At 59.4% G+C, this 57291-nt stretch carries 51 protein-coding genes, 1 tRNA gene and 1 riboswitch (1 of these 53 only partly in view); of the genes, 15 read left to right on the forward strand and 37 right to left on the reverse strand.

The annotated features are described in order from the left end of the window. Window positions 1–1114 precede the first annotated feature (1114 nt). The 9 genes from LIX93_RS15270 to LIX93_RS15310 form a co-directional block, all read right to left on the reverse strand. Window positions 1115–1906 carry a hypothetical protein gene (locus LIX93_RS15270; RefSeq protein WP_065992377.1) on the reverse strand — a complete coding sequence of 264 codons (792 nt, stop codon included), beginning with the start codon at window positions 1904–1906 and terminating at the stop codon, window positions 1115–1117. Window positions 1907–2022: 116 nt separating this feature from the next. Continuing rightward, window positions 2023–2445 (reverse strand): hypothetical protein, encoded by a 423-nt coding sequence (locus LIX93_RS15275; protein WP_065992378.1) that lies wholly within the window; start codon window positions 2443–2445, stop codon window positions 2023–2025. Window positions 2446–3060: 615 nt separating this feature from the next. Continuing rightward, entirely contained in the window at window positions 3061–3480 is a 420-nt protein-coding gene (locus LIX93_RS15280; RefSeq protein WP_226504910.1) for an HAD family hydrolase, read from the reverse strand. A gap of 113 nt (window positions 3481–3593) precedes the next feature. Next, entirely contained in the window at window positions 3594–4610 is a 1017-nt protein-coding gene (locus tag LIX93_RS15285; protein ID WP_226504911.1) for a glycosaminoglycan attachment site, read from the reverse strand. Window positions 4611–4783: 173 nt separating this feature from the next. After that, the gene (locus LIX93_RS15290; RefSeq protein WP_065992381.1) at window positions 4784–6685 is read right to left on the reverse strand and encodes a hypothetical protein; all 1902 of its coding nucleotides are present in this window, start codon (window positions 6683–6685) and stop codon (window positions 4784–4786) included. Beyond that, window positions 6682–7023 (reverse strand): hypothetical protein, encoded by a 342-nt coding sequence (locus LIX93_RS15295; RefSeq protein WP_226504912.1) that lies wholly within the window; start codon window positions 7021–7023, stop codon window positions 6682–6684. Before LIX93_RS15295 ends, LIX93_RS15290 begins: the two co-directional genes overlap by 4 nt. Beyond that, the gene (locus LIX93_RS15300; RefSeq protein ID WP_226504913.1) at window positions 7007–7693 is read right to left on the reverse strand and encodes a hypothetical protein; all 687 of its coding nucleotides are present in this window, start codon (window positions 7691–7693) and stop codon (window positions 7007–7009) included. The genes LIX93_RS15295 and LIX93_RS15300 overlap by 17 nt, the downstream gene beginning before the upstream one ends. Continuing rightward, window positions 7677–11105 carry a site-specific integrase gene (locus tag LIX93_RS15305; protein WP_226504914.1) on the reverse strand — a complete coding sequence of 1143 codons (3429 nt, stop codon included), beginning with the start codon at window positions 11103–11105 and terminating at the stop codon, window positions 7677–7679. Before LIX93_RS15305 ends, LIX93_RS15300 begins: the two co-directional genes overlap by 17 nt. After that, window positions 11102–12562 carry a site-specific integrase gene (locus LIX93_RS15310; RefSeq protein ID WP_083233253.1) on the reverse strand — a complete coding sequence of 487 codons (1461 nt, stop codon included), beginning with the start codon at window positions 12560–12562 and terminating at the stop codon, window positions 11102–11104. The genes LIX93_RS15305 and LIX93_RS15310 overlap by 4 nt, the downstream gene beginning before the upstream one ends. 256 nt (window positions 12563–12818) lie before the next feature. On the opposite strand from LIX93_RS15310, the gene LIX93_RS15315 reads away from it, so the two are divergent. Further along, entirely contained in the window at window positions 12819–13076 is a 258-nt protein-coding gene (locus LIX93_RS15315) for a hypothetical protein (protein ID WP_065992385.1), read from the forward strand. After that, a complete protein-coding gene (locus LIX93_RS15320) occupies window positions 13073–13456 on the forward strand; it encodes a hypothetical protein (protein WP_147468546.1) in 384 nt (127 codons plus the stop codon). The genes LIX93_RS15315 and LIX93_RS15320 overlap by 4 nt, the downstream gene beginning before the upstream one ends. Here the strand turns inward: LIX93_RS15320 and LIX93_RS15325 are convergent. After that, window positions 13434–13670: a hypothetical protein gene (locus LIX93_RS15325; protein ID WP_141695260.1), complete on the reverse strand. Its 237-nt coding sequence runs from the start codon at window positions 13668–13670 to the stop codon at window positions 13434–13436. The genes LIX93_RS15320 and LIX93_RS15325 overlap by 23 nt on opposite strands. Before the next feature lie 133 nt (window positions 13671–13803). Between LIX93_RS15325 and LIX93_RS15330 the strand changes: the two genes are divergently transcribed. Continuing rightward, on the forward strand, window positions 13804–14724 hold the full coding sequence (locus LIX93_RS15330; protein WP_065992387.1) for a hypothetical protein: 921 nt from the start codon (window positions 13804–13806) through the stop codon (window positions 14722–14724). Between the two features lie 15 nt (window positions 14725–14739). Here the strand turns inward: LIX93_RS15330 and LIX93_RS15335 are convergent, their stop codons facing one another. From LIX93_RS15335 to LIX93_RS15395, 13 genes are all read right to left on the reverse strand, one after another. After that, window positions 14740–14895 carry a hypothetical protein gene (locus LIX93_RS15335; protein ID WP_167355830.1) on the reverse strand — a complete coding sequence of 52 codons (156 nt, stop codon included), beginning with the start codon at window positions 14893–14895 and terminating at the stop codon, window positions 14740–14742. A gap of 588 nt (window positions 14896–15483) precedes the next feature. Beyond that, window positions 15484–15557 (reverse strand) — tRNA-Gly (locus LIX93_RS15340). Between the two features lie 310 nt (window positions 15558–15867). Then, window positions 15868–16758, reverse strand: a complete 891-nt coding sequence (locus LIX93_RS15345; RefSeq protein WP_226504915.1) for an alpha/beta hydrolase — start codon at window positions 16756–16758, stop codon at window positions 15868–15870. 309 nt (window positions 16759–17067) lie between these two features. Next, entirely contained in the window at window positions 17068–17760 is a 693-nt protein-coding gene (locus LIX93_RS15350) for a pseudouridine synthase (RefSeq protein ID WP_226504916.1), read from the reverse strand. A gap of 33 nt (window positions 17761–17793) precedes the next feature. Then, window positions 17794–18030, reverse strand: coding sequence for a cysteine-rich CWC family protein (locus LIX93_RS15355; RefSeq protein WP_226504917.1), 237 nt, complete (start codon window positions 18028–18030; stop codon window positions 17794–17796). Between the two features lie 170 nt (window positions 18031–18200). After that, window positions 18201–19961 (reverse strand): allophanate hydrolase, encoded by a 1761-nt coding sequence (gene atzF, locus LIX93_RS15360; protein ID WP_226504918.1) that lies wholly within the window; start codon window positions 19959–19961, stop codon window positions 18201–18203. 191 nt (window positions 19962–20152) lie between these two features. Beyond that, window positions 20153–23824, reverse strand: coding sequence for an urea carboxylase (gene uca, locus LIX93_RS15365; protein WP_226504919.1), 3672 nt, complete (start codon window positions 23822–23824; stop codon window positions 20153–20155). Window positions 23825–23974: 150 nt separating this feature from the next. Next, window positions 23975–24604 carry an urea amidolyase associated protein UAAP2 gene (locus LIX93_RS15370; protein ID WP_226504920.1) on the reverse strand — a complete coding sequence of 210 codons (630 nt, stop codon included), beginning with the start codon at window positions 24602–24604 and terminating at the stop codon, window positions 23975–23977. Window positions 24605–24625: 21 nt separating this feature from the next. Next, entirely contained in the window at window positions 24626–25345 is a 720-nt protein-coding gene (locus tag LIX93_RS15375) for an urea amidolyase associated protein UAAP1 (protein WP_226504921.1), read from the reverse strand. Continuing rightward, window positions 25342–26145, reverse strand: coding sequence for an ABC transporter ATP-binding protein (locus tag LIX93_RS15380; protein ID WP_226504922.1), 804 nt, complete (start codon window positions 26143–26145; stop codon window positions 25342–25344). The genes LIX93_RS15375 and LIX93_RS15380 overlap by 4 nt, the downstream gene beginning before the upstream one ends. Then, on the reverse strand, window positions 26142–26957 hold the full coding sequence (locus tag LIX93_RS15385; protein WP_226504923.1) for an ABC transporter permease: 816 nt from the start codon (window positions 26955–26957) through the stop codon (window positions 26142–26144). The genes LIX93_RS15380 and LIX93_RS15385 overlap by 4 nt, the downstream gene beginning before the upstream one ends. Before the next feature lie 16 nt (window positions 26958–26973). Further along, window positions 26974–28047, reverse strand: a complete 1074-nt coding sequence (locus LIX93_RS15390) for a putative urea ABC transporter substrate-binding protein (protein ID WP_226504924.1) — start codon at window positions 28045–28047, stop codon at window positions 26974–26976. A gap of 61 nt (window positions 28048–28108) precedes the next feature. Next, a riboswitch (guanidine-I (ykkC/yxkD leader) is annotated at window positions 28109–28210 on the reverse strand. 165 nt (window positions 28211–28375) lie between these two features. Continuing rightward, window positions 28376–28996, reverse strand: a complete 621-nt coding sequence (locus LIX93_RS15395; RefSeq protein WP_226504925.1) for an energy transducer TonB — start codon at window positions 28994–28996, stop codon at window positions 28376–28378. Between the two features lie 131 nt (window positions 28997–29127). Here LIX93_RS15395 and LIX93_RS15400 point away from each other — a divergent pair, with 131 nt between their 5' ends. Next, window positions 29128–29910, forward strand: coding sequence for a class I SAM-dependent methyltransferase (locus LIX93_RS15400; protein ID WP_226504926.1), 783 nt, complete (start codon window positions 29128–29130; stop codon window positions 29908–29910). Window positions 29911–29952: 42 nt separating this feature from the next. Here the strand turns inward: LIX93_RS15400 and LIX93_RS15405 are convergent, their stop codons facing one another. The 6 genes from LIX93_RS15405 to dapE form a co-directional block, all read right to left on the reverse strand. Further along, a complete protein-coding gene (locus tag LIX93_RS15405) occupies window positions 29953–30642 on the reverse strand; it encodes a DUF4197 domain-containing protein (protein WP_226504927.1) in 690 nt (229 codons plus the stop codon). Window positions 30643–30712: 70 nt separating this feature from the next. Beyond that, entirely contained in the window at window positions 30713–31111 is a 399-nt protein-coding gene (locus LIX93_RS15410) for a YbaY family lipoprotein (protein WP_226504928.1), read from the reverse strand. A gap of 41 nt (window positions 31112–31152) precedes the next feature. Then, window positions 31153–33651 (reverse strand): glycerol-3-phosphate 1-O-acyltransferase PlsB, encoded by a 2499-nt coding sequence (gene plsB / locus LIX93_RS15415; protein WP_226504929.1) that lies wholly within the window; start codon window positions 33649–33651, stop codon window positions 31153–31155. 31 nt (window positions 33652–33682) lie between these two features. Beyond that, the gene (locus LIX93_RS15420) at window positions 33683–34060 is read right to left on the reverse strand and encodes a hypothetical protein (RefSeq protein ID WP_226504930.1); all 378 of its coding nucleotides are present in this window, start codon (window positions 34058–34060) and stop codon (window positions 33683–33685) included. A 23-nt stretch (window positions 34061–34083) separates the two neighbouring features. Next, complete coding sequence (locus LIX93_RS15425) at window positions 34084–34893, reverse strand: putative RNA methyltransferase (RefSeq protein WP_226504931.1); 810 nt, start codon at window positions 34891–34893, stop codon at window positions 34084–34086. After that, on the reverse strand, window positions 34893–36044 hold the full coding sequence (gene dapE / locus LIX93_RS15430; RefSeq protein WP_226504932.1) for a succinyl-diaminopimelate desuccinylase: 1152 nt from the start codon (window positions 36042–36044) through the stop codon (window positions 34893–34895). Before dapE ends, LIX93_RS15425 begins: the two co-directional genes overlap by 1 nt. Before the next feature lie 190 nt (window positions 36045–36234). Here dapE and LIX93_RS15435 point away from each other — a divergent pair, with 190 nt between their 5' ends. Further along, window positions 36235–36882 carry a DUF1120 domain-containing protein gene (locus tag LIX93_RS15435; protein ID WP_226504933.1) on the forward strand — a complete coding sequence of 216 codons (648 nt, stop codon included), beginning with the start codon at window positions 36235–36237 and terminating at the stop codon, window positions 36880–36882. Between the two features lie 45 nt (window positions 36883–36927). On the opposite strand, the gene LIX93_RS15440 is transcribed toward LIX93_RS15435, so the two are convergent. Beyond that, entirely contained in the window at window positions 36928–39519 is a 2592-nt protein-coding gene (locus tag LIX93_RS15440; RefSeq protein WP_226504934.1) for a glycosyltransferase, read from the reverse strand. Between the two features lie 277 nt (window positions 39520–39796). On the opposite strand from LIX93_RS15440, the gene tcdA reads away from it, so the two are divergent. Next, window positions 39797–40594: a tRNA cyclic N6-threonylcarbamoyladenosine(37) synthase TcdA gene (gene tcdA / locus LIX93_RS15445; protein ID WP_226504935.1), complete on the forward strand. Its 798-nt coding sequence runs from the start codon at window positions 39797–39799 to the stop codon at window positions 40592–40594. Window positions 40595–40840: 246 nt separating this feature from the next. On the opposite strand, the gene LIX93_RS15450 is transcribed toward tcdA, so the two are convergent. Genes LIX93_RS15450 through LIX93_RS15465 form a run of 4 tightly spaced genes read right to left on the reverse strand, consistent with a single transcriptional unit; the run spans window position 40841 to window position 43936 of the window. Beyond that, window positions 40841–41254, reverse strand: coding sequence for a SufE family protein (locus LIX93_RS15450; RefSeq protein ID WP_226504936.1), 414 nt, complete (start codon window positions 41252–41254; stop codon window positions 40841–40843). Beyond that, complete coding sequence (locus LIX93_RS15455) at window positions 41251–42456, reverse strand: cysteine desulfurase (protein WP_226504937.1); 1206 nt, start codon at window positions 42454–42456, stop codon at window positions 41251–41253. Before LIX93_RS15455 ends, LIX93_RS15450 begins: the two co-directional genes overlap by 4 nt. 52 nt (window positions 42457–42508) lie before the next feature. Continuing rightward, entirely contained in the window at window positions 42509–43543 is a 1035-nt protein-coding gene (gene dapD, locus LIX93_RS15460) for a 2,3,4,5-tetrahydropyridine-2,6-dicarboxylate N-succinyltransferase (RefSeq protein ID WP_226504938.1), read from the reverse strand. Between the two features lie 45 nt (window positions 43544–43588). Beyond that, window positions 43589–43936 (reverse strand): ArsC family reductase, encoded by a 348-nt coding sequence (locus LIX93_RS15465; RefSeq protein ID WP_226504939.1) that lies wholly within the window; start codon window positions 43934–43936, stop codon window positions 43589–43591. A gap of 291 nt (window positions 43937–44227) precedes the next feature. Between LIX93_RS15465 and LIX93_RS15470 the strand changes: the two genes are divergently transcribed. Next, window positions 44228–45865, forward strand: coding sequence for a Na+/H+ antiporter (locus LIX93_RS15470; RefSeq protein WP_226504940.1), 1638 nt, complete (start codon window positions 44228–44230; stop codon window positions 45863–45865). A 57-nt stretch (window positions 45866–45922) separates the two neighbouring features. On the opposite strand, the gene dapC is transcribed toward LIX93_RS15470, so the two are convergent. From dapC to map, 3 genes are all read right to left on the reverse strand, one after another. Further along, the gene (gene dapC, locus LIX93_RS15475; RefSeq protein WP_226504941.1) at window positions 45923–47119 is read right to left on the reverse strand and encodes a succinyldiaminopimelate transaminase; all 1197 of its coding nucleotides are present in this window, start codon (window positions 47117–47119) and stop codon (window positions 45923–45925) included. Window positions 47120–47132: 13 nt separating this feature from the next. Next, a complete protein-coding gene (locus LIX93_RS15480) occupies window positions 47133–49826 on the reverse strand; it encodes a [protein-PII] uridylyltransferase (protein WP_226504942.1) in 2694 nt (897 codons plus the stop codon). A gap of 136 nt (window positions 49827–49962) precedes the next feature. Then, a complete protein-coding gene (gene map, locus LIX93_RS15485) occupies window positions 49963–50742 on the reverse strand; it encodes a type I methionyl aminopeptidase (protein ID WP_226504943.1) in 780 nt (259 codons plus the stop codon). A gap of 361 nt (window positions 50743–51103) precedes the next feature. Between map and rpsB the strand changes: the two genes are divergently transcribed. The 8 genes from rpsB to rseP form a co-directional block, all read left to right on the forward strand. Beyond that, window positions 51104–51844: a 30S ribosomal protein S2 gene (gene rpsB / locus LIX93_RS15490; protein ID WP_226504944.1), complete on the forward strand. Its 741-nt coding sequence runs from the start codon at window positions 51104–51106 to the stop codon at window positions 51842–51844. 197 nt (window positions 51845–52041) lie between these two features. After that, window positions 52042–52905 carry a translation elongation factor Ts gene (gene tsf, locus LIX93_RS15495; protein WP_226504945.1) on the forward strand — a complete coding sequence of 288 codons (864 nt, stop codon included), beginning with the start codon at window positions 52042–52044 and terminating at the stop codon, window positions 52903–52905. 203 nt (window positions 52906–53108) lie between these two features. After that, window positions 53109–53852 carry a UMP kinase gene (gene pyrH, locus LIX93_RS15500; protein ID WP_226504946.1) on the forward strand — a complete coding sequence of 248 codons (744 nt, stop codon included), beginning with the start codon at window positions 53109–53111 and terminating at the stop codon, window positions 53850–53852. After that, window positions 53849–54406, forward strand: a complete 558-nt coding sequence (gene frr / locus LIX93_RS15505; protein ID WP_226504947.1) for a ribosome recycling factor — start codon at window positions 53849–53851, stop codon at window positions 54404–54406. Before pyrH ends, frr begins: the two co-directional genes overlap by 4 nt. Before the next feature lie 17 nt (window positions 54407–54423). Beyond that, a complete protein-coding gene (gene uppS, locus LIX93_RS15510; protein ID WP_226504948.1) occupies window positions 54424–55182 on the forward strand; it encodes a polyprenyl diphosphate synthase in 759 nt (252 codons plus the stop codon). After that, entirely contained in the window at window positions 55182–55997 is an 816-nt protein-coding gene (locus tag LIX93_RS15515) for a phosphatidate cytidylyltransferase (protein WP_226504949.1), read from the forward strand. The genes uppS and LIX93_RS15515 overlap by 1 nt, the downstream gene beginning before the upstream one ends. Then, window positions 55994–57184, forward strand: coding sequence for a 1-deoxy-D-xylulose-5-phosphate reductoisomerase (ispC, locus tag LIX93_RS15520; protein WP_226504950.1), 1191 nt, complete (start codon window positions 55994–55996; stop codon window positions 57182–57184). Before LIX93_RS15515 ends, ispC begins: the two co-directional genes overlap by 4 nt. Window positions 57185–57265: 81 nt before the next feature. Next, a protein-coding gene (gene rseP / locus LIX93_RS15525; RefSeq protein WP_226504951.1) for an RIP metalloprotease RseP crosses the window boundary here: on the forward strand, window positions 57266–57291 show its start. Its footprint extends 1327 nt past the window's final position; the window shows 26 of its 1353 coding nt (coding positions 1–26); the start codon lies at window positions 57266–57268; the stop codon falls past the right edge of the window.

A 57291-nucleotide genomic window follows, 5' to 3' on the forward strand; every position in this document is an offset into this window, starting at 1 on the left:
GGGCCAATACCTTGATTTCCACTGACTGCTCCTGGGTCAACATCTCGGCAGCTCAAAGCCACCATGATCGCCCAGGGGGTCAAAATTGAGTTGGCGTTAGGGGGTCAGTTTTACATTGGCGGTGACACCTGGCGAGTTCCAACGGTGCTGGTAAGCATCAATAGTGGGCTTTTACCCGAGGAGCGTTCTTTCGGCTTGGTTATCCGAGTAGCGCTGCAGCGTTTCGAAAGTCGTGAAACGAAAAAACCGGAATTGGGCTTACCAGATTCCGGAATTTTCAGCCTGCAGATTTCACAGGTGCGTTGGGATCAAACCATTCCTCAAACGTTCACCTGCCGGCCTCTGCGGCTGCGATGCTCCATCTTTTTCCACTACCGGACGCCAGTGTGCGGGTCTGCTGTTTAGGATAATGCGGGAGGGGGAAATAAATTCCAGAGGGCATGATGGCGAAAGTTTTTGTGATCGGCGCCACGGGTGAAACGGGAATTCGGCTCTGCCAGCAACTGGTTGCCCGGCGTCACGAGGTGCTCGGACTGCACCGCAAACCTGAGCAATATTCACGCTCAAACTCTATGGCGTCGAGCCTGTCTTGGGTCGTAACCAGATCGTCAAGCTGAATGCGATGTTTTGGTCGGGCCATGAATCGCTTAGCCATGGTAATAGTCAGTTCAATGCCTGATGGATTGGACTGGCGGGACTCCTGGATGGTCTCAAGCTTCAGATCCAGCGCGCTGAAGAAGGTATCTGCGTCGCTCCCACTCTCGACGGTCGCGCGACGGCTTGTGATCTAATGATGAGCGGCTGGGGGGCGTTTTATCAGCGCAAAGGCATGAAAGCTTCTGGGTGGTCGGAGCAGGTCATGAATATACTCCGGGGCGTTTCTAGCTTGCATGGGCGGGAGGAGCTGGTTGCGGAGCTGAAGTAGATGGGTTTGGACTGCGGTGAGTACCTGGTTCGCACCTTTGGCGAGCAGTTTTTATCATATGCCGCCAGTGGAGAGGCCGGGATCCTCCGTCGAGCGGCATGTGACGACGTTCCGTACTCACGGTCTTTACTCCTGAGCGACCCGGGCTGACAAGATGTAAGGGATGAATGGATGTAGGGTAGGGCGTCGTCACAACACTGCTGTAGTAAAAATGTCCGCAGGTATGAAAAAACCCTGAATGACATTTGCCAGATACCCACGATTTATGCGGGCGTCTCGGGCCGTAAAGCCTGCGCGGGCCATCTGATTGTCCGACTCAGCATTGATCTCAGCAATGAATGAACGGGTCTCCTTCACGGAGAGCGCCCGGCTCAGATCACGATGTGGCCATCTCGTAACGTACCCTTGAATAATGCTGGTAATGAACCTGGCGTCCATCTCTGCCCGATCGGCATCCTTATCGATCATGTACATACCAAGGTGATTACGAAGGAACTGCTGCGATGAGCGGCTCAGATGGGGATCCAGAATCGTGAAATCGACGTAGACGCCTTGTCCACTCTGGATAGCAAACCAACTGGCGTAGTAGGAAATTCTATCCTGTAAGCGGTTCAGCCCTTGGTAGGTGCATCGATCGAAAGCCTCATCTTGGCTCAGGGCAAATTGAACATCGCCCTCTCTGATCAGACCATACAGCGCCAGCAGGTCACTAACGGCCCAAACCGTGGCAGTTAACTCCGCCTTAGACATTTCGAGCTCAGTTGCTAGGAACCCTTTGAATCCCACCATTGTCATGGGATTGAGTGCATTATCAATGGGCGCGTCGATAATGGCGAGGTACGCGTCGTAAAAATTCAATGCAAGCATCACACGCTGCTGCCGTTCGATTTGATCAGGGAAGGCCTCCCTCAGCGATAATTCGCACTGGGTTGGATTCAGCATTGTCATACCGCAGGCGAGGATCTGGTCTTGTTTCAGCATACGTATCAAAGTCCCTGGTCGAATTCAGAATGGCTTGTTTAAGAAGTTCTCTCGGTTTGGCAGCCATGAATCGACTTCGGCAGCAGGTAAGAACCGGGTCGGCCTGGCTGCAGAGTTCATCTTGAGATGTAGCCTTTGGACACGTTTTGTTCGTGGTACCACTCATGGTTCCGCAGCGCATTTCCATGCTCCTCCGACGGGTTCGCTCCGGGCTCGCTGGGATAGTCAGCGGGAAACATCTCTCGCAGCCGACAAAGCTCTTCAAAAACGGACTGGGCCCGGGCTATTCTTTGTGATTGAAGGTGTTCAGCGATCTGCCTAAACCCTGGCGAAGCAGCACCGTGGTCAGAGAACCAAGCTTTAAGGTCTTCATAGATTTGTTGATGACGGCGGTCGAATCCGCCACAACGTTGGTCTGTGTCGGAGAAGAACTTGCTTGGATTGTACTGGTATAGGATAAAGTCCTGCAGGAGGTAAGCAGTACCATACATTCCTGTTAGAAAGATGTCGCGGTGAGTAATATACGGTGATTCGGGCATGCTAATATTCTCCTATTGTGCTTCGCATTAAATTAAGTGACCGGGTTTAACGTGTAAGTGGTACTCAATCATTTGGTAAATTTTGATAAGCATGCTCATGCTTGTGCAATGTTTAAGTCCACGAATGGCGTTTTTACGTTGGATTGCAAACTGCCGACATTTCTTGTTATTTCCTCACGGGCATACAATTTGCAGTGGATATAGGTCATGGTGATCACGTTGAGTTCTGAGCGACTTGCTAACTAAAGATGATGGCGGCGGTAGTGTCAAGCTATTATTTAGAGCTGGTGTATTGGTTGCGGGTATAACATTGATTTTGCCTTAAATTGATAACTGAGTTTTCGTAACTAAGATTGTGGGATTACCAATATTTAGTTAATTTAGCTGTCGGTGACTGCGTCGTCGCTAAAGTGGCCATCGGGGCAATTGGAAAAAATGGCTGTTCGCTTCCAAAGGTGAGGTGAGCAGAGTTTCCGGGCCTCTCACGGGATGGCCGGCAATCTCAAGGCGCTGAATTCATGCGGGTGTTCAGGCCGCCGGAGAGCTCTCATCGTGTTGTATAGGGGAGTATTGCCATTGCTGATGGCATTTTCGTGATGTCCAAGATCCAGTTTTTCATGTGGCACAGGAGTGTTCATGGAAGGGAGTTGCTCGCAATCTCACGACTGCGCTGTACAGTCGGCGTACGGGTTCTCCATATGGTGCAGCGAGATTGGAGGCAACGGCAATCTTGATGCCTTCGGCCTGCAGCATTTCCACTGCTCGCATTCCATCATCAAACGGTTCGATGCTATCTAGATCAGCGTCCAGTGCGCCTTGAATTTCGACCATGAGATCGGGTCGTACGCTGATTTCGAAAAGCTCAGCCGCTTCCGCCAGGCTCAGGCTGCGGGTCATGACCTGGTGCAGATTGTTCGGCTGCGGGAGACGCCCTTGTCGGATGCCATCTTTCAAAATCATGCGATAGGGGTGTCTGCCCTGCGGGATTCGAAGTAAGGTGCCGAACGCGTCGAAAAGTATGAATCTGACGGACATCTGGATTGCCTTTAACAACTGCGGTTGAGGCCCGCTTCATCTGGTTTGGCAGGATACAGTGGGTCAGAAGGGCACACATTCGAAGCGACCAGCCGTATGTGGCTGGTCGGCCCTCAAGTGATCTTGATGCTTTGCAGCATCCTTAAGAGCAGAAAATCATCCGGGGCATCCAAGATGAGCTCCCCATCATCAGCGACCCTTACCTCGCATAGCCGGGGATGGCTGAGCAGTCCAGGAGGCAGGGGATGCCGAGCAAACGGATTGTGAAGCACATAGAGTCCGTCCATGAGGTGCTCTGTGTAGTCTCGTTTCCAGGTATTCCGCACCACTGGAATCAGGCTCCCTTGATTAGGGTGCAAGGTGGTGTACACGGACGGTGCCTCAGGACTATCAGCCAGAGCCCTCAGCTTCCCCCAAGTGGCGAGGCAGCTATAAACAACCGCTGATACTTCCGCATGTGAGTCGTCACAAAACAGTCCGACCTCAATGTTGGTATTGGCATTTTTAGGCGCTGCAGTGACGTTGTACGATACGACGTGGGTGTCCCCCGGTTTGGTCGCCGCCTCGTCGTGGTAAAGCCCATACAATGCTGCAAGGATTGGGCGCCCAGATGCGAAATGTGAGTGCGGCCTGTCGAACGATGCGATGCCAATTACGAAGGGTTTGCCTTCAACGTGCGCATGGTTGAGGTAGCTTTTGCGGTACTTCTTAATCTTGGCATCGAAACTGTTGCAAATCCGCAGGGTTGGTTCGATGTTGAAATCGGTGAAGTCCTTAGGAGGTGCGGCCATGGGAAAGCCAAATGCAGGTTCTCCGCCAACCGGCGGTCTTGCAATCGTCGCTTCCAGGCAGAATGGCACGCCCCCCTCCACCACGAAGTCAGGGGCATGATGACGAAGGTTGATTGGTAGACCCAATTCCTTGAGCGCAGCAAACAGGTAGAGCTCCCAGAATGAGGACTCGAAAGTCGTTTGCAGCTCTCTGACAAACTTACCGTCACGATCTTCGAAGCCCTCGGCCCATTTAGCCAAAACTGCGCGCTCGGGCCCGTAGGGCGCCTCGTTCATCATTTGAAAAATCGCATGCTGGGTCTCGGCATCGACCTGATGTGTGAATAGATCAATGGGCATGACGCGCTTCCTTGAGCAAAGCCGTTAGAGTTCAGACCTTCGCGGAAGACTATTCGAGGGTGACTATCATATCAACGCTGTGTCCTGGCGTTGAATGTAGTAAAGATTTCGGCAGGGCTAGTACTGGATTTTTGGATGACCCACAGGACAAGCCCGCGAGGGGGCTCAAGGCCCTACTCAACCAGTGGGGTCAGCCGTTGGTGAAAGATCGGTATTGTCTTCGCCGTCATAGGTTGATCATGCACATACACCTGCTTGACCTCAATTCGATAGGCTTTGAGATAATCAATCCAAGCATGCCTCGATGCCTTCGCTGCGATCAGCACGACCGATCGTGCACCTGCCTGTACGGCTGCCTCTGGAGACATGGCGAAGCCAAGTGACACATTCGCCTCGTCAACGAACTCAGGTGACAAGGTGGAGTACCTGCCTTCCGCTTCCACAAACAGCCCCTTTCCTCTGACGGAATGAATCCGGCAGATGAAAGGATCCCACTTGTTGGCATGGGCTGGCCGCACTCTGATCAGATCATGCTTTCTGAAACTTGTCTCCTGGGTTTGAAGGACTACCGGTGCTCGCACTCGACCCAGACGCTGATTGATCGTTGCGATCAGCGAGGGAGAGTCACTGACAAAAATTTCACCCTTTGACGCTTGGTGCCATTGCTCGGCCCAGTGGACATTGAACACCTGGTCTTCGCCGTTGAGCTCAAGGTTCGGCGCTGGGATCGCTGATACGGGGTGACTCGCAGCGTGCAGGGCGATGGTGGGGTAGTAGGCTTTGAGAACGTCCAGGAAATGTGCTGGTTGCTCAGCCATAGCTGGCCGGGCATCGAATAGCACCACCCGCGTGGAGGCAGGGACTCCCTGGAGGGCCACCAAGAAGTCACTGAGCGTCAGTAGATGGCAGTCGGTGATGATGACGGTGCCGTACTCAGCGAGGTCAGGTGGGAGTTCGTGGAAAGGAACTGCAACGTTCTCAGTACAGGCATCATAGATAGGCAGCATGGAGCTCGAATACACGACGAGCTGAGGAGCCGGCGCGTACAAGATCTGCAGGGTGCCGGACAGCTGGCTCGTGAACTCACAAACGCTTGGTAGAGCACGGGCACTGATCACCGACAGCCTTGAGTTGATGGCTACGATGATTTCGTCTTGGTAATTATGATGGTCATAGGATGCGATGACTTGGCTGTATCTGGAATAACTATACTGGACTTCCTGAGGCGTATAGATGGGGAAAAAACTGCTCGATAGGCGTTCGAGCTGTCTGCGCACGGCGACCTGAAGCATAGCGTGGGATTTGAGTTGGCAGTACTCCCCATCAACAATTGTCCAGCCCCGGTCGGTGCAGAGTTCGAGGGCCTTTCCGGAGGACTTGGGCAGCTCCGTCTTGTGAAAGATCGTGCGTCCCTTCGAGCCTTGATCTCTGAACCAGGTCAGTAGCTCAAGCGCCGCACGTTGGCTGGCGTCCAAACTCGTTTGTGAGGACAGGACTGATTGAATCAACTGCGATGTGCCGAACGACAAGAGGGCCTTGAGCCTGGCAAGCGGAACGGCGCATGCATCGGAACCAAACGTGTCATAGCAGGCTTCTGCGCGCGTTTGAGGAAGCCCCCAGGCCATGAGTCCTTTAACGTGCTGGAACCGTTGCTGAGACTCTTGGAACGCTACCCCTAGCAGAGTGCATTGCGGCGCTGGGAGTACTCCTTGCCAGGGTTTCAGGTCATTCTGGACGAGACTGGCTAGAAGCCTCTCGCGTTGAGCTGCGTCCAGGGAGTTGAGCAGTCGTTTTGCAGCAGGTTTGAGCTGAATATCGGCGAGGAAAAAGTTGTGTTCAATGAGCGTGACCCAGGCCGAGATGTCTAGGCCACATTCCAGAGCAGCTATCAGGTTGACTCCATGGCTACGTGCAGCGGTTCGCAGCATGTACATGCGCCCGGCAAGCAGCGGAAAATCGAATGCATCAGTGCGAAAGCGCAATGAGGCGATTCTACCGTTCCCTGAGTGGACGCAGGTGATTTGGCTGATGCCATCTAGCCGATGGATTAGCCGCTTGATGAGGTACTTCTTCATGGGCGATCGCTCAGTACGATGCCGCCTGCGTGGATCATGTTTAGCACATGACGCGCCGATCGAAGTTGTTGCTTCAGCGTCGAATTTTCCTGCTTGATCAGGGTCAATTCGGTTTGCAATCTGGAATTTTCAATATTTAGAGGCGCGCCTCCGGGAAGAGTGGCGATCGAGCTTTCCAGGAATTCATTCAGCATCGCTAGGAGTATATGCACTTCGGGGTTGCCTCGGCGGGCATAAAATATTTGTCGAGTGGCGCCAATCCTGGCTGCCAACCATGTAAGATCAATGCTGCCTTTCCTCATGGGCATAAAGGCGTCTACCTCAATCAGTTTTGCCATTTCCTCTTTCAGTCGAAGAGCGAAGCGATTCTTCAAGTTCAGCTGTGCTAAGCGATCCAAGATTAGTGTTTTTTGCATGGCGCCAGTCCAAGAAGGGTTTGCAAGTTTTTGCATCAGAGAGTGATGCGGGAACTGCTGTCATCGTTGCGCGGGTCATCAAGCGACCTTTTTCAAAATATAGGAACTGATCTTCTTTCAATATGATTTCGATTAGCTTGCAGGTCGTTTCGAAAGCGTGCAGGAAACTGTCAGTTTTAATCATGGGTATTTTTGGTTTCGATTTTTTTGATAGATCGCTCAATATATTTTCCAGAACCAGAATCCTATGTTTCGCTTCGCTAAGTTTGATTTGAAGCGTTTCTTCTGGAATCAAGGATTCTGCAAGTACTCGGGGGATCTTTGTGCAGAGTTTCACAGCATAGCTATCAAAAAGTCTCTTTTGAGGTGTATTTGATTTTCTATAAAGTGAAGGATCCACGCCAACAATGAGAGCCACATCCCTGGCCAAGTTTGAAAAATTTTTGTAGGGCGGCACATTTTTTTTGATCAATGACTCTAAAGTAGCTTTGGTCTTTGCCAAAGTTCTATTGAGTTGCTCCTGCTTCCGATCATGCTTATTTTTATCCTGAAGCGTCAGCTGGTCAGAACGATGATTATTCAATTTTTTCATGCTCCAGGGCCAGGTAAGGATTTGAAACAAGCGTAATCACCTCTTCAAAAGTGAAGTCTGAGCTTCTGAGGATGGTGGCTATCTGGCAGGCGATAAGCTGCTTCGACGTAGGATCGCTTAGTTCTAATTTTAGAAGGTCTGGGTTCTTGGCTAGCCGCTCAACCATGTAGGGGTAATTGGCCGAAGTTAAGTGCGGATAGGCTTCAGAATCAATAATTCCCGCAATAACCCGGTGGAGAGGGTTTGACATGTCTACAGCATGTCGCTTAGCACCAACGAGGTCACGGTAGCGGGAAATATACCCTGGATTTTTATTGTCCGAATCCAATACTTCATTAAGGTGATCGGCCAAATGTTTATATGATGCGATCTCGTAGCGAGCGATTGTCAGTTCGTGATGGTATGGCTCCATCTCAGCTTGTGAAATGGCTGCGTCAGCCAGCTGACTGATTTTATCCACGAGTTGAAGACTGTTGATTTGAGCCTGTCGCATCTTTACATTCATGCCTGGCAAATGATCGATGCCCCATACTGCTGCATCGCAAAGGCTACAAACTCTCGAACGTCCTGTGAACTCCACAAGTTTCTTGGGGCAGTCGCCATCACGCATGCAGATACAATGAGTGTAAAATCCCGGCAGGGCTTTGGTTGTGGCTATCAAATCTGTGCCTGATTCTTGGCTATCGATGAGATAAAATTGCTGGCTTCTGAATTTTTGATCTTTGACGAGCTGCGCCTTGTTTTCGTGCCACCCTTTAACAATGGCGCTGCCCGGCGAGCTCGGCTGATTAATCTTGCCCATCAGCGCTTCATAGGCAATGTCTGTGACGATGCTATTAGCACGGCCTATGTTCTCTAACATATCTTCGGGAGTAACCACTGTATAGTAGTCGGTTGTCACAGCAATCTGATCATTTATTTTGTGACCAGCTTGCTGAGCGGTATAGGTGACATCGAGGTGCCCGTACAATCGCATGTGAGAAATCCACGCCACCCGAAGAGAGTGTGGGACATGCACCGCCAGTTCGTTGCCAGAAGCGCTTATGGTTATGAAGCTGTGATGCGAGTCGGGACTTACAATGGAGTTATATACCTGCTCCAAGCCCCTGCAAAAATGTATCCATTCGTCAGAGTATGTCCCGTCCGAAAAAGGGAGGTCGTGGTCTCCCCAAGGACTTCTAAACAATGGGCAAATCATGCCGTATTTGTTAGGATCCCTCGGGTCATTCTCGTAATAAACAAGGCCAGGAGCTCTGGTGTAAACCTCCGTTTGAAAATATCGCTCATCGATGAGACTCTTCATGACATCGCCATCGATCACAACATCCCTCGATTTCCCAGATTTGTCTGTGTTGACATGCAGCGTGCAGAGATTGAAAGCGTCAACGTATTTTTCGTGATAAAAATTGTCGAACGTTCTGAGATCCAACCATTGGCCATTTTGTATTCTTTGGCCTCCAAATAGTCCGATAGCCAGCATCCTGAGTGTTGAAAGCCAGGGCAAGTATGCCGTAACAATGGTGGCTGCGTTGGTTGAGTGGTAATCGCCATACCACCAGTTGTAGATGTTGGGTATGATTGTAATGGGTATCTGATAGGTCTCCAGTGGACGCTTGGAACTGCGTAAAGTTACCGTGGTGCCGAGGTGGATTTTCGTGAGATCAATCCAATCGCTTGATTTGATTTCTGCAATTGTTTCAGGAGCAATGCGACCATCTAATATGGAGTTTCTGATGTTGATGCCAATGGCGTCAAGCGCGCTCATGTAGGCTTTTGCGATAATTGAAATGTCCCGAGGGAATGGCTTCTTGTCAGACTTCGATCGTCCGCCACTTCCAGTCGAATCCATGGAGCGGTTGACGGGATTGGCATACCCACCATCTACAAACCCATGAGGTGCGCCATAGGTTCTTACTAGCTCAAAGAAGAGATGCACTGAATTAACAAAGGGTTTAGTAGATTTCTCCGTGAACATCAACGTGCGAAGTTTCAATCCGGTCAGTGGCATCTCAAGGTTGCCAGAAATGTCATGATCTCGATAAATCGATTGTACGGTTTCATGGTCAATTAGATCGTCGCACCAAAATACCACTCGCTCGAAGTCAATGATGGTTTCTGGCAGCCGAAGTGTGGAAGTAGGATGCAGCTCTTTCCACATAGGTAGGTAAAAAAATATGTAGTCAAATAAGAATTTGATATGCTGGATCTGGTTGTCTATATAGCTTCTGGAGTTTTTAGGGTTGTTAGGATTGATAAGTTTGGCAACAAATATCTCCGCCATCGTTACCCACTGACGGTAGGTCTTCTCGATTTCGATGTGTGAGCGACCGGGATAGAAATCGTTTGTCACCCAATTGAAGTCAGGCTTTCGCGGAGGTAGAGATAGTAAAAGCAGGTAGTCCTCGGCGGATATCGAAGAGTGAAGCTCGTTATACAAGGCTTCGCTTTCGTCTGCGACGCGCTGCGCCTTTTCTATTCGAGCCATCTGTCTTTCTATGATTGTTCGCTCTTTTCTTTTAAGCTTAGCTGTCGGAGAAGAGCGAGCATACTCTCTGTTAATGTTTCTGATCTTGTAGCGACGAAGTTTTCGGTCGTGCGTGGGTATGTTTTGCGCTTCCTCAGGTGTCATAACATAATATTTTACATACTCATCATAATCCTTAATATTTTGAGCAATACTTTCGTTGTGGGCGCGTTTTGATATAAGGTACATTTGATATCGCTCAAGGTAGAAGCACTGTTCAGGAGACACGATTTCGCTGAACATGGCCGAGAACTTCTTGAGCCAAGGTATGAAAGAGAAGTGTTTATTTCCTTTATCAAGTTTAAGACTCACTATCTCAGGTATGGCGGCCCAGATTTCGTCAAAATTCACATCATCTTTAGATTGCCATGACGTGCGGTACTGCCACCTTCTGGAGGCTCTTTCAATGTTGTTTGAGCCCTTTGCTACCTCGAAAATAAACCCACAGGTTTGTTTTTCCAACTCTGGATTCTTTTTCCATGCAGAGCTCAACTCGAATATGAATGGCAAGGTTACTATCTTCTCTGCCCAGAGCAGGCAGAGCAGCGCCTTAAATGGAACTACTAAGCCCGTCACGTCCTCTGGTCGGTCGGGACGTATACCTGTCAGTTGGTGATACAGCGTTGACGCCGGAGGGCCACCATCACCTTCCAGCAGGGTAATTTTGAAAATATTGTTCAGATCACTCTCGGACGTCTGTCGAGCGGATCTTAATCGGCAGAACTTTACGATGGCGTGACGTTTGTGGTACTGCCTGTCGCTTGAGTATTCGTTTAGGTTCACCCGCTTGGACGTTAATGGCTCGGTCATTTTACTGAAAATCACTTTTGAAGCAGCGTGCAACTTCTCGGGCGCGATTAACCGAATTTCTTTCGATACGTTAATCATGCTGCCAAGCGTCCGCGCAGATCTTGTGCCAAGGCTTCATACGCATCCGCACGCAGGCTGTCGATACTGCTGGTTTCATTCCAGATAGCCGCCATTTGCTGCGAAGCGTGAATTTCGGCCATGAGCACCTCTTGGTCGAGCTTGGCGTAAATAATAGTGGATGCGATATTTGCGTGCCCCATTAGCACCTGAATCTCACCTAGGGTTAATCCAACTCCACGACGCCCAGGGATGTAGACAAAATTCCTGGCCCAATAGCCGTAGAAGTGACGAAGACTATGGGAAGTATATAACTTCGTAGGTGTGCTATCAGTTATTCCTGCTTTTTGTTGAGCTTTTGCGAGTGCGCGATTAATCCTGCGGTTAAGCGAGTTCGGTTTGACAGCATCGACCAATGGCTCACCATAGTTATTGCGGTTGTCTGATATAAAAAGGAACTCGCTATCTGAGGTGGGGCGTATTGCCTTGTATTCAGCCAAAGCATCATAGAAGAGGGTTTCAAAGGGTTCGAACATGTAGATTCTTGCTGTCGTCCTTCCTTTGAAGGGCAAATCTTTAGCGGAAGGGTCGCGCCAGTGGTTAGGGTCTTCTATGCGAAGGGAGCGTTCCTTCAAGTTGATTTCATCGTTTCTCATGGCCCAGGCTTCGGACTGTCGGAGACCACCGCCAGCTTGGAGCAAGGCAACTACCTTCTCTAAGGGCGGCAGATTCTCGATCAGGCTCAAAATTCGACGTGATGGAAACTCCTTTGGGGGCTTGCTTTTGGGAGCCTTTCCGCCCTCTAGGCCTCCCTGCGCGGTCTGATAGACGTCAGCAGGTTTTTCCTTGAACTCCATGAGCTTCGAACGCATCTGTTCGATCTCGATTTTGCTCCGACGTCGATCTGCCAAAGCATCGAGTTCGTTTGGGGCCTCGATCACGATTCCCGGGTTGAGGAAGTTGGCCATGGCCAATGAGTCCCTCAGGAGAGCTGCGTGAAGCCGCAGAAAATGGTTGGCGGCAGCTTTATAGGCAAGGGCCGAGACAACGCTGATTGGCGTCCGACCCAGCCGTTTAGCCACCGTCCTGACCACGAAGTCGGTGCTGTTGACTCCTTGGGTCAAAAAGATGAAGTAGGAATTGATCGTTTCGCCGAGCGCTTCCGGATCAATCTGGCCGGCGCCGATCGCTCTGGACTCATACAGGTAGTCAATGAAGCCCGCATTGCGGTAGGTGTATTGCTCATTTCTCGCCCGTGAGCTTTTCGTTCCCAGCTGTCTGTGGATGCCTCGGGAGTAGGCGTTAAATGAGGGCACCGGTTGCCCGGTTGCCGTTTCGTAGAGGCGCGGCGGCTCGGTATGCACCAGAAGGACATTTTTCAAGTTGCCTTTGCGAGTGCATTGCTGATCAACCCGTTCAACCTTTCGACCTGATCCAATCGCCGCTTGGTCACGTTCGGTTAAAGTCGGCTTAATCATATATTGACTCGCTATAATTCATGTGATATACAATTGGTATAGCTCATAGGTCTAATCTTTTTTGCGTTTATCAATTGAAATAAACTATTGGTACCATTATTATAATAGTTTATTTACATTGATGACGTCATTGTGGGCTTTCAATGACCGCACTCGGCTGAATGTGTTTTCCTCTTCGTTTAACTTCAGCGTCCGGGGCGACTCCCGCTGGTTTATACGTGACATGAGGCGGCCTGCGCTCGTGCCTAGAGAGTGTGTGACGGTTCATGTGCCGTTCGATGGCCGTGAGCTTTTCTTCTTTTGCCAATCGAAGCAGTGGTCGACCCACCTTCCGCGCGCCAAAGTGGCTGGCAGTGAGCTGATCCTTGAGTTCCAGTATCCTTCAGATTCTCCGCGTGAGACACGTCCGGAGATTGACCGGTTGCTGATGGATATTGAGCAATACCCCGGATGGCAGGAATACCAGATCAACGCGCACAATGCGTCGCTCATCATCTGGCCGCGCAGGTGGTGAACGATCGCAAGAAGCGTTTGCTGGCCAAGTCTCAGCGCACGGCAGACCTGGGTATCCCTGTTCGACAGTGTTCAGATGCACCGAAAACCTACGCTGTACCCACCGCTCGCCGCGAGTCCGTACCCACCCTGCAACCGGCTACATCCCAGCCTTTCGAGTCGGAACCTACCTGGGCGATGGATCAGTACGAGCGCGTGCTGAAAATCATGCAGGACATGGCATTGGTCGTGGAGCGCAGTCCTGCCGCTTTCAAGTCCATGGACGAGGAGGCGTTACGGCAACATTTCCTGGTACAGCTCAACGCCCAGTTTGAGGGCAAAGCCTCAGGCGAGACTTTCAACATGAGCGGTAAGACCGTCATCCTGCTGCGCGAGGGGTGATAGCAACGTTTTCATCGCCGAGTGCAAGTTCTGGAAGGGGCCCAAGGCCTTCGGAGAGGCCATCGATCAGTTGCTCGGCTTCACGACCTGGCGAGATAGCAAGACGGCGATTTTGGTCTTCAACAAGGGCGTTGATACCAGCAAGGTGCTGGCTGGCATCGATGCTACTGTCCAGGCGCGTGCGAGCTTCAAGCGCAAAGAGGCGTACCGGCACGAAAGTGGCTTCCGCTAGTCTTCCACCAGCCGGACGACTCGAATCGCGAGCTAATCATCACCGTACCCGTGTTTCACGTACCATCCTGACCAGCCACCCTGACCGACCCTCTCTGAGAAGCGATTTCGACGCAATGAAAGCAGTGCAGTGGACAGTGTTTATCGACATGCTGGGCTTCAAGAAGCTGAACACGGTGGTCACCACCGACCAGCAGGCGCAAGACCTATTGGAGTTTATGATCAGCAATCGGGATGTTTTGACCGGTCATGAGCAGGCGCTCGCTGAGGGGTACAGGAAGACTGGCGGACACAACCCCTACGATTGGTATGACGTCAAAAGTACCTGCATCTCTGACTCGGTGGTCGTGACGTTCAAGCCGAAAGAAATGGAGGAAGAGACGGATGCTGATCAGGTGCTAACGCACTCTGCCAACGCCCTGATGCTACTCATTTTTCGGTTGTGCATGCTGATGCACAAATGTCTGCTGGAACAAAAAATCACCTTCCGAGGCGGCATCTCTACTCAATTTTGCGACATTCGCGACAGCTTTGCTGTGGGCGCAGGCCTTAGCGCCGCGAGTGAGACTGAAGGCAAGGCTAAGTTTGCTCGCATTGCCTTGGCAGACGATGTAGTCCAAAACGAGGCGCTAATGGGTAGAGTTCGGCAGCTCTTCAGCCGAATGTATGGTGATTCAGAGTTCTTGGTGGCGGAAAACGGTATCACCTGGGTGAATTCGCTCGACTTGATGCTGGCGGGTCAAGATCTAAGGTCACCCGCTGTTAGCAGGGCGATGTTCCACCCTGCGACCCGCCCATCTGTCCTAGCGACGCGTATGCAGTGCGCACAATACCTCAAGGCTCAGCAAATCTTCGTTGTCGAGTCGATTCGGGAATATTGGGCTGCTTACCGTGAGCATTATGAAGATAACGACCTCAAGAGGGTCAATAGGGGAATCCTCAGAAAATACTTCTGGCTACGGCACTATCACAATGAAACCGTCAAAAATCGGCGCTTGGTAGCGTTTTTCATAGGTTCTCAACGATCACTCAGATGACCGGCTGACTTTCATTCAAGCGTTGATTAGCTGTAGCTCCGACTGCTGGCTCAGCTGATGTTTCAGGTAGTCGGCCAAGGCCATGACACGCTCTGGCAGGTACTTCGTTGAAGGGAAGACCACGAAGAACTCGAAGCTTTCGGTGGGGCAGTCCTCAAGGATTGTAACCATTACTCCGCTTTCCAGCGCCTACTGACCGTAGCAGCTCGGCCCCTGGATAGCGCTCAAGCCTCTCTATGCAGCAGCAACAAGGGCTATGTCATCGTCACTGGCGAACTTCTGTCGTGGATTGACGACTTTGTGGGTGACGTCTTGCTCGTAGTGCCAGCGCCTCTCTTGCAGAGGCAGGAATTTTGGCTTGCAGATCATCGGGCGTAGCGATCTGGCCAAGTGCGTGTCGCAGGGCAGGGGTATCAGGGGAGGGGCAGCGGAATGTCACTTAGCTTTCGGGTCATCAGCGCAGAGTTCAACTGGCCTTAAGCAATGTATGGCGGGCCCTTTTCGATTCAACACCATCCAATTGTCTGGAAAGTCGACTTCTCGTGGAGAGGCTGGGCTTATCGCTGCGTGCGGGTTGAGCTAACTCAGAAGTTCAGGCGGCGGCTCGTAGCGTTGTGCGGTATCGAATGGGCATGGGTAACTAGTCATCACGTTTGTGAGTGAGGTCGTTTCGGGATTTGTGGTTGGGGGTAAGGGGGGGCTTTCGGGGGATTCAGAGTACGAGGCAGAAAGCCTGAACGTGCCCTAGATCACGGAATGTGGAGCGGGTAGAGGGAATCGAACCCTCACCGATTGCTTGGGAAGCAATAGTTGTACCATTCAACTATACCCGCATGTCTTGCTAGTGAAGCTCGCTCACAAAAGCGGTTGTCCAGTAAGAACCCTCAACTAAAGCTTGGGAAGCTTTCGTTTTACCACTAAACTATACCCGCATTTACTGCCCACAAAATGCGGTAGTCCAGCACGTATCCCGAGTCGACTTGGGAAGCTGGAGCACTGTCTGTTACGACACCCGCTCATTGCGGCTGACTTTGTACCAGAACTCTTTCCCGATTTGAAGCTTTTTCCTGCGCATTCAGTCAGATCACCCCCGTAGCCCTGCCTGCCAAAACAAATCGGCAGCGCTACAGGCGGGATCGACGGTCAAATGGCGAAGGCATGGTGATCCTGCGCGGGACGTGGATGAAAGCGCACGCGTTTCTCGGCAGGCGTGTTGCTCAGGAAGTCGATCAGCGCCTGGCGGCTGTCACGGCAGGCGGCCTTGTGTTCCATGTCGAGGAAGTGGCCGGCGCTTTGGATGGTCACGAAATGGCTCTGAGGGATGTGCTTGCCGAACAGGCGGGCGTCGAGCGGGGTGGTGTATTCGTCCCATTCGCCATTCATGAACAGCACCGGCACGTTGATGTTGCTTGCCGCTTCGAGCGCGCCGCCCAGGTTGCTTTGCAGCACCTCGCTGACGTGAAAGTGCATCTGTGCGTATTCGTGCGCGGCCAGTGTGCTGACGTGTTTGTAGTTGAAGCGCTTGAACAACGACGGCAGGTGCTTGCCGATGGTCTCGTTGATCAGCTCCCCGACCTTGTAGCGCTCGCAGGCGCCCAGGTATTCGATGCCGCGGGTCAGGTAGTCGTTCATGTGCACGTTGATGGTCGGCGAGAACGAGCTGATGACCGCGCGTTCCAAGGTCCGAGGCCGCTCCGACAGGGCCAGCAGGGCGCAGGCGCCCCCCCAACTGAAGGACATGACGTGCTCGGCGGCGAAGTGGTCGATCAGCTCGAGGAGGATCTGTCCTTCTTCCTCTTTGGTCAGCGAGCGCGCGTTGGCGTTGTGCGGCTTGGACTTGCCCGCGTAAGGCTGGTCGAATAGCACGACGTTGAACTGGGGATGAAGATTGCGAACGGTCTGGGCGAAGGAGGCGGTCGTGGCCAATGAGCCGTTCACCAGGATGATGGTCTTGGCGGCGGCCTCTGCGCGATAGAACTCCGTGTAAACCCGATACTGACCCTGTAAATCCAGCACAGCGATTTCTGGCCTCATGTCCTTGACTCCTGACAAACAATAACGAGTATTCGCGCAACCAGCGTGCGCGTTGTTTATGACAGGTAGGCATACGCCTGGAAGGGGGGCCCTTGTCGATCCGAGGGATGGTCGACGGCTGTTGTTATAGGTGGGCATGCCGTTCTCGCGCGCTTCGAGGCGGCGATGGACGGCAAAAAATCGGCTTGAAAAACGCGAGCGGCAGCCGAGTCAAGTCAGGACCGGCACTTGGATTCAAGCAGTGAAACCCGGAACCCGCAAGTAACGTCGAGACCCTGTTCGGGCCTTTTCGGCTGAGCGGTCGCCGGGTCAGATTGGCTGAATCTCTTCAGCGGTCAGCGGCCGGTACTGGCCCGGCGCCAAGCCTGGGTCGAGGACGATTTCGCCGATGCGCTCGCGGTGCAGACGTACCACTTTGTTCTGGAAAAGACCGAACATGCGCTTGACCTGATGGTAGCGGCCTTCGACCAATGTCAGGTGGGCACTGTGGCTGCCCAGCAGGGTGAGTTGGGCGGGCAGGGTGGTGAGGTCTTCGAAGGCGAAGTAGATGCCGTTGGCGAAGGTCTCGGCGTAGTGGGCGCCGATTGGCTGCTCGGTTTCCACATGGTAGACCTTGGGCAATTTGCTGCCGGGCTGGGTCAGGCGCCGCGACCACTGGCCATCGTCGGTAATGAGCAGCAGGCCGGAGGTGTTGAAGTCCAGGCGTCCGGCAATGTGCAGCCGCTGTTTGTCCGGCTCGTCGAGCAGGTCGAGCACGGTAGGGTGCTGCGGGTCGCTGGTGGCGCTGACGCAGCCCATGGGTTTGTGCAGCATGAAATAGCGTGGCGGGCGGGCGGCTTGCAGCACCTCACTATCGACCGTCACCTGACTGAATTCGCTGACCGGATGATGGCCGTCTCGCGCCGGTTGGCCATCGACCTGCACGCGGCCCTGGACCAGCAGCAGGCGCACTTGCTGACGGTTGAAGCGGGGCAGGTTGCTGAGGAAACGATCAACGCGCATAGAGGCAAAACGGCTGGAAGAGGGGCGGCTATGTTAGCGGATTGTCGCGGCGTCGGCGTCGGCGTCGGCGTTGGCTTTGAGCTGAGCATCGACCCGGGCACAGCGCGGGCACAGGCAGGCCTGGTTGCGCAGCTCGGCGGGCAGGGCTTGCAGGACGGCGGGGTCGATGCTCACGGTGAAGCACCAGCAGGGCTGGTCGGCGGTGGTTGGATCGGCCAGGGTGCAATCGTTGCTGGCGCCGCAGGCGGGGCAGCGGGTGTGATCGCTCATTGGGGTGTACCGGGTGGTAAGAACGTGCATTATCACGCACATTTTGTGCCCGTCCAGATCTATGTAGCGAGGGGGCTTGCCCCCGAAAATAATTGACCCACCCAAAAGTGCGGGGGATCGCGATTTTCGGGGGCAGGCCTCCTCGCTACAGGTATTGCGTGAGGTTTAAATCAGCGAGCTGCCAACCACGCGCGCCAGCCGCCGAAGTGGCTGATGTCTTCAGCGCCTTGCAGGCCATAAGGCTCGCAGATAAACCCACTCTCCCAGCGTCCATCGGCAAGCTGCACTTTACCCAGCCCCAATGGCGCGGGTATCCCGGTCAGGAACGAACCCAGTTCGCTGCTCGGCACCTCCCAGACTTCCACCTCGATGGCCACGCCCCCTTCGCCGACGCGCAGCATGCCGGGGCGCAGCGGTGGGCCGCCAGCCAAGGCGTATAAACGATAATCGGCAGAGCTGTGGGTGGCCTCCAGCAAGCGCGCGCCGCGACGCTTGAGTTGCCAATTCAGCGCCAGCCCGTTCAGGTGCGCGCCGCAGACCACCAGGCGGGCCATGTCGTTGCGTGCTGGCGTGCTCGGCGCGCGCTCGCCACCGTGCAGGGCGCTGGCCACGCTGAGCAAGTATTGATCGGTGAAGGCGCGGCCGAACAAGGTCACGCCCCACGGCAGCCTGTTGCCCATGAAAGCGGTCGGGACGGCGACGGCCGCGTAATCCAGCAGGTTCATGAAGTTGGTGTAGTAGCCCAGTTCGGAGTTGCGCAACACCGGTTCTTCGGCCAGTTCGGCGAGGGTCACGGGGCGGCCGATGGTGGGGGTGAGCATGCAGTCCAGGCCGGCGAGGATCTGATCGCATTGGGCTTTGAGGACCTGCAGGCGGTACTGCGCGCGAAAGGTCTGTACGCCGGTCACGCTCGGCGCTTTGGCGAGCACGTCGCGGATCACCGGCAACACGGCTTCGGGCTGGGTTTCGATCAGCTCGCCGACCACGCTGTAGCGCTCCGCCACCCAGGGACCTTCGTACAGCAGGCGGGCGACTTCGAGGAAGGGGGCGAGGTCGAATGACACGGGTTGACCACCCAAGGCCTGCAGGCGCGCCACGGCATCGGCAAACAATGCCGGGCCTTCGCTGCAGCCGAAAAACTCCAGCTGGGCGGGCACGCCGAAGCGGAACGGGCGCACGTTACCGAACGCCGACGCGTCGTTCCACAGCGGGTTGGCGCGGCTGTATTCGTCACGCGGGTCGAGGCCGCAGGTCAGGGCGAGCAGTTGGCTGGCCTCGCTGCAAGTGGCGGTGAAGGTGGTCACGCAATCGAGGGTGCGGCACGCCGGCAGCACGCCTGCTGTGGAGATCAGGCCTTTGGTGGCCTTGAGCCCGACCAGATTGTTGAGCGCTGCCGGTACACGGCCCGAGCCAGCGGTATCGGTGCCCAGGGCGAAGCTGGCGAGGCCCAGTGCCACGGCCAGCGGCGAGCCGGCGCTGGAGCCACCGCTGGGGTAGTCCTTGAGCACACTGTTGATGCAGGCGCCGTAGGGCGAGCGGGTGCCGTTGAGGCCGGTGGCGAATTGGTCCAGGTTGGTTTTGCCGAGTGGAATGGCGCCGAGGGCGATCAGTTGTTCGACGATCGTCGCCGAGCGCTGCGGGGTGAAGGCGAATGCCGGGCAGGCCGCGGTGGTGGGGATGCCCGCCAGATCGATGTTGTCCTTGAGCGCGAAGGGGACGCCATACAGCGGCAGCTCGTCGAGGCTGCGTTGTTCGAGGGCCGCGAGGTAGGGTTCGAGCTCGGCCTCGCTGAGCAGGTGGATGAACAGGTGGTATTCGGGGTTCAGGGTGGCGGCTTTTTCGCGCAGTTGCAGGATGAGCTGGCGCGGGGTGTGAGTGCCGGCGCGATAGGCAGCGCGCAGGGTGTCGAGTTGCAGGTTGGGAGTGGTCATGAACAATTCTCCTGTTACGAAATTGGGGTGGCGATCTTGCGGACCTCTTCGCGAGCAAGCGTTGCTCTCGCAGTCGTACGCCTGTGGGAGCAAGGCTTGCCCGCGAAGAGGCCAGGCAATTCAGCGATCAGCCAACTGTGTGTCGTTGGTGCCGCTAACCTCTTCGCGGGCGCAGCCCGCTCGCACAGGGATCAGTCTGTTTCCAGCACCACCACCCGCTGCCCTGCACGAATCGCCGAGCCGGGTTGCACGCGGATGTCGCGGACCACGCCAGCGCAAGGCGCCAGCACCGGGATTTCCATCTTCATCGACTCCAACACCACCAGTGCGGCACCGGCTTCGACGCGCTCGCCAATAGCCACCTGCACCTGCCAGAGATTGCCGGCGATCGGGCTGTCGACGCTGAGCTGCCCAGCCTCCAGCGGCGACTCCTCGGTGATTTCCGCCACCGCTTCAGTGCTGTCGAAATGGGCCTGACCACTGCTGATCCATCGCTCACGTTCGGCATTGAACGCCTGCTGCTGATGCGCGCGGAAAGCGCCGATGCTCTCGGCGTGGCGTTCGAGAAAGCGCTGGTAGTCGGCCAGATTGAGCTGGCTGTGTTCGATGTTCAGGTCGAAGCGCCCGAGCGGGAAGTCGCGGCGAATGTTCAGCAATTCATCGGCGCTCACCGGATAAAAGCGGATCTGATCGAAGAAGCGCAGCAGCCACGGTTTGCCCTCGAAGGCGCCGACCTGGCGGTAGCGGTTCCACATCTGCAGTGTGCGCCCGACGAACTGGTAGCCGCCGGGGCCTTCCATGCCGTACACGCACAAATAGGCGCCGCCGATGCCTACGGAGTTTTCGGCGGTCCAGGTGCGCGCCGGGTTGTACTTGGTCGTCACCAGCCGATGGCGCGGGTCCAGCGGGGTGGCCACCGGGGCGCCGAGGTATACGTCGCCCAGGCCCATCACCAGGTAGCTGGCGTCGAACACGGTGCGCTGCACTTGATCGAGGTCGGGCAGGTCGTTGATGCGGCGGATGAACTCCAGGTTGCTCGGGCACCAGGGCGCGTCCTTGCGCACGGTGGTCATGTATTTGTCGATGGCCAACTGGCAGGCGGGGTCGTCCCAGGAAAGCGGCAGATGGACGATACGTGAGGGGACCTGCAGGTCGCGGGCGGCGCAGACGGCATCCCACTCGCCGGCGATCAGGTCCAGCAGTTGGGTCAGCGGCAGCTGCTCAGGCTGGTAGTGGATCTGCAGGGAGCGGATGCCGGGGGTGAGGTCGATGACCCCGGCCAGGGCTTTTGCCTCCAGTGCTTGCATCAGGGCGTGGCCGCGGAAACGCAGCACCAGGTCGAGTTCGGCGGCGCCGATTTCCAGCAGCAGGTGGGTGTCACCGGCCAGGCGTGCGACCAGGCGGGTGTCGTTGGCGCCGAGGTCGAGCACGATGGGGGAGATCAGGGTATGGGGTTTGGCTGAGGGCCCCTTCGCGGGCAAGCCTTGCTCCCACTGGGGATCTGCGTGGTCAGCGGTTATCCCAGTGGGAGCAAGGCCTGCCCGCGAAGCGTTTAGCGTCAACCTGGCTGTCAGCTCAGCATTGAGTGCTCGCGCGGTCGCCACATCCACCGGCACGAACTCGATCTTGTCCCCCGCCTTCAACTGCCCCAACTGCCACAAATCGGCCTCGATCACCGTCACCGGGCACACGAAGCCGCCCAGGCTTGGCCCGTCCGGGCCGAGGATCACCGGCATGTCGCCGGTAAAGTCCACCGCGCCTATGGCATAGGGGTTGTCATGGATGTTCGACGGGTGCAGCCCCGCCTCACCGCCATCGCTACGGGCCCACTCAGGCTTGGGCCCGATCAAGCGCACACCGGTACGGCTGGAATTGAAGTGCACCTCCCAAGCTGTCGCGAAGAACTGTTCGATATAGCCTGCCGTGAAGTATTCCGGCGCGCCATGGGGGCCGTAGATCACCCGAATGGTGCGCAGTTCGCCCAAGGGTGCGAGTGCCTGCGCCGGTACGGTCGCGCCGGCTGACTGATCTGAAAGTGCTGCCAGATGCAGGACATCACCAGCGCGCAATGCGCGACCGCCATGGCCGCCGAACTGGCCAAGGGTGAAGGTGCTCTTGCTGCCCAGATAATCGGGCACCTGAATACCGCCACGCACGCACAGGTAGGCCCGCGCGCCATGCCCGCGTACCGCGCCGAGGCTCAGGGTAGCGCCCGCCGGAATCGACAGCGCGGTGTTGAGGGGTTGCACCACGCCGTCCAGCGTCAAGGCGATATCGCTACCGGTCACCGCCACCACCGCCGCGCCGTTGAAGCGCAGCAACGGGCCGTTCATGGTGATTTCCAGGCCCGCGCAATCGGCGCTGTTGCCCAGCAACTGGTTGCCCAGACGCAGGGCGCGGCTGTCCATCGGCCCCGAGGGTGGCACCCCAACGGCCCAGTAGCCGAGGCGGCCAGGGAAGTCCTGTACGGTGGTCTGGGTGCCACCGCTGATCACCTCGAATGTGTCGGCGCGGTACACCAACTGCTCCAGGCAGCGAGTCCATGGCTGGCCGCTGGCGAAGGGTGTATCCAGCAGAATCTGACGCAGGTAATCGCGGTTGCTCTCGACGCCATAAAGGTGGCTGTCGCCCAGTGCCTGATGCAGTTGCAGGCGGGCTTGTTCACGGTTCGGTGCCCAGGCGATCAGCTTGGCGATCATCGGATCGAAGTACGGAGGGATCTCGCAACCAGCCTCGACCCAGGTGTCGATGCGCAAGTGTCGACCCTCGGCAGCGGGGAAATCGACCTGCGTCAGCAAGCCTGGGCTTGGCTGGAAATCCTTGCTCGGGTCTTCGGCATACAACCGCGCCTGGATCGCATGACCGCTGGGCAGCAACGCTGCGCTCAGCTCGCTGAGTGGCGGCAGATCACCGGCGGCCAGTTGCACCATCCAGCGCACCAGATCGACACCCCAGACTTGCTCGGTGACACCGTGCTCGACCTGCAGGCGGGTGTTCACTTCCAGAAAGTAGAACCGCTGATCGTCACTGTCGAAAACAAATTCGACGGTGCCAGCGCTGCGGTAATTGACCGCCTTGGCCAGTTGCACTGCGGCGTTGCACAGCGCTTCGGCCATGCCGTCCGGCAGGTTGGGCGCGGGGGTTTCTTCCAGCACCTTCTGGTTGCGCCTTTGCACCGAACAATCCCGAACGCCCAGGGCCAGTACCTCGCCTGCGCCGTCGCCGAACACCTGGACTTCCAGATGGCGGGCGCGCTCGATGTATTTTTCGATGAATACGCCGGCGTCGCTGAAGTTGTTCTGGCCCAGGCGCTTGACGGTCTCGAAGGCCTCACTCAGCTCGGCGGCCGAACGGCACACGCGCATGCCGATGCCGCCACCACCGGCAGTGCTCTTGAGCATGATCGGGTAGCCGACCTGGGTGGCGGCGAGCAGGGCCTCTTCAAGGCTATCGAGCAGGTCGGTGCCTTCTAGCAGTGGCACGCCGTGCTCACGGGCCAGCGCGCGGGCGGTGTGCTTGAGGCCGAACAGGCGCAGTTGCTCGGGTGTCGGGCCGACGAAGGCGATGTCGGCCGCTTCGCAGGCTTCGGCGAAGGCGGCATTCTCGGACAAAAATCCATAGCCGGGATGAATGGCTTGCGCGCCGCTGGCCTTGGCGATGGCGAGGAGCTTGTCGACGCGCAGGTAGGTGTTGGCCGCGGCGCCTTCGCCCAGGCTGTGGGCTTCGTCGGCCTCGAGCAAGTGGCGGCTGGCCAGGTCGGCTTCGGAATAGACTGCCACACCCCGGACCTTGAGGTCGCGCAGGGTGCGCAAAATACGGCAGGCAATGGCGCCGCGGTTGGCAATCAGCAGTGTGTCGAACATGGCATGACCCCTGGAGACCTCGATGCGGGCCTCAAGTGGGAAGCGGGCCGTCCCGCTGTTTTCGATAGGCCCCAGGGTCGTCCTTGGGGCGGGTGTGCATCCATTACATTTTGCGGCGGTCGCACCGGCCTCTTTGCGAGCAAGATCCCCTCAATCCCAGATCAGCACCTCAGCGGCCGTCGGGTTATAGCCGTTGCACGGGTTGTTCAATTGCGGGCAGTTGGAGATCAGCACGATCACGTCCATCTCGGCGCGCAGCTCCACGTATTTGCCCGGCGCGGAGATGCCGTCCTCGAACGTCAAGCCACCCTCGGCGGTCACCGGCACGTTCATGAAAAAATTGATGTTGGGGCTGATGTCCTGCTTGCCCAAACGGCCGTCGTGCTGGCACGCGTGGAGAAAGTTGTCGCGGCAGCTGTGCATGTGGCGTTTGTCCAAGGCGTAGCGCACGGTGTTGCTCTCTTGCGAACAGGCGCCGCCAAGGGTGTCGTGGCGCCCGCAGGTGTCATCGACGATGGTCAGCAACGGCCGGCCAAGGTTGGAATACAACACGCTACCGGTGCTCAGGTACACCCGGCCCTGGCGGCGCAAGGTGCGTTGCACGTCATAGCGCTCGCTGGGGTCGGCGGCGCTATAGAACAGCGTGTCCACCGCCTGGTTGCCTTCGAGGTCGAGCAGGCGCAGGGTCTGCCCGGCCTTTATCTCTGTCATGAAGGGCTCGCCGGCGCCAATGATGTAGCGGGCAACGGCGGTTTCCGGGTGCAGGGTCGAAAGTGTCATGGTCGCAGTCCTCAGCTCGGTTCAGGCAAACAGCCGATCGGTGTTGATGAAGCCGCGCTCGTTCTCGGGGCGCGAGGTACGGCAGCCCTCGGCGACGCTGGCGTCGGCGTTCATCCAGGTCAGGGTCAGCGGCTTGGGGGCATAGACCGGGTTCGGGTCCATCGGGTGTTGCAGCGCGGTCAGCAGCACCAGGGTGTCCATCGGTGCGTACAGCTCGATGCAGTCACCGGCCTTGGAATTGCCCGGGACGAAGTGCAGTTGGGCGTCGCGGTCGACATCAACGCGGCTGAACAGATTGAGAGTCATCAACAGGTCGGCCAGGCCCAGGCCCCATTTGCCCAGTTCGATCAGCAGGTTGTCGACGCCATTGCGGTGGTAGCCGTTGCGCAGTTCCTGATAGCGACCCTGGCCGTATTTCTCCAGTGCTTCGCTGGCACTGAGGACGCCGCCGAGGCTGTCGCTCCAGCCGCAGGTGTCTTTGGTGATGGCCGCCAGCACGTTGCCCATGTCCGAGTACAGGCAGTGGCCCTGGGTGAGCTTGGCGGTGTGCTGGCATTTGAGGCTGTCGGGCAGGTTCAGTCGTTCGGTTTTTTCCCGGGCGTTGAGCAGCATCAGGCTGACGTTGGCGCCGCCTTCCAGATCGGTGAGCCGCAGCAGCTGGCCGCGCTTGAGTACAAAGGAGCGATGGCCGCCGCCGGGCAGGGCTTCTTCGGCGATGACGGGGTAGTGGAGAGTGGTCATATGAGGGTTCCTCGAATCGGTTGCAGACTGCCCAGCAGCGCGGCGGGCAGGGTCTCATCGGCAGTGCGATTGGCACGCCGATCGGCGTTCAGGGGCAGGTCGTAGGTGATGCGTGCGCCATAGGCCATGGGCGCGTGCGGGTCGACGCGGACCTTGTCGAACACCATCAGGCGGGTGCCGAGGCTGAACCCTTCGCTGAGGTCGTGGGTGACCATGAACACAGTGAGTCGGGTTTCGCGCCACAGCTCCAGCAGCAGGGCGTGCATGTCCTTGCGGATGCCGGGGTCAAGGGCGCCGAACGGCTCGTCGAGCAGCAGCACGCGTGGTTTCATGATCAGCGCCTGGGCAATGGCCAAGCGTTGCTGCATGCCGCCGGACAACTGCGCCGGGTACTTGCCCAAGGCGTGGCCAAGGCCGACCTTGATCAGCAGCGCCTCGGCCTGCTCGCGCGCCAAGCGTTTGCGGTGGCCGAACAAGCGCCCTGACAACGGCGCGAGGGGCAGTTCCAGGCCGAGGACGACGTTGTCCAGCACCGTCAAATGCGGGAACACCGAGTAGCGCTGGAACACCACGCCGCGGCTGGCATCCGGTTCGCCGGCCAGGGGCTGGCCATCGAGCAGAATCTCGCCGCGGCTGACCCGTTCCTGGCCCAGCAGCAAGCGCAGGAAGGTGGATTTGCCACAGCCGGATGTGCCCACCAAGGTGCAGAACTCGCCTTCGGCGATGCTCAGGTTCAAGCCTTCGAGCACCACGTGGTCGCCGTACTGTTGCCACACGTTGCGTACCTGGATGATGCTCATGCGCGCGCTCCTTCATACCAGGGGAAGGCTCGGCGGGTGAGGTGCTTGAGGCCCAGGTCCATCAGCCATGCCAGCAAGGTGATCCACACCACGTAGGGCAAAATCACGTCCATGGCCAGGTAGCGGCGTACCAGAAAGATGCGATAGCCCAGGCCGTCTTCGGAGGCGATGGCTTCGGCGGCGATCAGGAACAACCACGCCGAACCCAGCACCAGCCGCAGCGAGATCAACAAGCGCGGCAGCAGTTGCGGCAGCACCACGCGCAGGATGAGCGTCCAGGTCGAAGCGCCCAGGGTCTGCGCCTTGATCAACAGCTCGACAGGGATTTCCCGCGCGCGCTGTTCTAGATCACGGGCGAGGATGGGGGTGATGCCGATGACGATCAGCATCACCTTGGACAACTCGCCCAGGCCGAAGACGATGAACAGAATCGGCAGGATCGCCAGCGGCGGCACCATCGACAGCACTACTAGCAAGGGTGACAACGGCGCACCGAACAGCGGCAAGGTGCCCGCAGCGATGCCCAGGCACAGGCCCACCACGGCGCTGACGCCCAGGCCGATGGCCAGGCGCTGCAGGCTCGAGGCGGTGTCCTGCCAGAGCAGGTAGCCGCCGCTGCGTTTGTCCTCGGTAAAGGCCATGCGTTTCACCGCATCGCTCATCTGCACGGCGCTGGGCAGCAGTTTGTCGTTGGGGTTTTCCGTCAGCCGTTGCGCCGAGCCGAAAAAATACGCGCACAGCAGCAGGGCGAACGGCAGTATCACCAGCAACAGCCGACTGGGGCGATCGGGATGACGATTGATCAGGCGCATGGCGCGTCCTCCAGGGTTACAGCTTGCCGTCGGCGGCCATTTGCACGTAGGTCGGGTCGAAGTGCAGCTTGAGGTTGGCCTTGTCGCCGCGGGTTACGCCATGGGCGAAGCTCATGCCTACCGCGCTGCTGTCCTTGGCGCCTTCACCGAGCAGGCCGTGATCGAATGAGAAACCGGCAACCTTGTCCATGGTCTTCGGCAGCTCGGCACTGTTGGCAAAGTCCAGCGTCTGCTGTGGGGTGTAGAACAGTGCGGTGGTGGCCAACTGCGCCTTGAAGCCCGCCAGGTCGGTACCTGAGGCTTTGGCCATGTGTTCCAGGGCGGCTTCACCGGCAGCGGATTTGCTGTTCATCAACGCCATGACCTCGAACCAGGCGCCGGTCAGTGCCTTGCCCAGGGCGGGGTTGTCCTTGAGGGTCTGGGTGTTGACCACCATCATGTCCATGATTTCGCCGGGGATCTTGCTCGAGTCGAACACTTCGGTCACGCCCGGCTTGGCCTTGATGTCGGCGAGCATCGGGTTCCAGGTGGTGACGGCCTGGACCTGATCGGTGTTGAAGGCGGCGCTGATGTCAGCGTCGGAGGTGTTCACCACTTTGAGGTCTTTTTCACGCAGGCTAACGCTGTCCAGCGCTCGGGCCAGCAGGTAGTGGGACACGGAGAGCTCCACCAGGTTGACGTTCATGCCCTTGAGGTCTTTGACGGTCTTGCCGGTGCCCTTGATGACGATGCCGTCGTTGCCGTTGGAGAAGTCGCTGACCACCAGCGCGGTGCTGTCGACGCCACCGGCGGCGGGGATGGTCAGGGCGTCCATGTTGGTCATGGTGCAGCCATCGAACTGGCCGGCGGTGTACTGGTTGATTGATTCGACATAGTCGTTGAGCTGAGTGACCTTGATGTCGATGCCGTATTTTTTCGCCCACTTGTCGACGATGCCTTGGGTGCCTGCATATTCCCAAGGCATCCAGCCGGCGTAGATGGTCCAGCACACGTTGAAGTGGTCTTTGCTGGCGGCTTGGGAAGAGAAGCTGAGCACGGCGCTGAGGCCAGCGGCGAGAAACGCCATCAAGCGAGGTCTTGAGGTTTGCATAGTGAATCTCCAGTTGATCGTGGGTGCACAGGAGGCCTCGCGACACCGATGAAGGTGTGCTGTCTCCCGGGCTTTTATCCCGCCGTGTAACCTCAACTGGAGGTCGCCGACTCTCGGACCAGTCACTCGCGTTCAGCGAGCCGGAACCCTAGTCAGCCATTGCAAATTGTAGTGCCGCGAACCTGTGATGACTCCTGCACGCCAAGCTATAAGCGAGAGTTGTGCCAACTGGCTGGAGGCCGCGGTTTTGTTGAGTAGAGCGAAATCGGATCATGATATTTACGCCCCGAAACAGTGCGTCTGCACCCTGTGGGAGCAGAAGTGTCTATCAAGCCGCGATGCGCAGGTTTTCCAGAACCACCGGGCGGGCCCAGCGCTGATCGAAGTCCAGCTCACTTTGCTGTTTGGCCAGCGTGGTCGCGTCGAATGGTGCTGGCGCGGCGGGCAGCAGATCGGTTTCGAATTCGGCGATCGGCAGGAATAATGGCCGTGGCGCAGGGGCTGGGCCGGGCTCTGGCAGGGGTTGGCCGTGGCTCATCACTACCGGGCGGCGCCAGCTGATATCGGTATCCAGGTGAGCTTGCTGAGCGACGATCTCGTCGGCGCTGAACGGCTTGGCGACTGCGGGCAGGAGGTCCAGATCGAACTCGGCGATCGGCAGGAACAGTGGCTCGGGTGGGCGTACTTCGGTGTCCTGGACGCTGCACTGGCGCTGGCTGACGATCTGCTCGAGGATCTGACTGCCAGTGATCGGTTCGCCTTCGCTGCTCAACGCCGGTTCTGCGCTGTAGGCCGCGAGTGCGGTATCCTCGCCGCCCTGATCCGCCATTGCCCGGGCAAAGAAGTCTTGCCACAGATGGCTTACGCCGCCCAGTGCCTGGGTGTTGTGCAGGTTAAAGTCGCTAATGGGCGACAGATAACCAATGGCGTTGGATTGGAGTTGGGTCATGGCAGTCGGGACCGCGAGGCTTGGGTTTTTGAGGTCGGGTTTCTGGGCCTGTTTCTGGGCCGAGATACCTGGACACAATACTTATCGGCGGCTGTGGCCGATCTTTTAATTTTTTTTCGAGTAAGCGATTCATGTCAGAACCCCAGGCCCCGAGCCGAATCCAGGTGCAGGCGCTGAGTGCCGTCTGTCAGCTACAGGCCGAGCAATGGGCACAACGCCTGGGCTTGCCCTTGCAACTGGATGACCCGGAATTTGCCCTGCAGGCTACCGAGCAAGGCTTGCAGCTGCAGCAACTCGGCCCCCAGGCGCCGGGTGCGGTACGGGTGGATTTCGTCGAGGGCGCAGTCGCCCATCGGCGGTTGTTCGGCGGCGGCAGCGGGCAGATGATCGCCAAGGCGGTGGGCATTCAACCGGGCGTGCGCCCGCTGGTGCTGGATGCGACGGCGGGGCTGGGCAAGGACGCGTTCGTGCTGGCCAGCCTGGGCTGCACCATGAGTTTGATCGAGCGCCAGCCGATCATCGCGGCTCTGCTCGAAGACGGTCTGCGCCGGGCAATCGGCGATGAAGAGGTAGGGGCCATCGTGGCGCGCATGCGCTTGCTGACAGGTAACGCCATCGAATTGATGCGCGGCTGGCAAGAGCAAGCGCCGCAGGTGATCTACCTCGACCCGATGTTTCCCCACCGCGACAAGAGCGCCTTGGTGAAAAAGGAGATGCGCCTGTTCAGGCCGTTGGTAGGCGATGATATGGACGCCCCGGCCTTGCTCGAAGCGGCCCTGGCGCTGGCCAGCCACCGGGTAGTGGTCAAGCGGCCACGCAAGGCGCCGTGCATCGAGGGGCCCAAGCCGAGCCATGCGCTGGAAGGGAAATCCAGTCGATACGATATTTATCCGAAGAAGGCGCTCAAGCCCTGAGTGTTGCGTTGCCTGATCGGGCTTCTGCTCGGCCGTGCCTGCTTACAAGGCGCTAAAGACTTTCTTGGCCAAGCTCGTAGCCGCGGCTGCTGGATTCTGACGAATCGTCTCTTCCTGCTGGGCAATCATTTTGAACAGCCCATCCAGCGCCTTTTCAGTTACATAGCCTTCGACATTGGCATCCTTGGAGTCGACCACGCCCAACGCGGCCGCCTTGCCGGCGAAGCTGTTGTATTGCTGCGCCAGGCCGACTTTGTCAGTGGCCTGCTTGACGATGGGCAGGAACTTGGCGCGGATCTTGTCGCGGCTGCTGGTGTTGAGGTACTGCGTGGCCGAGTCCTTGCCGCCGGTGAGGATGCCCTTGGCATCGGTCACGCTCATGTTCTTGACCGCATCCACCAGGATCGCCTGGGCCTGAGGCACTGCGGCTTCCGCGGCCTTGTTCATGCTCGCCTCGAGCGAATCGACCTGACTGCCCATGCCGAGCATTTTCATCTTGTCGGCGACCTTGCCCAGCTTGCCGGGCAGGCCGATGCGCACGTCCTTGTTGTTGCTGAAACCACCGGGCACACCGAGCTCCTTGACCGCGACCTGGGCGCCCTGAGTGAGGGCATCCTTGAGGCCGCCGTTGGCATCGCCCTGGGACAGGCTGGACAGCGAAAGTGCAAAGGCATTGGCGCAAATGAGCAAGCCAGCGCAGAGGCCGGCAAAGGTGGCGGTGCGACGAATCATGGGCAACATCCTTCCAGAGTGACGGAATCGCAGGCGCCCTGCGAGCCGTGTTGTAAATGGCCGATCAGGGTCAGCGTAATGCGTCGACACGAATCCGCAGCGGCACGGGATCGCTGCCATCGAGCTTGACCCCATTGTGCTCGGTACTGATGAACAGCAATTTGCCGTCCACTTCGATGCGTGCGCTCACCGCAAAGCGATGGCCAGACTGCACCTTGGCCGGATCGTATGGCAAGTGAAACGCCAGCGGCACCTGGCCATTGACCGGTCCGCTCTGGCGCGCCAGCACCACGGCCGGGGCATCGGCCAGCGATACGTCCTGCAGCGTGACGCTCAGGATAGCGGTCGGTGGCAGTGCCGAACGCTGCAGGTAGAACACTTCGCCGTCGAGGCTGTGTGACGGCGCCGCATCCATGCTGCTGCAGGCGCTGAGCAAGGTGCCCAAGAAGGCAATGGTGAGTCGTTTCAAAGCGTCATCCTTATACGGGTGAAAGCCACTCGCCTTGGGCTTCAAGGCGAGTCGATGATGGCCAGGTCGGCTGCGTCCTCGTTGCGGTGCAAGGCGACCTGGCGGATAGAGAGGCGAATGTCCGGCGGCAACACGCGTTTGGCCGCGCCTTCGGCCAGTTCGCCGAGCATTTCATGGTAGCCGAGCTTGCCGTCCTCGCCGCGGCGCACCACGCCGACGTCCAGCAGGCTCTGGATAAAGTGGCGGAACAAGCTTTTGTCGAAAAACTCCGGCGCGTTGAGGCCATGCAGAATCGACAGGCGCTGAGCCATGACCGTGCACAGTTCTTCCAGCTCCTCGCTGGTCAGGTTGCTCTGACCGGCGTTGAGCAGCAAGGCGATGGCCATGTAGAAGCGTTGCAGGGTCTGGGCGATGGTGCGCGACAGCAGCGTCAGCAGCACGAAATGCCGCGAGCTTGGTGCTGGGCGCAGGTACAGGTCGTTCTCCAGGCGCAACAGGCCGTGCTCGACGAATGCCACCAGCCACTGATCCACCACCGCGTCCAGCTCCGCGATGTCCCAGCGAATGAACAGCTCCTTTTGCAGGAACGGGTACAGCGCTTTGGTGTAGCGCAGGATCTGCTCGCGGTTCATGCGCGAAGAGCTCTGGAAGAAGCTCGCCAGCAGCGCCGGCAGGGCGAAGATGTGCAATACGTTGTTGCGGTAATAGGTCATCAGGACGGCGTTCTGTTCGTCCAGATAGTAGATCTTGCCCAGCGCATCGGCCTGTTCGGCCAGTAGATCCATGCTTTTGACGTGATCGATCAGGCTGCGGGCATCGCCCTCGGGCACCGTGGTGTGCGGCGAGTAGGGCACCTGGCGCAACAAGGCCAGGTACAGGTCGAGCACCCGCGCCAGCGCCCGCTCGTCCAGCGCCAGGCGCGAGGTGGACAACAGCGCCAGGGCCACCAGGTTGACGGGGTTCACCGCCGCGGCTTCGTTGAGATGCCGCGCCACGGTTTCGCCCAGGCGGTGGGTGGTTGCGTTCAGCCACTCCGGCTTGTACTGCGGCCCTAGGTCCTGCTCGCGCCAGCCAGGTTGCTCGCGTTCGAGAAACTCGGCCAGCTTGATCGGTTCGCCGAAGTTGACCGCCACTTGGCCGAACTTCTGCTTGAGTGCGCCGATGACCTTGAAGATATCGAAGATCGATTCTTTCTTCTTGGTGGCTCCGCGCAATTCGCCCAGGTAGGTACGGCCTTCAAGCACTCGCTCGTAGCCGATATACACCGGCACGAAGACGATAGGCGTGCGTGAAGAACGCAGGAAACTGCGCATCGTGATCGCCAGCATGCCGGTTTTTGGCTGCAGCATGCGCCCGGTGCGCGAGCGTCCGCCTTCGACGAAGTACTCCACCGGGAAGCCCTTGGTGAAGAGGGTGTGCAGATACTCGTTGAACACCGCGGTGTAGAGCGGATTGCCCTTGAAGGTGCGGCGCATGAAAAACGCCCCGCCGCGGCGCAGCAGCGCGCCGATCACCGGCATGTTGAGGTTGATGCCGGCAGCGATATGCGGCGTGGTCAGGCCGTTGCGAAACAGCAGGTAGGACAGCAGCAGGTAGTCGATATGGCTGCGGTGGCAGGGCACGTAGATGATCTCGTTGCCCTGGGCGATGTCCTGCACACCTTCGATATGGTTGACCTTGACGCCGTCGTAGATCTTGTTCCAGAACCAGCTCAGCACCACTTCGAGGAAGCGGATGGCGGTGTAGGTGTAGTCCGAGGCGATCTCGTTGCCATAACGCAGCGCCTGGGCTTCGGCTTTGGCCGGGGGAATGTGCTGGCGTTCGGCTTCTTCGCTGATGGCTTGGCGCACCAGTGGGTCGTGGATCAGGCCCTTGACCAGATTGCGCCGGTGCGAGATGTCGGGGCCGATGACGGCGGTCTTCTGGTTGCGAAAGTGCACACGCAGGGTGCGCTGGGCCAAGCGCACGGTACGCTCCTGGCCCTTGTTGTGACTGACTAGTTCGCGCAGCTGAATGGGCGCGGCGAATTGCACCCGAGTCTTGCGGCCGAGGATCAGAATGGTGACCAGCCGGCGCAGGCGCCCGGTGACTGCCCAGCTGTCGGCGAACAGCAGCTTCCAGGGGCTCGACTCGCTGGCCGGCGACTGCCCCCAGAACACGCTGACCGGCACGATCTGCGCGTCCTGGCTGGTGTCTTCGATCAGCAACTTGACCAGCCGTTCGAGGGTCGGCGGTGCCCCGCGTTTATCCTGGCGGCCCAGCCAGTCGGGGGCCGGGGTCAGGTAAAAATAGGCCATTGGTTCCATTTGCGAACCGATCGCCACGGGCAGCACCGGGCGCGGCAGATTGGCTTTGCTGCACTCGCGATCCACTACCGCCAGATCACTCACCGACGGCGACTGCAGCACGTAGAACGTCGGCCGACTGCGGTCCAGGTTGAGATTGAACGAGGACTGGTTGATGGTCTCGGAACGCACCCACAGGTAGAGCAATCGGCGCAGGGTACCAAAGAAGAGACGGCGCAGCGGTGATCGGGTCATGAATTAGCCTTTTGCGGCGCGCTGAACGTGATCAAGCAGTCCGCCAGGTAATCTCTTCTTCACCATCGACACTGATGCGAATCCAGCGATCAGCGTCTTCCTCGCCTTCTTCTTCTATCCAGGTGCCGGGGGCGCAGCGTACTTCGACTTGCAGGGCGGCAAAGGCGGCGCGGGCGCAGGCGACGTCGTCCTCCCAAGGGGTCTGGTCGCTGTCCAGAAACAGGCTGTTCCACTTGCCCACGGCCTTGGGCAGCCAGGTGACCGGCACGTCGCCCGCGCGGCATTTCCAGGTCTGGCCTTTTTGCACCCACTCGCTACAAGTACCCAGCGCGGCTTCGAGCCAGGCGGTGATGGCCTTGTGGTCGACGTCGGCGTCCTTGAGGTAAATCTCGATATCCGGTTGGCGCATGGCAGGGCTCGCTGAAGCAGGAATTAGTGTGCGACGAAATAATCGTAACGCATGGAAACAGTGACCACGAACGGCTTGGCCTGTTCGATCACTGCGGCGCGACGTTCGGCACTGGCGCGCCAGCCGTGGGGCGTCATGGCCAGCAGATTGGCGCGTGAGGGCGCGTCGATCAGTTTGAGCTTGAAGGTCAGGGTTTCGCTGTGATCGAGTTGCAGGCCGTCCGGCACTTGGGCCAAGTGCTTGTCGTCGACGTATTCGCGCACTTCGTCGTATAGCGCCTCGCGCAGTTCCATCAGATGGCCGCTGGTCGGCCCCACACGCATCAGACCGCCGCCGGGGCTGAGCAGGCGCTTGGCCTCGTTCCAGTCCAGCGGGCTGAACACGCTGGTGAGGAACTGACAGCTGGCATCCGCCAACGGTACGCGGGCCATGCTCGCCACCAGCCAGTTGACCCCAGGCGCACGTTTGCAGGCGCGCTTGACGGCCTCGCGGGAGATGTCCAAGGCGTAACCGTCGGAGCGTGGCAGGGCTTCGGCGATTTGCGCGGTGTAGTAACCCTCGCCACAGCCGATATCGAGCCAGCGCTGCGGCCAGTGTTTGGCGGCCAACTCGGCCAGGCGCGCCGCCACGGGGGCGTAATGACCTTCGTTGAGGAAATCGCGGCGGGCTTCGACCATGGCCAGGTTGTCGCCCGGATCGCGGCTGTTCTTGTGCTGCACCGGCAACAGGTTCAGGTAGCCCTGGCGCGCGCGATCGAAACGATGGCCGCTGGGGCAGACCATGCCGTTTTCAGCCTTGGCGAGCATGGCTGTGCAGAGGGGGCAAGTGAGCATCAGGCGAGCAACTTGATCAAGGTGTGATAGTAGATTTCAGTCAGCACGTCGAGATCGCTGGCCAGCACGCGTTCGTCGACCTGGTGAATGGTGGCGTTGACCGGGCCCAGCTCGACCACTTGGGTGCCCATGGTGGCGATGAAACGACCATCGGAGGTGCCGCCACTGGTGGACGGCTGGGTATCACGGCCGGTGACCGCCTTGATACTGGCCGCAACGGCGTCCAGCAGTGCGCCCGGTTCGGTAAGGAACGGCAGGCCGGACAGCGCCCAGTCGATGTGCCAGTCCAGGTCGTGCTTGTCGAGGATGGTGGCCACGCGCTGCTGCAGGCCTTCGACAGTGGATTCGGTCGAGAAGCGGAAATTGAAGATCGCCGTCAGTTCGCCCGGAATGACGTTGGTGGCGCCGGTGCCCGAGTTGAGGTTGGACACCTGGAAGCTGGTCGGCGGGAAGAAATCGTTGCCTTGGTCCCAGTGCTCCGCAGCCAGTTCGGCCAGTGCCGGGGCGGCCAGGTGAATCGGGTTTTTGGCCAGGTGCGGATAGGCCACGTGGCCTTGCTTGCCGCGCACGGTCAAGGTCGCGCCCAGCGAGCCACGGCGGCCGTTCTTGACCACGTCACCCACCAGGGTGGTGCTCGACGGTTCGCCGACGATGCACCAGTCGAGCCGCTCGTTGCGCGCCTTGAGGCGTTCGATCACGGCCTTGGTGCCGTGATGGGCAGGGCCTTCTTCGTCGCTGGTGATCAGGAAGGTGAGCGCGCCACGGTGGTCGGGATAGTCGCCGACGAAACGTTCGGCCGCCACCACCATGGCCGCCAGGCTGCCCTTCATGTCAGCGGCGCCGCGGCCGCAGAGCATGCCGTGTTCATCGATCAAGGCATTGAACGGCTCGACCTGCCAGGCGCTGACCGGGCCGGTCGGCACCACGTCGGTATGCCCGGCGAAGCACAGCACCGGGCCATCGCCCTGGCCATGGTAGGCCCAGAAGTTGTCGACATCCTCGATACGCATCGGCTCCAGCGCGAACCCGGCCGCGCCCAGGCGCTGCATCATCAGCTTCTGGCAGTCGGCATCGACCGGCGTCACCGAGGGGCGACGGATAAGGTCGCAGGCCAGTTGCAGGGTAGGGGAGAGGTCGGCGGGGGCCGTCATGGAAAGACTCCGAAAGCAGGATCAAGGGCGCATAAGGGCCGCTATGTTAAAGCAAATCGGGGTGGGGCGCAGGCGCCAGTTGGTTGCCAGGGAGCGGTGTCCCGGTTCATCTGCTATGTGCCAAGCGGTCACTATGCCCTGCGGGCGCAACCGCGCCCGACCCGTTATCTTGGAAAAGGAATGAAAAGATATGAAAACCATTGTTTTGTTAGTCACGGCCTGCCTGTTCTCGAGTGCCAGTGTCATGGCTTCGTCAGCCATCGATTTCGGCGTCACAGGCAAGATCACCCCCGGCGCCTGTTATCCGACACTGAGCAACAGCACGGTGGATTTCGGCGAGATCAAGGTCACCGAGTTGGAGCGTCACACCGCGACGGTGATTGATCGAAACCGCGTCAACACCCTGAATATCAGTTGCGATGCCGCCACCCTGTTCGGCGTTCGCGGGGTCGATGACCGCGCCGGCAGTGTTGGCAATAACTGGTACCGGGCGGCCTATGGCCTGGGCCTGACCAGTCGCGGAGAAAAGATCGGTGCGCATTATGTCGAGGTGCACCCTGATCGTTCCACGATCAATGGCACGTCGGCATTCACCACCTATAGCGATGCGCGCGGCCAACAGTGGGGCGGCGCCCAGGATGAGCCAAGTGCCATCCCGAACGATGGGCAATTGCTGGGCTTTACCGATGCATACGGGAGCGCGGACGGCCCGGTGCCGATCAAGGACGCCAGCTTCGGCTTGAACCATTTTCTGGTGATAGCACCCGCCAGTGAGCTGACGCTGACCGGTGAGGTGCAGCTCGATGGCAAGGCGACCATCGAATTGATCTATCTCTGAGCGGTGTGCCGGGGAGCATTGCGCCCCCCGGCTTGCAGGCGCGGGCTATTTAGCCTGCGCCGGCTCAGTTTGCAGCAGCGGCCGAGGCTGTGCCGACAGCAGCGCCATGATCAGCGCCGCCAGGTACGGCAGCGACTGCACCAGCAGCATCGCGACCCAGAAGCGCATGTCGGAACTCGGCAGCCCCTGCACCAGGCAGATCCCGGCCGCCGCGCCCCACAGCAAGAGCATGATGAACAGCTCTTCGCGGGCCTCCGATACGGCAACCCAGAAGCCATGGCTGTCTGCATTCTTCGGCGTGCGGAAGAACGGGATGGTCGTGGTGAAGAAGCCGTACAGCACCGCTTTGGCGATGGTGTGCGACAGCGCCAGCCCCGCCAGGGCTGCCGCGAAGGCGTCCTTGAGGTTGACGCCCACCGCGCGGCGGTACAGGAAGATGATCTTGCCGACCTTGAACACGAACAGCGCCAACGGCGGAATCGCGAAGATCATCAGCGGCGGATCGACCCGGTGGGGCACGATGATCATCGCCGCCGACCACAACAGCGCGCCGACGGTGAAGAAGATGTTCATGCCGTCCGCGACCCACGGTAGCCAGCCCGCGAGGAAGTGGTAGCGCTGGCCGCGAGTCAGTTCGGTGCCCTTACCGCGCAGCAGGCTGGCGGTGTGGCGCTTGATGATCTGGATAGCGCCGTAGGCCCAGCGGAAGCGCTGCTTCTTGAAGTCGATAAAGGTGTCGGGCATCAAGCCCTTGCCATAACTTTCGTGGTGATACGCGGCCGACCAGCCCTTCTCGAACACCCGCAGCCCCAGCTCGGCATCCTCGCAGATGCACCAGTCGGCCCAGCCCAGTTCCTCGAGGACGCTGCGGCGGGTCATGGTCATGGTGCCATGCTGGATGATCGCGTCGCGGTCGTTGCGGGTGACCATGCCGATATGGAAGAAGCCCTTGTACTCGGAGTAGCAAAGCTTCTTGAAGGTGCTTTCGTCCTGGTCGCGGTAGTCCTGCGGCGACTGCACGATGGCGATCTTCGGATCGGCGAAGTGCGGCACCATGTGCTTGAGCCAGTTGCGGTGCACGCAGTAGTCGGAGTCGATCACCGCGATCACTTCGGCATCCTTGGCGGTGTGCGGCAGCAGGTAGTTGAGCGCGCCGCCCTTGAACCCGGCCAAGGGCGCGACGTGGAAGAACTTGAAGCGCGGGCCGAGGGTTTCGCAATGCGCCTTGACCGGCTCCCAGACTGCCGGGTCCTTAGTGTTGTTGTCGATCAGCAACACTTCGAAGTCGGGGTAATCCAGAGCGGCGAGGGCGTTGAGGGTCTGTTTGACCATCTCTGGCGGCTCGTTGTAGCACGGCACGTGGATCGAGACTTTGGGACGGTAGGCGCTGTCGGTCTCGTTGGGCAGGAATTCCCGGCGGCGCTTGTGGGTCCAGACCGCTTCGGCCAGTTCATGGGCCTCGGTCAGCAGCACGATGAAGACCCCCATCGCCCCGAGTGCCAGCAAAAAGCCCACCGTCAGGCTGAACCAGGTGCTGTACTGCTGGCTGTAGTCATAACCGATCCACACCAGCACCGACCCGCACAGGAAGGCGATAAAGGTCAGGAAGGTCCGACCGCGCTGACGCAGCGCCGAGCCGTCGATCAGCATCAGCGCCAAGGCCAGAGTCGCCAGCACCGCCGAGCCGATCGCCAGTACCCGCCACTGCGGAATAGCGACGATGGGGCCTTCAAAATTGAATTTCTGCTGGCGCTGGGCGTTGAAAACCCCCCAGTACGCGCCTACCGAGCCTTCGTCGCTGGCTTTCCACGGCTGGTCATAGGCCTCGATCACGAAGTAGTTGTAGCCACGGCGATTGAGGGTGTTGACCAGGTTGCGCAGATAAATGGCCTGATCCGCTGGCGATGCATCGGCGCCACCGCGCATGCGGCCATTGCTCGGCCAGCCCACTTCAGAGAGCAGCAGCGGTTTTTTCGGGAACATCTTTTTCAGTTCGTGGGCGCGATCGAGCACGAACTGCTGGGCGTTGCCCACCTTGATGAATTCCCAGTACGGCAGGATGTGCGCGGCGATCAGGTCGACGTGCTTGGCCAGCTCCGGGTTGTGTTCCCAGATGTGCCACTGTTCGGAGGTGGTGACTGGCACTTTGACGGCGGCCCGCACGCGATCGAGGTAGTCGGTCAACTGCTTGACCGTGACTTCCTTGCGAAACAGCGCTTCGTTGCCCACCACCACGCGCACGACGCTGCGGGTGCTGTTGGCCAGTTCGATGACTTTGGCGATTTCCCGCTCGTTGCGCTCCAGATCGGGGCCGATCCAGGCGCCCAGGGTCACGCGCAGGCCGAACTCTTCAGCCAGACGCGGGATGTCCTCCTGGGTGCCATCGACCGAGTACACACGGATGTGGTCGGTCAGCTTGCTCATTTGTTCGAGGTCCTGACGCATTTCTTCGTCGGACGGGTACACGCCTTTCTGCGGGTTCTGCCCCAGGCGGAACGGCGAGTAGGAAAATCCGGAGATCTGATCCGGCCAGTCGGGTGCTGACACCGGACGGTTGATCAAGGCCCAGAAGCCGGTGAACAGCGCGGCAATCGCCACGATCACCACAAGGTTGAGACCAAATTTACGCGATGACATAGGGTGTTCAGGTTCCGATAGGGGGAACGGGCGGTTTGAGAGGCGCGAATCCTACGCGGGCGCTATAGGACTGTATAGGTATAGCCTGTAGGACGTTTCTTGGATTGGAATTCGTGGACGAAGTTCTCGTGGTGATTTCCTGAGTCTCGTCGCGCAGAGCCCGTTGCCACAAGTCAACGTATCTCCATGGGCGAAGCGGGCTGGCGCGTTCGGCAGCGAAGGGGCCAGCAAGGCTGTCTGCATGTATACTGCGCGCCGAATTTCGAGGGCCCGAACCATGAGTGAACAAGATCCCCGTTTTGCCGGCATCGCCCGTTTGTATGGCGTGCAGGGGCTGCAACGCCTGCGTGATGCCCATGTGGCGATCGTCGGTGTCGGCGGGGTCGGCTCGTGGGCGGCCGAAGCCATGGCCCGCAGCGGCGTGGGGGAGATATCGCTGTTCGATCTGGACGACGTCTGCGTCAGCAACAGCAACCGCCAGTTACACGCGCTGGCCGGTACGATCGGCCAGTCCAAGGTCGAGGTGATGGCCGAGCGTTTACGGGCGATCAACCCCGATTGCGTGGTGCATGCAGTGGCCGACTTCGTCACCCGCGAGACCATGGCCGAGTACATCACTCAGGACATGGACTGCGTGCTCGACTGCATCGACAGCATCCATGCCAAGGCGGCTCTGATCGCCTGGTGCAAGCGCCGCAAGATCCTCATCATCACCACCGGCGGCGCGGGCGGGCAGATCGATCCGACGCTGATCCGGGTCGGCGACCTTAACCGCACGTATAACGATCCGCTGGCGTCCAACGTGCGCTCGATGCTGCGTCGTGATTATGGGTTTTCCCGCAATGTGACTCGGCACTACAGCGTGCCCTGCGTGTACTCCACCGAGCAGTTGCGGTATCCACTGCCCGATGGCAGCGTGTGCCTGCAGAAGGGTTTCGTGGGGGAGGGCGTCAAGCTCGACTGCGCCGGGGGCTTCGGCGCGGTCATGATGGTGACCGCCAGCTTCGGCATGGTGGCGGCGTCCAAGGCGGTGGAAAAGCTCGTCGCGGGCTCGCGGCGGCCCTCGGAGCGCTGAAGGTTTTGTGTCAACTGGGCCGGCGTCTTCGCGGGCAAGCCTTGCTCCCACAACGGTGCGATGTAAGCCTGTGGGAGCAAGCCTTGCTCCCACAGTGGTGCGATGTAAGCCTGTGGGAGCGAAGCTTGCTCGCGAAGGGGCCGGCACTGACTGCCCAAAACCATAGAATCTCCCACATAAGTACGGCTCAAGACCGGTCCCTATGGGAGCAAGGTTGCGCGTTCGGCTGTGAAGAGGCCAGAGTGCCTAGCGAATGTCTGCCAGATACTCCCGCATCCGCTTGAGCACCGCATTCATGCCGTTACTGCGCGACGGCGACAGCTGTCGGGCCAGGCCCAGGTCGGTGAACCAGGCCGGCAGGTCAAGGGCTTCGACCTCGACAGCACTCAAGCCTTCGACCCGCACCAGCAGCAGTGCCAACAGCCCACGGATCAAGCGCGCATCGCTGTAGGCCTTGAAATGCCAGCATCCGTCGAAGTGCTCGGCGCTCAGCCAGACTTGGCTTTCACAGCCATGCACGCGGTGTTCGTCGCGCTTTTCAGCCTCGCTCATGGGCGCCAGGCGTTCGCCCCATTGCATCAGCAGACGTGCCCTCTGTTCCCAGCCGGGGGCGTGCTCAAAGGCTTGCAGTGCCTGGGCTGCGGCGTCCGGCAGGGTCATCGAAGCATTTCCAGGGCCTTGTCCAGCGCTTCAAAAAAGCGCTGCAGGTCATCGCTGTCGTTGTACAGGGCCAGCGATACCCGGATTGCACCCTGCAAGCCCAGGCGCTTGAGCAGCGGCATCGCGCAGTGATGGCCGGCGCGCACGGCGATACCCTGGTCGGTCAGCAAGTGGGCGAGGTCGGCGTTGTGCACGCCGTCCACGGTAAAACTGGCCAGCGCCGCCTGCGGGTCACCCACTACTCGCACGCCCTCGCGGTCGTGCAGGCCGCGCAGCAGTTGGCGATGCAAAGCCGCCTCGTGGGCCAGTACGGCCTTGGTATCCAGGCCGCCGAGGTAGTCGAGGCTGGCGCTGAGGCCGATCACACTGGCGATCGGCGGCGTGCCGGCTTCGAAACCCAAGGGCGCCGGATGGAAACTGGCTACGTGGTAATCGGCGGTATGGACCATTTCGCCGCCGAACTGCCAGTGCTGCAGGCGGCCCAGGCCGCGGCAACTGCCGTACAGGGCGCCAAGGCCGTCCGGGCCATAGAGCTTGTGACTGGAAAATACATAGAAGTCGCAGTCGAGCTGCTGCACGTCATGCCGCCCGTGGACCACGCCCTGAGCGCCATCGACCACGGTCAAGGCATCCTGCGCGCGGGCCATGGCCAGCAGCGAATCCAGCGGTTGCCAGGTGCCGAGCACGTTGGACAACTGGCTGACAGCGAGCAAGCGGGTGCGAGGGCCGATCAGGGCAGCGGCGCTGTCGAGGTCGATCATTCCACCGGCGGTCAGTGGCAAGATCACCAACTTCACCCCGCGGCGTTGGGCCAGCTGCTGCCAAGGCAACAGGTTGGCGTGATGCTCCAGGGCGCTGATGGCGATTTCGTCGCCAGGGCGAAACTCGTTCTCCAGGCCATAGGCGAGCAGATTAAGGGCCGAGGTGGCTCCGTGGGTAAAGATGATCTGGCTGGGGCTCGGGGCATTGAGCCATTGGGCGATCTTTTCCCGGCTGCCTTCGAACGCCTGGGTCGCCATGGCGCCAGGCAGGTGTTGCGCACGGTGCACGTTGGCGGCGCCATGGCTGTAATAGTGAGCAATCGCGTCGAGCAGGGCCTGGGGCTTTTGCGTGGTGGCAGCGCTGTCCAGGTAGGTCTGCTGCTGGCGTTGCAAGGCGGCGATGGCCGGAAAATCGGCGCGCCAGGGAGAGGGCTGGAACATGGGTATAGGCTCTGGCAGTCGGGGCCGCCTGCAGGCGACCCCGGTACGCCACTTAGTTGTGAGCGTGCAGCGCTTCGTTCAGCTCGATGGCCGACTTGTGGGTTTTGCATTCCACAGCGCCGGTTTCCGAGTTGCGACGGAACAGCAGGTCGGTCTGGCCAGCCAGGTCTCGGGCCTTGACCACTTTGACCAACTGGTTGTTTTCGTCCAGCAGCGCCACTTTGGTGCCGGCGGTTACATACAGCCCGGACTCAACCGTATTGCGGTCGCCCAGCGGGATACCGATACCGGCGTTGGCGCCGATCAGGCAGCCTTCGCCGACCTTGATGATGATGTTGCCGCCACCTGACAGGGTGCCCATGGTCGAGCAACCGCCGCCCAGGTCGGAACCCTTGCCGACGAACACGCCTGCCGAAACGCGACCTTCGATCATGCCAGGGCCTTCGGTGCCCGCATTAAAGTTGACGAAGCCTTCGTGCATGATGGTGGTGCCTTCGCCGATGTAGGCACCCAGGCGCACACGGGCGCTGTCGGCGATACGAACGCCGGCCGGGACCACGTAGTCGGTCATTTTCGGGAACTTGTCCACCGAGAACACTTCCAGCAGCTCGCCTTTCAGGCGTGCTTCGAGTTGACGCTCGGCCAGCTCGCCCAGGTCGATGGCGCCTTGGCTGGTCCACGCCACGTTCGGCAGCAGCGGGAAGATACCCGCCAGGCTCACGCCGTGCGGCTTGACCAGGCGGTGGGACAGCAGGTGCAGCTTGAGGTAGGCCTCAGGGGTAGACGTCAAGGCGACGTCTTCGGCCAGGATAGTGGCGACCAGTGGACGATGGCTTTCGGCCAGACGCGTCAGCAGCGCCGATTGGCTCGCGTCGACGGTCTTCAGCGCTTCAGCCAGTTGCGAGGCCTGTGCGGTGGTGAAGGTGATGGCCTGGTTGCCGCCGGTGTAGTCCAGCAGCGGGGCGATGGCCTGGATCAGGTCGCCGGGCGGGTTCAGCAGTGGCTGGGCGTAGAACACCTCCAGCCAGGTGCCGTTGCGGTTTTGAGTGCCGACGCCGAAGGCCAGGCTGAATGGAGTGGTGGACATGCAATTACCTCGTTGCAAGTGAAAGGGGGCCATGGGTGCCAGTACTTACTGGACGGCCGCCGCATAAATGTCGGGTTTGAAGCCAATCAGGGTCTTGTTGCCCAGATCGAGCACGGGGCGCTTGATCATCGAGGGCTGGGCGAGCATCAGTTCGATGGCCTTGGCCTGGTCGAGGTCGGCCTTCTGAGCGTCCTCGAGCTTGCGAAACGTGGTGCCCGCGCGATTGAGCACCACTTGCCAGCCGTGCTCGTTGCACCACTGCGCCAGGTGCTCGCGGTCGATGCCCTGGGTCTTGTAGTCATGGAAGGCATATTCGACCGGTTTTTCGTCAAGCCAGGTACGGGCCTTTTTCATGGTGTCGCAGGCTTTGATGCCATAGAGAGTGTAAGCCATGGATTATCGCCGGGCGGGTGGCACTGGCCGCCCGTCCCCTGTTCTCCGCAAGATTGATCGACGAATTATGCGGCATCACGTGTTTCGATGCCATGACTGCGTCTGGGGGAAAGGTGACAGGGTTATGCCAGGCGGGCGTTGGGGCTGGATGAAAGTTCGTTTCATCTGATGGTGCGACCTTGGTGCAGCAGCGTAGCGCGGCCGTAAACCGTTACCATAACCGCCAAGCGGACGCTTCTCTTCCTGGAGGCGTCCTGGTCAATCCGCCCGCACAGGAACCGCGTCGCCTCCATGCAAACTGCCTATACCGTCCTCATTCTGCTCATGCTCGTGAGCCTCTCCAAGCTGGTCGCGAGACTGGTGCCGCTGCCCTTGCCGATTCTGCAGATTGCCGCCGGGGCGCTGCTGGCGTTGCCGACATTGGGCTTGCATGTGGCGTTGGAGCCGGAGTTGTTTCTGTTTCTGTTCCTGCCGCCGTTGCTGTTTTCCGATGGCTGGCGGATGCCCAAGCGTGAGCTGTGGCGCCTGCGCGGTTCGATCCTGACGCTGGCCGTGGGCTTGGTGCTGTTCACCGTGATCGGCGCCGGTTACTTCATTCATTGGCTGATCCCGTCGATCTCCCTGCCCGTGGCTTTCGCCCTGGCCGCGGTGCTTTCGCCGACCGATGCCGTGGCGGTATCGGCCATCGCCCAGGATCGTCTGCCGACGCCGTTGATGCATGTCCTGCAGGGCGAAGCGTTGATGAACGACGCGTCGGGCCTGGTGACCTTCAAGTTCGCCCTGGCGGCGGCCATGACCGGTTACTTTTCCCTCGCCGACGCCAGCCTGACGTTCGTGCTGGTCGCGGTCGGCGGCCTGGCACTGGGGGTCGCGTTGAGCTGGCTGGTGGGGCGCTTGCGGGTGTGGATGATCAGTCGCGGCTGGGACGATCCAGCCACCCACGTGGTGTTCATGCTGGTGCTGCCGTTTGCGTCCTATGTGCTGGCCGAGCGTCTGGGCGCTTCGGGGATTCTCTCGGCGGTGGCGGCCGGGATGATGCAGAGCTGGCTTGACTTGCTGCCGCGGCAGACGGCCACGCGTCTGCTTAATCGCAGTGTCTGGTCGCTGCTGGAGTTCTCGTTCAACGGCCTGATTTTCCTTATCCTCGGCCTGCAGTTGCCGGATATCGTCAAGGCGGTTGCCAGTCACGAAACCGATGTGTGGTCGAGCATGAGTTCGCGTTCCCTGGAGGTGATGGCGATTTTCATCGTGCTGGTGCTGCTTCGGTTCGTGTGGGTGCAAGGTGTGTGGCGCCTGACCGTACTGCTGCGCCGCTGGCGGGGCTCCAAGCAGATCACTGCGGTACCGACGGCGCGCTCCTGCTGGCTGTTGACCGTTGGCGGGGTGCGTGGTGCGGTGACCTTGGCGGGTACCTTGTCGGTGCCGTTGTTGCTGGGTGACAACGCGTTTCCCGAGCGCGACTTGCTGCTGTTCATCGCTGCCGGGGTGATTCTGCTGTCGCTGATCATCGCCTGCATCGTGTTGCCCCTCTTGTTGCGGGGGATGGACAAGGGTTCGGATGAGAAGCTGCATGCCGAGGTTCGTGAAACCCGTCGGCAGACGGCCCAGGAAGCGATCAAGGCGCTGGAGGCCGAGGAGCTGGGCGATAGCGGCGGAGATGCGGCGCAGGCGGCGCTGGCCACGGAGATGAAGGCGCAGTTGATGGCCGAATATCGCCATCAGCTGGACATCATCAACGATTCCGAAGAAGCGCAGGCGCAGGCGCTGCAAATGCACCAGTTGGAGCGGCGCTTGCGTCTGGCAGCGTTGCGAGCCCAGCGGCGCAAGCTGTATGACCTGCGCCGGCAACGGCAGATTGGTGATGACGTGGTGCGTCAGTTGCTGGCCGAGCTGGATATCAACGAGGCCAACCTGGGGGTGGGCAAGTAGTTGCACCGCGAGCACTGTGGGATCGGGCAGGCACCGGTCCCACAGTAGTGGCAGCGATCAGCGGCTCTGGATGAACGCGCGGATCCGCTGCGCCGCCTCGACGCATTCGGCCAGCGGTGCGACCAACGCCAGGCGCACGCGACCGGCGCCGGGGTTGAGGCCATCGACGTCGCGGCTCAGATACGAGCCCGGCACTACGGTCACATGCTGCTCTTCGAACAGCGCGCGGGTGAACTCGGCGTCATCCCCCTCGACTTTCGGCCACAGGTAGAAGCTGCCGTCCGGGCGTTGCACATCCATGACCGGGGCGAGGATGTCGAGCACCGCATCGAACTTCTCGCGATACAGGTCGCGGTTGGCTCGCACGTGGGCTTCGTCGTTCCAGGCAGCGACGCTGGCCAGCTGGGTTTGCACCGGCATCGCGCAACCGTGGTAGGTGCGGTACAGCAGGAAGGCCTTGAGGATCTCGGCATCACCGGCCACGAAACCCGAGCGCAGCCCTGGCAGGTTGGAGCGCTTGGACAGGCTATGAAACACCACGCAACGCTTGAAATCGCTGCGGCCCAGCTCCGCGCAGGCGGTCAGCAGGCCCGGGGGTGGGGATTGCTCGTCGAAGTACAGCTCGCTGTAGCACTCGTCCGCCGCGATCACGAAGTCGTACTGGTCGGCCAGAGCGATCAGTTTTTTCAAGGTTTGCAGCGGGATCAATGCGCCCGTCGGGTTGCCGGGCGAGCACAGGAACAGGATCTGGCAGCGCTGCCAGGTCTCGGCCGACACGGCGTCGAAGTCCGGATTGAAACCGTTGTCGTCCAGGCAGGGCAGGTAGTGCGGCTTGGCACCAGCCAGCAGCGCCGCGCCTTCATAGATCTGATAGAACGGGTTGGGGCTGATCACCAGGCCGTCGTCGCTGCGCTGCACCACGGTCTGGGTGAACGCGAACAACGCTTCGCGGGTCCCGTTGACCGGCAGCACGTGGCGGGCCGGATCGATCCAGCCCGGCGGCACGCCGAAGCGTCGCTCGCACCAGTGGCCGATGGCCTCGCGCAGAGCCGGGACGCCTAGAGTGGTCGGGTACACCGACATCTTGTCCAGGTTGTCGGTCAGCGCCTGGGCCACGAAGGCTGGCGACGCGTGCTTGGGTTCGCCGATCGACAGAGCGATCGGGCGCTTGTCGGCAGCCGGTTGCACGCCACCGAGCAGGGCTCGCAGTTTTTCGAACGGGTAGGGCTGCAGCTGGTTGAGGGCGTTGTTCATCGATCGGGTCTCGTTAAATGCTCATTCGCGTGGGGTCGATACCGTTGACCTTCAGATGGTCGACGATCGACTCCTGCAGGCGGCTGCACAGCTGCGGGTCGGACAGCGGCTGGTTGCTCGCGTCGGTAATAAAGAACACGTCTTCGACGCGCTCGCCCAGGGTGGCAATCTTGGCGTTTTGCAGCGACAGGTCGAACTCCAGGAAGATCTTGCCGATGCGCGCCAGCAAGCCAGGGCGATCCGGCGCGCTGAGCTCCAGCACTGTCACCGGGCGCCCGGCGTCATTGCTGATGGTCACTTGCGGCTCGAAGGCGAAGTGCTTGAGCTGGCGCGGCACGCGGCGCTGGATGATGTTCGGGTAGTCGTCCGGATTGCGCAGGGCTTCAGTCAGACCATCGCGAATCTGTTGTATACGAGCAGGATTGTCGCCGATCGAGCCGCCATCGGTATCGAGCACAATGTAGGTGTCGAGGGTGAACTGGCTGCTCGAGGTGATGATGCGCGCGTCATGGATGTTGAGGTTGAGCTGGTCCATGGCGGCCACGGTCACGGCGAAGAAGTCATGCTGATCGGGCGCGTAGATGAAGATCTGCGTGCCGCCCTCGAACTCGCGCTGGGTGGTTTCCTTGATCAGCACCAGCGGCTCGGCGTGGGCCGGTTGCTGCAGGATCGCGTCGCTGTGCCAGGCCACGTCGCCAGCGGTGTGACGCAAGAAGTAGTCATCGCCCAACTGCGACCAGAGCTGCTCCACTTCGTCGGGATCGGTGCCGGCGCGCACGAGGATATCCAGAGCTGCGCTTTGCGTCTGGCGAATCTGTTCTTCGCGGTCCAGCGGGTTCTCCAGGCCGCGGCGCAGGGCGCGCTTGGTCTCGGTGTAGAGCTGACGCAGCAGGCTGGCCCGCCACGAGTTCCACAGGCTCGGGTTGGTGGCGTTGATGTCGGCCACGGTGAGCACATACAGATAGTCGAGGTGGACATCGTCGCCCACCAGGTTGGCAAAATCGTGGATCACCTGCGGGTCGGAGAGATCCTTGCGCTGCGCGGTGGTCGACATCACCAGGTGGTTCTGCACCAGCCAGACGATCAGGCGGCTGTCCCACGCCGGTAGTTGATGGCGCTGGCAGAACGCCTCGGCATCCACCGCACCAAGTTCGGAGTGATCACCGTTACGCCCCTTGCCGATGTCGTGATACAGCCCGGCCAGGTAGATCAGCTCGGGCTTGGGCAGTTTGCACATGATCTTGCTGGCTAACGGGAATTTCTCGGACACCTGGGTGTACTGCAGTTTGCGCAGATGCTTGATGAGATTGAGGGTGTGAGCGTCGACCGTATAGATATGAAACAGGTCGTGCTGCATCTGGCCGATGATATGGCCGAACTCGGGCAGGTAGCGGCCCAGAATGCCGTAACGGTTCATGCGACGCAGGTTGCGGTGGATGCCGATCTCGCACTTGAACAGCTCGATGAACAGGCTGGTGTTGCGGATATCGTGGCGGAAACTGTCATCGATCAGGTGGCGATGTTCGCGAATCAGGCGAATAGTGTCGGCCCGTACGCCCTTGATCTCAGGGGTCTGCGCCATCAGCACGAAAATTTCGAGCATGGCGAACGGGGTGCGCTTGAACACGTTGGCGTGGGTCGCCTCGATATAGCCGTCGTGCAACTGAAAGCGCGAGTTGATCGGCTGTACGGCGCAGCAATCGTCTTCGGCGAGGATCACTTCCTCGAAATGCTGGATGATCAGGTCGCTGAGCTCGGCGATGCTCATCACTACCCGGTAATACTGCTGCATGAAGCGCTCGATGGCCTTCTTCGCGTCGGTGTCCTTGAAGCCCAGCAGCTCGGCGATGTGGCGCTGATAGTCGAACAGCAGGCGATCTTCGGAGCGACCGGCAAGCATGTGCAGGGCGTAGCGAACCTTCCAGAGAAACTCCTGAGAGGCGGCCAGCAGGTTGTTCTCGCTTTCGACGAGAAAGCCTTCACCGGCCAGTGCGTGCAGGTTGAGCGTGCCGTACTGACGACGGGCCATCCAGAGGATAGTCTGGATATCGCGCAGGCCGCCTGGAGAGCCTTTGACGTTCGGCTCCAGGTTGTATTCGGTGTCGAAGTACTTGTGGTGGCGGGTCTTCTGCTCGGCACGCTTGGCCAGGAAAAAGTCCTTGCTGGGCCACATGTGGGCGGTGCTGGTGACCTCGATCATGCGCTTGCGCAGGCTTTCGGGGCCATCGATGGTGCGGCTTTCCATCAGGTTGGTGATGACGGTGAGGTCGGCCAGTGCCTCTTGGGCGCATTCGTTGACCGAGCGCACGCTCTGGCCGACTTCCAGGCCGATGTCCCAGAGCAGGGTGAGGAAGCGCTCGATGGAATCGCGGAAGACTTCCTGATCTTCGCTGTCGAGCAGGATCAGCAGGTCGATGTCGGAATAGGGGTGCAGTTCACCACGGCCATAGCCGCCGACGGCGAGCAGGGCGATGTCGGCCTCTTCGCTCCAGTCGAACTGCTGCCAGGCTTGTTGCAGGATGTTATCGACGAACCAGGCGCGGTCTTCGATCAGGCGACGAATGTCGCGACCGCTGCGAAAGCGCGCGTCGAGCACGTCGCGGGCCTGGCGGATGGCTTTCTTGAACGCTGCGATCGGGCTCGACTTGAGCGCGAGTTCGGCCTGGAACTGACCGCGATCGAACAACTCCGGATCCACCTGGGGCATCGAATGGCATTCCTCGAATATCAATGGCACCACGGGCCCCTGTGGGAGGGGGCGCTGCCAGCCAAGCTTTAGCTTTCAAAGGCTTCGCTGGTGCAGGCCGCTCCCATAGGGATGTCAGTAGGCTTGAACTGTGGGGTCAGGCCGAACGGGCGATGGTTTCATCGCTGCGCAGGGTCAGGATTTCGTAACCGGTCGCTGTCACCAGAATGGTGTGCTCCCACTGTGCCGACAGCTTGCGATCCTTGGTGATCGCCGTCCAGCCGTCGCCCAGCACCTTGGTATCGGCCTTGCCCTGGTTGATCATCGGTTCGATGGTGAAGATCATGCCTTCCAGTAGCTCCATGCCGGTGCCGGCCCGGCCGTAGTGCAGCACTTGCGGCTCCTCATGGAATACCTTGCCGATGCCGTGACCGCAAAATTCGCGCACCACTGAAAAACCATTTTTTTCCGCGTGCTTCTGGATCACTTCGCCGATGTCACCCAAGCGGCAGCCCGGCTTGACCAGCTCGATGGCCTTATACATGCATTCCTGAGTGATCTGCGACAGGCGCTCGGCCCACACGGGCACGGTGCCGACGTGGAACATCGCGCTGGTGTCGCCGTGGTAGCCGTCCTTGATCACAGTGACGTCGATGTTAAGCACATCGCCGTCCTTGAGCGGCTTTTCATTCGGGATGCCGTGGCACACCACGTGATTGATCGAGGTGCAGATCGACTTCGGAAAACCTTTATAGTTGAGCGGCGCGGGGATGGCCTTCTGCTCGTTGACTATATAGTCGTGGCAGAGGCGATCGAGCGCTTCGGTAGTCACGCCAGCTTTGACATGTGGGCGGATCATTTCCAGCACGTCGGCAGCCAGACGGCCGGCGATGCGCATTTTCTCGATGTCTTCAAACGATTTGATCGTGACAGTCATTACAGGCTCTCTCGGTGCGCGACGGCGCTTGTAAACTTGGGGCTAGAGGGCGATTCTACCAGAGGTCACGGCAATTCTCCCGTGACCGGCCGACGCCGCTCGTTCCACCCTCTATATAAGGAGGTAAACAGGCGCTCATTGTCGCGCGATTGCGCCAATGGTGCAAAAGCCTGCTCGGCATCGTTTTTCGGGTTTATCCGGATCCGATTGTATGGTATAAAGTGCGCCGCTTTCAGGGGTTGACCCTGTTCGCGAACAAACCCACACACGTGTCGACACGATGACCTGGGTGCCTCAGCTGATGCTGCGGGTTGGTCATTGGGATACGTGGAGGCCTAACCCGACTTATCAAGGAACTATCATGTCCCAAGTCAATATGCGCGATATGCTGAAGGCCGGTGTGCACTTCGGTCACCAAACCCGTTACTGGAATCCGAAAATGGGTAAGTACATTTTCGGCGCGCGTAACAAGATCCACATCATCAACCTTGAAAAAACCCTGCCAATGTTCAACGAAGCTCTGACTTTCGTTGAGCGCCTGGCCCAGGGCAAAAACAAGATCCTGTTCGTCGGCACCAAGCGTTCGGCTGGCAAGATCGTTGCTGAAGAAGCAGCACGTTGCGGTTCGCCGTACGTCGACCACCGCTGGTTGGGCGGCATGCTGACCAACTTCAAAACCATTCGTGCTTCCATCAAGCGTCTGCGTGACCTTGAAGTGCAAGCCGAAGACGGTACTTTCGCCAAGCTGACCAAGAAAGAAGCGCTGATGCGCACTCGCGATCTTGAGAAGCTCGATCGTTCCCTGGGTGGTATCAAGGACATGGGCGGTCTGCCAGACGCTCTGTTCGTAATCGACGTTGATCACGAGCGCATCGCGATCACCGAAGCCAACAAGCTGGGCATCCCGGTCATCGGCATCGTCGATACCAACAGCAGCCCTGAAGGCGTTGACTACATCATCCCTGGTAACGACGACGCCATTCGCGCCATCCAGCTGTACATGGGCGCAATGGCTGACGCTGTTGTCCGTGGCCGCAACCACGTCGCTGGCGGTACTGAAGAGTACGTCCAGGACGCTCCTGCTGCAGCGGTAGAAGGCTGAGTCGTTAACGCCAAGCGTTGACTCAGTACGCAAAAAGGGGGCTAGGCCCCCTTTTTGCCACCTCCAGAACGTACTGGCAGGTTGATTGCGCTGACACCGTTGCAAAACCGTCACGCCGCCGCTGGTACCGTTCGACGAATTGAGCGCCCGACTCATCGGGTGGAATGGTTGAAAACCTATCCAAAGAGGATTTTGAAATGGCAGAGATTACTGCAGCGTTGGTCAAAGAACTGCGCGAGCGCACCGGCGAAGGCATGATGGACTGCAAGAAGGCCCTGACCAAGGCCGGCGGCGACATCGAAAAAGCCATCGACGACATGCGTGCTTCGGGTGCCATCAAGGCTGCCAAGAAAGCTGGCAACGTTGCCGCTGAAGGCGCTATCGCTATCAAGGAAGACGGCAAGGCTGCCGTTATCCTCGAAGTCAACTCGCAGACCGACTTCCTGGCCCTGCAAGATGACTTCAAGAGCTTCGTCGCTGCCAGCGTCGAGAAAGCTTTCGCTGACAAACTGACTGACGTCGCTCCGCTGATCGCTGCTCAAGAAGCCGATCGTCTGGTGCTGGTCGGTAAAGTAGGCGAGAACGTCAATATCCGTCGCCTGACTCGCATCGAAGGCGACGTTGTGGGTGCCTACCTGCACGGCAACAAGATCGGCGTTGTGGTTGCTCTTAAAGGCGGCAACGTTGAACTGGCCAAGGACATCGCTATGCACGTAGCGGCCAGCAACCCTGAATTCCTGCTGCCATCGGAAGTTTCGGCTGAAGCCATCGAACGCGAAAAAGCCGTGTTCCTGAGCCTCAACGAAGAGAAAATCAAAGGCAAGCCTGATAACATCGTTGAAAACATGGTCAAAGGCCGTATCAGCAAGTTCCTCGCTGAGGCGTCCCTGGTCGAGCAGGCGTTCGTCAAGAACCCTGAAGTCAAGGTCGGCGAACTGGCCAAGAAAGCCGGTGCTGAAATCGTTTCCTTCACCTACTTCAAGGTAGGTGATGGTATCGAGAAGCCGGTCGACGACTTCGCTGCAGAAGTTGCGGCTCAAGTGGCTGCCAGCAAGCAGTAAGGCTTAGTTACATTTGTCGCCCCGAAGAGGCTGCCCGCTTACGCGCGCAGCCTCTTTTTCAAGGCGCGAAACAGTTTGGAACGGTTTTCCTGCCCGCAAGGCCGGGAGCCGATGGCGCTGAAATGGCGCCCAGCTAGAGTAGTTAGCGCTGGCCTGTCATGGGTCCGCAAAGAATTTTCACAATGCCGCAGGAGAAACTCGCAATGGCTCAGCAGGTGAGTGGTCGTCAACCTCGCTATAAACGCATCTTGCTCAAACTGAGCGGCGAGGCCCTGATGGGCTCGGAAGAGTTCGGCATCGATCCGAAAGTACTGGATCGCATGGCCCTGGAAGTAGGGCAGTTGGTAGGTATCGGTGTTCAGGTCGGTCTGGTGATCGGCGGCGGCAACCTGTTTCGTGGTGCGGCGCTCAGTGCGGCCGGCATGGATCGGGTCACGGGCGACCATATGGGCATGCTGGCCACGGTCATGAACGCCTTGGCCATGCGCGATGCGTTGGAGCGCTCGAACATTCCTGCCATCGTCATGTCCGCCATTACCATGGTCGGTGTGACCGATCACTACGACCGCCGCAAGGCTGACCGCCTGCTCAAGTCGGGCGATGTGGTGATCTTTGCTGCCGGTACCGGCAACCCTTTCTTCACCACCGACTCGGCCGCTTGCCTGCGGGCCATCGAAATCGGCGCCGATGTGGTGTTGAAAGCGACCAAGGTCGATGGTGTGTACACTGCCGATCCATTCAAGGATCCGCATGCTGAGAAATTTGACCGCCTGACGTACGATGAAGTACTGGATCGCAAGCTGGGCGTGATGGACCTGACGGCCATCTGCCTGTGCCGCGATCACAATATGCCGTTGCGGGTATTCAACATGAACAAGCCCGGCGCCTTGCTGAACATAGTAGTGGGCGGCGCTGAAGGAACTCTGATCGAGGAAGGCGACAAATGATCAACGAAATCAAGAAAGACGCGCAAGAGCGCATGCACAAGTCCCTGGAGTCTCTGAGCCATGCGTTTGGCCAGATTCGTACCGGCAAGGCTCACCCAAGCATTCTGGGCAGCGTAATGGTGCCGTACTACGGTACTGATACCTCCATTACCCAAGTGGCCAACATCACGGTCAAGGATGCGCGCACCCTGCAAGTGGTTGCCTTTGAGCGCAACATGCTCGGCGCCGTCGACAAGGCGATCCAGAGCGCCGGTCTGAACCTCAATCCGACCAACCTTGGCGAATTGCTGCTGATCTCCATGCCAGCCCTGACCGAAGAGACCCGCAAGGGCTTCACCAAGCAGGCACGCAGCGCTGCTGAAGATGCGCGTGTTGCCGTGCGCAATATTCGTCGTGATGCCTTGGGTGACCTGAAGAAACTGGTCAAGGACAAGGAAATCAGCGAAGACGAAGAACGTCGTGCCGTTGCCGATATCGACAAGCTGACCAAAGACTCCGAGGCCCAGATCACCAAGGCCACGGAAGATAAAGAAAAGGACCTGATGGCCGTATAAGGGGTCAGGACGCCTTCATGGAAAAGACCAAGCAGGCTGTGCCGCTATCCTCGGTACCGCGACACGTCGCGATTATCATGGATGGTAATAACCGTTGGGCGAAAAAACGCCTGCTGCCCGGTGTCGCCGGGCACAAGGCAGGCGTGGACGCCGTCCGCGCGGTGATCGAAGTGTGTGCCGAGGCCAAGGTCGAGGTGCTGACCCTGTTCGCGTTCTCCAGTGAGAATTGGCAGCGCCCGGCCGAAGAGGTCGGGGCCTTGATGGAGCTGTTTTTCACCGCCCTGCGTCGTGAGGCGCGGCGGTTGAACGACAACCGTATCAGCTTGCGCATCATTGGCGATCGCTCGCGGTTCCATCCGGAACTGCAGGCCGCCATGCGCGAGGCCGAGGCGCAGACGGCGGGGGAGGGGCGTTTCATCCTGCAGATCGCTGCCAATTACGGTGGTCAGTGGGATATCGCTCAGGCTGCTCAGCGGCTGGCGCGTGAAGTTCAGGGTGGTCATCTGCAGCCTGAGGACATCACCCCGCAACTGTTGCAGACCTGCCTGGCGACGGGCGATCTGCCGTTGCCGGACCTGTGCATTCGCACCGGTGGCGAGCATCGCATCAGTAACTTTCTGTTGTGGCAGCTGGCATACGCCGAGCTGTATTTCTCCGACCTGTTCTGGCCGGACTTCAAACACGAGGCCATGCGCACTGCGTTGGCCGATTTCGCTTCTCGTCAGCGTCGTTTCGGTAGAACGGGCGATCAGGTCGAGGCTGGGGCCCGGGTTTAATGCTTAAACAACGAATCATCACTGCCTTGATTCTGCTGCCGATCGCCTTGTGCGGTTTTTTCCTGCTCGACGGCGGGAAATTCTCACTGTTCATCGGCGTAGTGGTCACTCTGGGTGCATGGGAGTGGGCTCGCCTCGCCGGTTTCGAAGGGCAGGGCGCTCGCTGCGTTTTCGCTGCGGTAGTCGCCGTCCTGTTGACGATCCTGCATCACGCGCCGGTACTGGCGCCCTGGGTGCTGGCGGCAGCGGTGGCATGGTGGGCGCTGGCCACGCGGCTGGTGCTGACCTATCCGACTTCCGCCGAGCACTGGAAGGGTAGCGTGCGCCGCCTGGTGATCGGGTTGTTGGTGCTGCTGCCTGCTTGGCAGGGGCTGGTTTATATCAAGGCGCTGCCGCTTGGCAACTGGTTGATTCTGGCGGTCATGGTGCTGGTCTGGGGCGCCGATGTGGGCGCCTATTTCACAGGGCGTGCCTTCGGCAAGCGCAAGCTTGCCCCTCAGGTCAGCCCTGGCAAAAGTTGGGAAGGCGTGTATGGCGGCCTGGCCGTGTGCCTGCTGGTGACCCTGGTGGTCGGCCTGACTTACCATTTCACCGCTCGCCAGTTGCTCGGGGCGCTGGTGGCGGCGGCCATCGTGGTGTTCATTTCAGTGGTCGGCGATCTGACCGAAAGCATGTTCAAGCGTCGCGCCGGCATCAAGGACAGCAGTAATCTGCTGCCGGGTCACGGCGGCGTGCTGGATCGCATCGACAGCCTTACCGCCGCCATTCCGGTGTTCGCGGTACTGTTGTGGATTGCCGGTTGGGGCATCCAGTGAGCCAGCCACAACTGATTACAGTACTGGGTGCCACCGGGTCTATCGGTCTGAGTACCCTGGACGTCATTGCTCGACACCCGCAGCGTTACCAAGTGTTCGCCTTGAGTGGTTACTCGCGCCTGGCGCAGCTGTTGGCATTGTGCCTGCGTCATGCGCCACGCTTTGCCGTGGTGCCTGACGAAAACGCTGCGGTCACGCTGCGTGAGGGCTTGCGGACGGCAGGGTCGAGTACTGAGGTGCTGGTCGGCGAGCAGGCGCTGTGCGATGTGTCCGAGGCCGGTGAGGTCGATGCGGTAATGGCCGCGATCGTCGGTGCAGCAGGGTTGCGCCCGACCCTGGCCGCGGTCAAGGCGGGCAAGAAGGTGCTGTTGGCCAACAAGGAGGCCCTGGTCATGTCCGGGGCCTTGTTCATGCAGGCGGTCCGCACGAGCGGTGCGGTGCTGCTGCCTATCGATAGCGAACACAATGCAATCTTCCAGTGTTTGCCGTCGCATTACGGGCAGGGGCTGGCAAGCGTGGGTGTGCGGCGTATCCTGCTGACGGCCTCGGGCGGGCCGTTTCGCTGCACGCCGCTGCCGGAGTTGCAGCAGGTCACTCCCGACCAGGCTTGCGCGCACCCTAACTGGTCGATGGGGCGCAAGATTTCCGTTGATTCCGCCAGCATGATGAACAAAGGCCTCGAATTGATCGAGGCCTGCTGGTTGTTCGATGCGCGTCCGGAGCAGGTCGAGGTCGTGGTGCACCCGCAAAGCGTCATTCACTCGCTGGTCGACTATGTCGATGGCTCGGTCCTGGCGCAATTGGGCAACCCCGACATGCGCACGCCGATCGCCAATGCCTTGGCCTGGCCCGAGCGGATCGATTCGGGTGTGGCGCCGCTGGATTTGTTCGCTATCGCCCGGCTGGATTTCGAAGCGCCCGACGAAGTGCGTTTCCCGTGCCTGCGTCTGGCCCGTGAAGCGGCCCAGGCGGGTCAAAGCGCGCCGGCTCTGCTCAATGCCGCCAACGAGGTCGCCGTCGAGGCCTTTCTGCAGGGGCGCCTGCGCTACCCGCAGATAGCAAGCATGATCGAGGCCGTTCTGCAGCAGCAGCCGGTCGTCGCGCTGGATGATCTTGAGGCAGTATTCGAGGCCGATGGCAAAGCGCGTGAGCTGGCAGGTCAGTGGCTGGCACGTCATGGCCGTTGACGTTTCGATGACAATTTTAGTGATAGAGTGCCGGCCGGAATGCGGCTCTCCATTGCGGTGCGCGACTGACGGGAGACTCCTATGAGTGCGCTCTACATGATTGTTGG

This window comes from Pseudomonas sp. MWU16-30317, assembly GCF_020515695.1.
Lineage (GTDB): Bacteria > Pseudomonadota > Gammaproteobacteria > Pseudomonadales > Pseudomonadaceae > Aquipseudomonas.

What these genes read in the sequence shown, in the direction of transcription:
- LIX93_RS15270 (WP_065992377.1), bottom strand. Translation starts at nt 1,906, where the DNA reads ATGCTGAAACAAGACCAGATCCTCGCCTGCGGTATGACAATGCTGAAT.
- LIX93_RS15275 (WP_065992378.1), bottom strand. Translation starts at nt 2,445, where the DNA reads ATGCCCGAATCACCGTATATTACTCACCGCGACATCTTTCTAACAGGA.
- LIX93_RS15280 (WP_226504910.1), bottom strand. Translation starts at nt 3,480, where the DNA reads ATGTCCGTCAGATTCATACTTTTCGACGCGTTCGGCACCTTACTTCGA.
- LIX93_RS15285 (WP_226504911.1), bottom strand. Translation starts at nt 4,610, where the DNA reads ATGCCCATTGATCTATTCACACATCAGGTCGATGCCGAGACCCAGCAT.
- LIX93_RS15290 (WP_065992381.1), bottom strand. Translation starts at nt 6,685, where the DNA reads ATGAAGAAGTACCTCATCAAGCGGCTAATCCATCGGCTAGATGGCATC.
- LIX93_RS15295 (WP_226504912.1), bottom strand. Translation starts at nt 7,023, where the DNA reads ATGGCAAAACTGATTGAGGTAGACGCCTTTATGCCCATGAGGAAAGGC.
- LIX93_RS15300 (WP_226504913.1), bottom strand. Translation starts at nt 7,693, where the DNA reads ATGAAAAAATTGAATAATCATCGTTCTGACCAGCTGACGCTTCAGGAT.
- LIX93_RS15305 (WP_226504914.1), bottom strand. Translation starts at nt 11,105, where the DNA reads ATGATTAACGTATCGAAAGAAATTCGGTTAATCGCGCCCGAGAAGTTG.
- LIX93_RS15310 (WP_083233253.1), bottom strand. Translation starts at nt 12,562, where the DNA reads ATGATTAAGCCGACTTTAACCGAACGTGACCAAGCGGCGATTGGATCA.
- LIX93_RS15330 (WP_065992387.1), top strand. Translation starts at nt 13,804, where the DNA reads ATGAAAGCAGTGCAGTGGACAGTGTTTATCGACATGCTGGGCTTCAAG.
- LIX93_RS15335 (WP_167355830.1), bottom strand. Translation starts at nt 14,895, where the DNA reads ATGGTTACAATCCTTGAGGACTGCCCCACCGAAAGCTTCGAGTTCTTC.
- LIX93_RS15345 (WP_226504915.1), bottom strand. Translation starts at nt 16,758, where the DNA reads ATGAGGCCAGAAATCGCTGTGCTGGATTTACAGGGTCAGTATCGGGTT.
- LIX93_RS15350 (WP_226504916.1), bottom strand. Translation starts at nt 17,760, where the DNA reads ATGCGCGTTGATCGTTTCCTCAGCAACCTGCCCCGCTTCAACCGTCAG.
- LIX93_RS15355 (WP_226504917.1), bottom strand. Translation starts at nt 18,030, where the DNA reads ATGAGCGATCACACCCGCTGCCCCGCCTGCGGCGCCAGCAACGATTGC.
- atzF (WP_226504918.1), bottom strand. Translation starts at nt 19,961, where the DNA reads ATGACCACTCCCAACCTGCAACTCGACACCCTGCGCGCTGCCTATCGC.
- uca (WP_226504919.1), bottom strand. Translation starts at nt 23,824, where the DNA reads ATGTTCGACACACTGCTGATTGCCAACCGCGGCGCCATTGCCTGCCGT.
- LIX93_RS15370 (WP_226504920.1), bottom strand. Translation starts at nt 24,604, where the DNA reads ATGACACTTTCGACCCTGCACCCGGAAACCGCCGTTGCCCGCTACATC.
- LIX93_RS15375 (WP_226504921.1), bottom strand. Translation starts at nt 25,345, where the DNA reads ATGACCACTCTCCACTACCCCGTCATCGCCGAAGAAGCCCTGCCCGGC.
- LIX93_RS15380 (WP_226504922.1), bottom strand. Translation starts at nt 26,145, where the DNA reads ATGAGCATCATCCAGGTACGCAACGTGTGGCAACAGTACGGCGACCAC.
- LIX93_RS15385 (WP_226504923.1), bottom strand. Translation starts at nt 26,957, where the DNA reads ATGCGCCTGATCAATCGTCATCCCGATCGCCCCAGTCGGCTGTTGCTG.
- LIX93_RS15390 (WP_226504924.1), bottom strand. Translation starts at nt 28,047, where the DNA reads ATGCAAACCTCAAGACCTCGCTTGATGGCGTTTCTCGCCGCTGGCCTC.
- LIX93_RS15395 (WP_226504925.1), bottom strand. Translation starts at nt 28,996, where the DNA reads ATGACCCAACTCCAATCCAACGCCATTGGTTATCTGTCGCCCATTAGC.
- LIX93_RS15400 (WP_226504926.1), top strand. Translation starts at nt 29,128, where the DNA reads ATGTCAGAACCCCAGGCCCCGAGCCGAATCCAGGTGCAGGCGCTGAGT.
- LIX93_RS15405 (WP_226504927.1), bottom strand. Translation starts at nt 30,642, where the DNA reads ATGATTCGTCGCACCGCCACCTTTGCCGGCCTCTGCGCTGGCTTGCTC.
- plsB (WP_226504929.1), bottom strand. Translation starts at nt 33,651, where the DNA reads ATGACCCGATCACCGCTGCGCCGTCTCTTCTTTGGTACCCTGCGCCGA.
- LIX93_RS15420 (WP_226504930.1), bottom strand. Translation starts at nt 34,060, where the DNA reads ATGCGCCAACCGGATATCGAGATTTACCTCAAGGACGCCGACGTCGAC.
- LIX93_RS15425 (WP_226504931.1), bottom strand. Translation starts at nt 34,893, where the DNA reads ATGCTCACTTGCCCCCTCTGCACAGCCATGCTCGCCAAGGCTGAAAAC.
- dapE (WP_226504932.1), bottom strand. Translation starts at nt 36,044, where the DNA reads ATGACGGCCCCCGCCGACCTCTCCCCTACCCTGCAACTGGCCTGCGAC.
- LIX93_RS15435 (WP_226504933.1), top strand. Translation starts at nt 36,235, where the DNA reads ATGAAAACCATTGTTTTGTTAGTCACGGCCTGCCTGTTCTCGAGTGCC.
- LIX93_RS15440 (WP_226504934.1), bottom strand. Translation starts at nt 39,519, where the DNA reads ATGTCATCGCGTAAATTTGGTCTCAACCTTGTGGTGATCGTGGCGATT.
- tcdA (WP_226504935.1), top strand. Translation starts at nt 39,797, where the DNA reads ATGAGTGAACAAGATCCCCGTTTTGCCGGCATCGCCCGTTTGTATGGC.
- LIX93_RS15450 (WP_226504936.1), bottom strand. Translation starts at nt 41,254, where the DNA reads ATGACCCTGCCGGACGCCGCAGCCCAGGCACTGCAAGCCTTTGAGCAC.
- LIX93_RS15455 (WP_226504937.1), bottom strand. Translation starts at nt 42,456, where the DNA reads ATGTTCCAGCCCTCTCCCTGGCGCGCCGATTTTCCGGCCATCGCCGCC.
- dapD (WP_226504938.1), bottom strand. Translation starts at nt 43,543, where the DNA reads ATGTCCACCACTCCATTCAGCCTGGCCTTCGGCGTCGGCACTCAAAAC.
- LIX93_RS15465 (WP_226504939.1), bottom strand. Translation starts at nt 43,936, where the DNA reads ATGGCTTACACTCTCTATGGCATCAAAGCCTGCGACACCATGAAAAAG.
- LIX93_RS15470 (WP_226504940.1), top strand. Translation starts at nt 44,228, where the DNA reads ATGCAAACTGCCTATACCGTCCTCATTCTGCTCATGCTCGTGAGCCTC.
- dapC (WP_226504941.1), bottom strand. Translation starts at nt 47,119, where the DNA reads ATGAACAACGCCCTCAACCAGCTGCAGCCCTACCCGTTCGAAAAACTG.
- LIX93_RS15480 (WP_226504942.1), bottom strand. Translation starts at nt 49,826, where the DNA reads ATGCCCCAGGTGGATCCGGAGTTGTTCGATCGCGGTCAGTTCCAGGCC.
- map (WP_226504943.1), bottom strand. Translation starts at nt 50,742, where the DNA reads ATGACTGTCACGATCAAATCGTTTGAAGACATCGAGAAAATGCGCATC.
- rpsB (WP_226504944.1), top strand. Translation starts at nt 51,104, where the DNA reads ATGTCCCAAGTCAATATGCGCGATATGCTGAAGGCCGGTGTGCACTTC.
- tsf (WP_226504945.1), top strand. Translation starts at nt 52,042, where the DNA reads ATGGCAGAGATTACTGCAGCGTTGGTCAAAGAACTGCGCGAGCGCACC.
- pyrH (WP_226504946.1), top strand. Translation starts at nt 53,109, where the DNA reads ATGGCTCAGCAGGTGAGTGGTCGTCAACCTCGCTATAAACGCATCTTG.
- frr (WP_226504947.1), top strand. Translation starts at nt 53,849, where the DNA reads ATGATCAACGAAATCAAGAAAGACGCGCAAGAGCGCATGCACAAGTCC.
- uppS (WP_226504948.1), top strand. Translation starts at nt 54,424, where the DNA reads ATGGAAAAGACCAAGCAGGCTGTGCCGCTATCCTCGGTACCGCGACAC.
- LIX93_RS15515 (WP_226504949.1), top strand. Translation starts at nt 55,182, where the DNA reads ATGCTTAAACAACGAATCATCACTGCCTTGATTCTGCTGCCGATCGCC.